At 67.9% G+C, this 57,671-nt stretch carries 45 protein-coding genes (1 of these 45 running past the window's edge); 14 read left to right on the forward strand and 31 right to left on the reverse strand.

Annotation, left to right across the window (positions count from 1 at the left end; translation table 11 throughout):
• The 6 genes from GX414_01065 to GX414_01090 all read right to left on the reverse strand — a co-directional run.
• A partial coding sequence (locus GX414_01065; protein ID NLI45674.1) for an efflux RND transporter permease subunit occupies positions 1-1,613 on the reverse strand: 1,613 nt, incomplete at its 3' end.
• On the reverse strand, positions 1,610-2,812 hold the full coding sequence (locus tag GX414_01070; protein ID NLI45675.1) for an efflux RND transporter periplasmic adaptor subunit: 1,203 nt from the start codon (positions 2,810-2,812) through the stop codon (positions 1,610-1,612). The genes GX414_01070 and GX414_01065, both read right to left, overlap by 4 nt.
• Positions 2,809-4,350 (reverse strand): TolC family protein, encoded by a 1,542-nt coding sequence (locus GX414_01075; GenBank protein ID NLI45676.1) that lies wholly within the window; start codon positions 4,348-4,350, stop codon positions 2,809-2,811. Before GX414_01075 ends, GX414_01070 begins: the two co-directional genes overlap by 4 nt.
• Before the next feature lie 114 nt (positions 4,351-4,464).
• The gene (locus GX414_01080) at positions 4,465-5,283 is read right to left on the reverse strand and encodes a DUF4405 domain-containing protein (protein NLI45677.1); all 819 of its coding nucleotides are present in this window, start codon (positions 5,281-5,283) and stop codon (positions 4,465-4,467) included.
• 44 nt (positions 5,284-5,327) lie between these two features.
• Positions 5,328-6,167: an agmatinase gene (gene speB, locus GX414_01085; protein ID NLI45678.1), complete on the reverse strand. Its 840-nt coding sequence runs from the start codon at positions 6,165-6,167 to the stop codon at positions 5,328-5,330.
• Between the two features lie 76 nt (positions 6,168-6,243).
• Entirely contained in the window at positions 6,244-7,824 is a 1,581-nt protein-coding gene (locus GX414_01090) for a radical SAM protein (protein NLI45679.1), read from the reverse strand.
• A gap of 198 nt (positions 7,825-8,022) precedes the next feature.
• Here GX414_01090 and GX414_01095 point away from each other — a divergent pair, with 198 nt between their 5' ends.
• Both GX414_01095 and GX414_01100 read left to right on the forward strand, forming a co-directional pair.
• A complete protein-coding gene (locus GX414_01095; GenBank protein NLI45680.1) occupies positions 8,023-8,415 on the forward strand; it encodes a hypothetical protein in 393 nt (130 codons plus the stop codon).
• A 144-nt stretch (positions 8,416-8,559) separates the two neighbouring features.
• Positions 8,560-9,660 (forward strand): hypothetical protein, encoded by a 1,101-nt coding sequence (locus GX414_01100; protein NLI45681.1) that lies wholly within the window; start codon positions 8,560-8,562, stop codon positions 9,658-9,660.
• Positions 9,661-9,676: 16 nt separating this feature from the next.
• Here the strand turns inward: GX414_01100 and GX414_01105 are convergent, their stop codons facing one another.
• Positions 9,677-12,553, reverse strand: a complete 2,877-nt coding sequence (locus GX414_01105; protein NLI45682.1) for a protein kinase — start codon at positions 12,551-12,553, stop codon at positions 9,677-9,679.
• A gap of 198 nt (positions 12,554-12,751) precedes the next feature.
• The gene (locus GX414_01110) at positions 12,752-13,201 is read right to left on the reverse strand and encodes a hypothetical protein (protein NLI45683.1); all 450 of its coding nucleotides are present in this window, start codon (positions 13,199-13,201) and stop codon (positions 12,752-12,754) included.
• 139 nt (positions 13,202-13,340) lie between these two features.
• On the opposite strand from GX414_01110, the gene GX414_01115 reads away from it, so the two are divergent.
• From GX414_01115 to GX414_01135, 5 genes are all read left to right on the forward strand, one after another.
• Positions 13,341-14,090, forward strand: a complete 750-nt coding sequence (locus GX414_01115) for a prephenate dehydrogenase (GenBank protein NLI45684.1) — start codon at positions 13,341-13,343, stop codon at positions 14,088-14,090.
• Positions 14,091-14,218: 128 nt separating this feature from the next.
• Positions 14,219-14,806, forward strand: coding sequence for a sigma-70 family RNA polymerase sigma factor (locus tag GX414_01120; protein NLI45685.1), 588 nt, complete (start codon positions 14,219-14,221; stop codon positions 14,804-14,806).
• On the forward strand, positions 14,799-15,125 hold the full coding sequence (locus tag GX414_01125) for a hypothetical protein (GenBank protein ID NLI45686.1): 327 nt from the start codon (positions 14,799-14,801) through the stop codon (positions 15,123-15,125). The genes GX414_01120 and GX414_01125 overlap by 8 nt, the downstream gene beginning before the upstream one ends.
• A gap of 13 nt (positions 15,126-15,138) precedes the next feature.
• Entirely contained in the window at positions 15,139-15,606 is a 468-nt protein-coding gene (locus GX414_01130) for a zinc-ribbon domain-containing protein (GenBank protein NLI45687.1), read from the forward strand.
• 232 nt (positions 15,607-15,838) lie between these two features.
• Positions 15,839-16,099: a hypothetical protein gene (locus GX414_01135; GenBank protein ID NLI45688.1), complete on the forward strand. Its 261-nt coding sequence runs from the start codon at positions 15,839-15,841 to the stop codon at positions 16,097-16,099.
• Between the two features lie 21 nt (positions 16,100-16,120).
• On the opposite strand, the gene GX414_01140 is transcribed toward GX414_01135, so the two are convergent.
• The 7 genes from GX414_01140 to GX414_01170 form a co-directional block, all read right to left on the reverse strand.
• Positions 16,121-17,011 (reverse strand): DMT family transporter, encoded by an 891-nt coding sequence (locus GX414_01140; GenBank protein NLI45689.1) that lies wholly within the window; start codon positions 17,009-17,011, stop codon positions 16,121-16,123.
• Positions 17,012-17,106: 95 nt separating this feature from the next.
• Positions 17,107-18,291 carry a diguanylate phosphodiesterase gene (locus tag GX414_01145; GenBank protein NLI45690.1) on the reverse strand — a complete coding sequence of 395 codons (1,185 nt, stop codon included), beginning with the start codon at positions 18,289-18,291 and terminating at the stop codon, positions 17,107-17,109.
• A gap of 92 nt (positions 18,292-18,383) precedes the next feature.
• Positions 18,384-19,295 (reverse strand): amino acid racemase, encoded by a 912-nt coding sequence (locus GX414_01150; protein ID NLI45691.1) that lies wholly within the window; start codon positions 19,293-19,295, stop codon positions 18,384-18,386.
• A 43-nt stretch (positions 19,296-19,338) separates the two neighbouring features.
• Entirely contained in the window at positions 19,339-20,757 is a 1,419-nt protein-coding gene (yfcC, locus tag GX414_01155) for a putative basic amino acid antiporter YfcC (GenBank protein NLI45692.1), read from the reverse strand.
• A complete protein-coding gene (locus GX414_01160; protein NLI45693.1) occupies positions 20,750-22,171 on the reverse strand; it encodes a hypothetical protein in 1,422 nt (473 codons plus the stop codon). Before GX414_01160 ends, yfcC begins: the two co-directional genes overlap by 8 nt.
• A gap of 7 nt (positions 22,172-22,178) precedes the next feature.
• Positions 22,179-23,933, reverse strand: a complete 1,755-nt coding sequence (locus GX414_01165) for an aldehyde:ferredoxin oxidoreductase (GenBank protein ID NLI45694.1) — start codon at positions 23,931-23,933, stop codon at positions 22,179-22,181.
• Entirely contained in the window at positions 23,923-24,291 is a 369-nt protein-coding gene (locus tag GX414_01170) for a 4Fe-4S binding protein (protein NLI45695.1), read from the reverse strand. Before GX414_01170 ends, GX414_01165 begins: the two co-directional genes overlap by 11 nt.
• A 255-nt stretch (positions 24,292-24,546) precedes the next feature.
• On the opposite strand from GX414_01170, the gene GX414_01175 reads away from it, so the two are divergent.
• The 5 genes from GX414_01175 to GX414_01195 all read left to right on the forward strand — a co-directional run bounded on the left by GX414_01175 (position 24,547) and on the right by GX414_01195 (position 30,509).
• A complete protein-coding gene (locus tag GX414_01175) occupies positions 24,547-25,791 on the forward strand; it encodes a hypothetical protein (GenBank protein NLI45696.1) in 1,245 nt (414 codons plus the stop codon).
• 566 nt (positions 25,792-26,357) lie between these two features.
• Complete coding sequence (locus GX414_01180) at positions 26,358-27,974, forward strand: formylglycine-generating enzyme family protein (protein NLI45697.1); 1,617 nt, start codon at positions 26,358-26,360, stop codon at positions 27,972-27,974.
• Between the two features lie 134 nt (positions 27,975-28,108).
• Positions 28,109-28,756: a hypothetical protein gene (locus tag GX414_01185; GenBank protein ID NLI45698.1), complete on the forward strand. Its 648-nt coding sequence runs from the start codon at positions 28,109-28,111 to the stop codon at positions 28,754-28,756.
• A 159-nt stretch (positions 28,757-28,915) separates the two neighbouring features.
• Entirely contained in the window at positions 28,916-29,239 is a 324-nt protein-coding gene (locus tag GX414_01190; protein NLI45699.1) for an acyltransferase, read from the forward strand.
• A complete protein-coding gene (locus GX414_01195) occupies positions 29,205-30,509 on the forward strand; it encodes a 4Fe-4S dicluster domain-containing protein (GenBank protein NLI45700.1) in 1,305 nt (434 codons plus the stop codon). The genes GX414_01190 and GX414_01195 overlap by 35 nt, the downstream gene beginning before the upstream one ends.
• On the opposite strand, the gene GX414_01200 is transcribed toward GX414_01195, so the two are convergent.
• The 4 genes from GX414_01200 to GX414_01215 all read right to left on the reverse strand — a co-directional run bounded on the left by GX414_01200 (position 30,460) and on the right by GX414_01215 (position 36,207).
• Positions 30,460-31,896: a beta-lactamase family protein gene (locus tag GX414_01200; GenBank protein ID NLI45701.1), complete on the reverse strand. Its 1,437-nt coding sequence runs from the start codon at positions 31,894-31,896 to the stop codon at positions 30,460-30,462. The two genes, GX414_01195 and GX414_01200, sit on opposite strands and share 50 nt — an antisense overlap.
• A 154-nt stretch (positions 31,897-32,050) precedes the next feature.
• A complete protein-coding gene (locus tag GX414_01205) occupies positions 32,051-33,121 on the reverse strand; it encodes a cytochrome C (GenBank protein ID NLI45702.1) in 1,071 nt (356 codons plus the stop codon).
• Positions 33,122-33,123: 2 nt separating this feature from the next.
• Positions 33,124-34,560: a cytochrome c gene (locus tag GX414_01210; GenBank protein ID NLI45703.1), complete on the reverse strand. Its 1,437-nt coding sequence runs from the start codon at positions 34,558-34,560 to the stop codon at positions 33,124-33,126.
• 444 nt (positions 34,561-35,004) lie between these two features.
• Entirely contained in the window at positions 35,005-36,207 is a 1,203-nt protein-coding gene (locus GX414_01215) for a 2-isopropylmalate synthase (protein ID NLI45704.1), read from the reverse strand.
• A gap of 171 nt (positions 36,208-36,378) precedes the next feature.
• Here GX414_01215 and GX414_01220 point away from each other — a divergent pair, with 171 nt between their 5' ends.
• Positions 36,379-37,035, forward strand: coding sequence for a hypothetical protein (locus tag GX414_01220; GenBank protein ID NLI45705.1), 657 nt, complete (start codon positions 36,379-36,381; stop codon positions 37,033-37,035).
• Positions 37,036-37,214: 179 nt separating this feature from the next.
• Here the strand turns inward: GX414_01220 and GX414_01225 are convergent, their stop codons facing one another.
• The 8 genes from GX414_01225 to GX414_01260 form a co-directional block, all read right to left on the reverse strand.
• On the reverse strand, positions 37,215-37,676 hold the full coding sequence (locus GX414_01225; protein ID NLI45706.1) for a hypothetical protein: 462 nt from the start codon (positions 37,674-37,676) through the stop codon (positions 37,215-37,217).
• Positions 37,677-37,725: 49 nt separating this feature from the next.
• The gene (locus GX414_01230) at positions 37,726-39,153 is read right to left on the reverse strand and encodes an amino acid permease (protein ID NLI45707.1); all 1,428 of its coding nucleotides are present in this window, start codon (positions 39,151-39,153) and stop codon (positions 37,726-37,728) included.
• Between the two features lie 87 nt (positions 39,154-39,240).
• On the reverse strand, positions 39,241-40,473 hold the full coding sequence (locus tag GX414_01235; GenBank protein NLI45708.1) for a sodium:proton antiporter: 1,233 nt from the start codon (positions 40,471-40,473) through the stop codon (positions 39,241-39,243).
• Positions 40,474-40,603: 130 nt separating this feature from the next.
• Positions 40,604-43,900, reverse strand: a complete 3,297-nt coding sequence (locus GX414_01240) for a protein kinase (GenBank protein NLI45709.1) — start codon at positions 43,898-43,900, stop codon at positions 40,604-40,606.
• Between the two features lie 76 nt (positions 43,901-43,976).
• Positions 43,977-44,459 (reverse strand): hypothetical protein, encoded by a 483-nt coding sequence (locus tag GX414_01245; GenBank protein NLI45710.1) that lies wholly within the window; start codon positions 44,457-44,459, stop codon positions 43,977-43,979.
• A gap of 397 nt (positions 44,460-44,856) precedes the next feature.
• A complete protein-coding gene (gene yedF, locus GX414_01250; protein ID NLI45711.1) occupies positions 44,857-45,189 on the reverse strand; it encodes a sulfurtransferase-like selenium metabolism protein YedF in 333 nt (110 codons plus the stop codon).
• A gap of 144 nt (positions 45,190-45,333) precedes the next feature.
• The gene (locus GX414_01255) at positions 45,334-49,728 is read right to left on the reverse strand and encodes a DEAD/DEAH box helicase (protein ID NLI45712.1); all 4,395 of its coding nucleotides are present in this window, start codon (positions 49,726-49,728) and stop codon (positions 45,334-45,336) included.
• Between the two features lie 401 nt (positions 49,729-50,129).
• Positions 50,130-51,164 carry a radical SAM protein gene (locus GX414_01260; GenBank protein NLI45713.1) on the reverse strand — a complete coding sequence of 345 codons (1,035 nt, stop codon included), beginning with the start codon at positions 51,162-51,164 and terminating at the stop codon, positions 50,130-50,132.
• A 364-nt stretch (positions 51,165-51,528) separates the two neighbouring features.
• Between GX414_01260 and GX414_01265 the strand changes: the two genes are divergently transcribed.
• Positions 51,529-52,839 (forward strand): hypothetical protein, encoded by a 1,311-nt coding sequence (locus GX414_01265; protein ID NLI45714.1) that lies wholly within the window; start codon positions 51,529-51,531, stop codon positions 52,837-52,839.
• A 340-nt stretch (positions 52,840-53,179) separates the two neighbouring features.
• On the opposite strand, the gene queF is transcribed toward GX414_01265, so the two are convergent.
• The 4 genes from queF to GX414_01285 form a co-directional block, all read right to left on the reverse strand.
• Positions 53,180-53,587 carry an NADPH-dependent 7-cyano-7-deazaguanine reductase QueF gene (gene queF / locus GX414_01270; protein NLI45715.1) on the reverse strand — a complete coding sequence of 136 codons (408 nt, stop codon included), beginning with the start codon at positions 53,585-53,587 and terminating at the stop codon, positions 53,180-53,182.
• A gap of 112 nt (positions 53,588-53,699) precedes the next feature.
• Positions 53,700-54,164, reverse strand: coding sequence for a hypothetical protein (locus GX414_01275; protein ID NLI45716.1), 465 nt, complete (start codon positions 54,162-54,164; stop codon positions 53,700-53,702).
• 109 nt (positions 54,165-54,273) lie between these two features.
• Positions 54,274-54,783 carry a lipocalin family protein gene (locus tag GX414_01280; GenBank protein ID NLI45717.1) on the reverse strand — a complete coding sequence of 170 codons (510 nt, stop codon included), beginning with the start codon at positions 54,781-54,783 and terminating at the stop codon, positions 54,274-54,276.
• A gap of 106 nt (positions 54,784-54,889) precedes the next feature.
• Positions 54,890-57,671, reverse strand: the 3' portion of a protein-coding gene (locus GX414_01285; GenBank protein NLI45718.1) for an efflux RND transporter permease subunit. 347 nt of this gene lie beyond the right edge of the window; only the last 2,782 of its 3,129 coding nucleotides appear in the window; its start codon lies off the right edge, out of view; the stop codon is at positions 54,890-54,892.

Consider the following 57,671-nt stretch of genomic DNA (forward strand, 5'->3'; position numbering starts at 1 on the left):
GACAGCAGCAGCGTGGCCAGCTTGTGGCGGATGGCGAACCGGAGGGTGGTGTCGTAGAAACGCAGCATCGCGCCGAACACCTTCTCGGAGGTCCGGTAGAGGGCGCCGTGGCGCACCTCGCCGGGCGGCCGCAGGAACCGCGAGGCCAGCATCGGCGTCAGGGTGAGGGACACGATGCCCGAAATCAGGATCGCCGCGGCGATGGTCACGGCGAAATCATGGAACAGCCGGCCCAGGATGCCGCTCATGAAGAGAACCGGGATGAAGACGGCGGCCAGCGAGATGGTCATGGAGATGATGGTGAAGCCGATCTCCTTCGAGCCGTCGAGGGCGGCCTGCATCGGGGTCTTGCCCATCTCGATGTGGCGGACGATGTTCTCCAGCATGACGATGGCGTCGTCCACCACGAAGCCCACCGACAGGGTCAGCGCCATGAGCGAGAGGTTATTCACCGAGAAATTGGCCAGATACATCACGGCGAACGTGCCCACGATGGAGAACGGCAGCGCCAGGCTGGGGATGATCGTGGCCGAGACGTTCCGGAGGAACAGGAAGATCACCAGGATGACCAGGCACAGTGTGAGCATGAGCGTGAACTTGACGTCGTTGACCGACTCGCGGATCGACTGGGAGCGGTCGAAAATGACGCTGAGCTCCACCGACGCGGGCAGCTGTTTCTGAAACACGGGGAGAATGTCCCGAATGGCCTGGACGATGGCGACGGTGTTGGTTCCGGGCTGGCGCTGGATGGCCAGGATGACCGCCCGCTTGGCGCTCTCGCGGGTCACATGCCAGGCGGCGACCTTGTCGTTTTCGACGCTGTCGATCGCCTCGCCGAGGTCCCGCAGATACACCGGCGCGCCCTCGCGGTAGGTGACGATCAGCCCGCCGTAGGCGGCGGCCTCGAGCAACTGCCCGTCCGACTCCACGGTGTAGGCGCGGTGCGTGCCGTAGAGCACGCCGCTGGGCAGGTTGACGTTGCCGTTGCGGATGGCGTCGGCCACCTCGTTGATGCCGATGTTTCGGCTGGTGAGCCGGTCCGGATCGAGCCGAACCCGGACGGCGTACTTCTGGGAACCGTACACTTGCACCTGGGCTACGCCGTTGACCATGGAGATCCGCTCGCCCAGGGTGGTGGCGGCATACTCGTTGAGGGTGGACAGCGGCAGCGTGTCCGATTTCATGGCGAGCATGAGGATCGGCGAGTCGGCCGGGTTGACTTTCCGGTAAGACGGCGGCGTGGGCATGTCGCGGGGCAGTTGCCGCTGGGCCTGGGCGATGGCCGCCTGCACGTCCTGGGCGGCGGCGTCGAGGTCCCGTTCCAGCGCGAACTGGAGGGTGATCTGCGTGGAGCCGATGCCGCTCGACGAGGTCATGTTGTCGATGCCGGCGATGGTGGAGAACTGCCGCTCCAGCGGCAGGGCCACCGTCGAGGCCATGGTTTCGGGGCTGGCACCGGGCAGGCTGGCCGACACGGTGATGGTGGGAAAATCGACGTTGGGCAGGTCGTTGACCGGCAGGGTGATGTAGGCCATGACTCCGAAGAGGATGATCCCTAGCATCACCAGAACGGTGGTGACAGGCCGGCGGATGAACAGGGCCGGAATGTTCATGGCTGGATGACCTCGGGCTCCACCTTCCGGCGGACGGTGATCCTGGAGCCCGGGGTGAGCCGCATCTGGCCGTCGACGATGACGGTGTCGTCGGCGCGCAGGCCGTCGCGGATGACTGCCTCGCCGGCCATGATCCGATCGACGGTGACCTTGCGCACCGCGGCGGTGTTGTCCGCCGTCACAACGTAGACCAGCGAGCCCTCCTGGCTGGGCACCACCGCCTGGGCGGGCACCACCAGCGCCTGTGGTTCGGTGTCCAGCACCAGCAGCACGTCGACAAACAGGCCGGGCCACAGCACGCCGTTGGCGTTGTCGCAGGTGGCCTTCAGGTGGATGGTGCCCGTGCCGGAAGCGACGGTGCTGTCCAGGAAGGTGACGGCGCCGCGCTCGGCTGGCGCGCCGCTGTCGGGGATGGTGGCGGACACGGTCAGGCGGTCGCGGCGCATCTGTTCGCGCAGGCGGGGCAGGACCTGCTCGGGCACGGTGAAGTCCACGTAGATGGGGCGGATCTGGTAGATCTGGACGAGGATGGTTTCGTTGAGCCGGGCCATGTTGCCGGCGTGGACGAGGAGTTCGCCCGTCCGCCCGCTGGCGGGGGCGGTGACGGTGCAGTAGCCGAGATCGAGGCGGGCATTGAGCAGTTCGGCCTCGTCGGCCCGCACTGACGCTTCGTCGGCCTGCAGGGTGGCCTGCAGCGCTTCAGCGTTGGCCTTGACCGTATCGTACTGCTGGCGGGTGACATAGTCCTTGGCCACCAGCTCGGCATAGCGCTGCACGTCGGCTTCGGCGTTGCGCCACAAGGCGCGGTCGCGCTCCAAGTTGGCCCGCGAGCGCGCCAGCGCCGCCTCGGCGCGCTGCACCGCCGCCTCGAAGGGGGCCGGGTCGATGGTGAACAGGGTCTGGCCGCGGCGGACTTCCTGACCTTCGCTGAAGTGGACGCTGAGGATGGGGCCGCTGACCTGGGTCTTGACCGCCACGGTGGAATACGCCTCGACCGTGCCGATGGCTTTGAGCTGAACCGGCATCGGTTTCTGAACCACTGGGGTGGTGGTGACGGCCACGGGCGGCGCGGTCCGCGGGGTGCTGTCGGCGGATTTGCCGGTGCAGCCGACGCCGCCGACGGCGAGTCCGGCCAGCAGGACGGCGGGGGCGACCGTGCGCAAGCGGGTCAGCAGGCGGGTGCGGGCGATGCGTGTCATGGTTGTCCTTCGGGGGATCGGGGTGGAGCGGGCGGATCGGGCGGCGCGGGCGATGCGACCGCCGCGGCGGGGCCGGCGGTGAGTAGCTGGCCGGTGTTGCGACCCAGCCGGGCCATGGCCAGCAGCCACTCGGTTCGGGCACGGGTCTGCTCTGAACGAGCAGCTTCCAGGGTGCGCTGGGCGGACAGCAGGTCCAGGATGTCGCCCACACCGGCGCGGTAGCGGTTGAGCGCCACGTCGTACGATTGCGTCGCGCTGCTCAGCAACTCGTCGGTGGTGCGGATCTTCTCGCCGGCGGTCTGCAGGGCGTAGAAGCTGCGCCACACCTCGTGCGCTACCGTCTGCGCCAGACTGTGGACACGCGCGGTGGCCGCCGCCGACTGTTCGCTTGCCTGAATGACGTTGTTGGCGTGGGTGTACCCGGTGAAGATGGGCAACCGGAGCGTGATGCCCACGGAGTAGTTGTCCAGCAACGTGTCCCAGCCGGTGTTGTACAGGGCGCCGGCTCCGGCGGTGGCAGCCACCGTCACGCCGCCGGCGGCCTGCACGCTGCGCACACGGGCCTCGGCGCCGAGCGCTTCCGCCCGGGCGGCGGCCAGGTCGGGGCGGAGACGCTGGGCGACCTCGATGAATCGATCCACCTCGCCGGCGGCCGCGTCGGCCGGGATCTCCGGTTGGAAATCAGCCAAGCGGATCGCCGTGTTGGCGGGCAGGCCCACGGCCGCGGCCAGCGCGCCCTCCAGCGTGCGCAGGTCGCCGGTGGCCGTCTGCAGGGCCAGTCGGGCCTGGGCCAGGGCGGAGCGCGCCTGGAGCACGTCGGCGATGGTGGCCACGCCGGCACGATGGCGCTCCGTGGCGGATTCGAGCACCGCCTGAGCCTCGCGCACCGCCGTCTCTTCCGCCGTGACAAGGGTATTCACGCCGTGGTGGAGGTAGTACGCCTCCAGCACCATGAGCATGACGTCCTCGAGCACGGCGCGATGGGTCCAGTTGGCGGCCCGCAACGCCTGGCGGGCCTCCTCCAGATCCGCCGCCCGTCCGCCGGAATCGTACAGGAGATAATTGACTGCGATGGACGGCCCGAGTGCGCCCTGCCATTCCTCGTACTTCGAGGAACGGGAGCCGTACCCCGCCTGGCCGATGCCTTCCAGATCGACAGTGGGGAGATAGGCGCCGCCTCGGCTCGCCTTGGCCGCCGCCGCCGCCCGGGCGGCGTGCCAGGCAGCCTTGGTGCGGGGATTGTGGCGGAGGGCGTAATCGATCAGGTCGCTGAGCCGCCACCGGGCGTCGGCGGAAAAATCAGGGGGTGTTCTCTCCGGCGCGAGCAGGGTCGGGAGTTCGGCGGGATCGGGCGTCCAGGGGGAGGCCGGGCTGGCCGATGTGTCCCCCGGCGTCGGATGCCAGGGGCGGTACTTCACCGGGCGGCCGGGATCATCGCCGGCCGCGGCGAGTGAAGCCAGGGCCAGTGCGGCCGCCAGGCTGATGCTCCGGACAGCGAACCGGCAGAACCGAACGCTAGGCAGACGATTCAGGCACACGCAGGTCGCTCCTCGTCGCGGATTCTATCCTCATACGAAACCGAACCATTGATGTTTGCAGCACTCTCAGCGGGATCCGGTGACGGCTGTCACGTTTTTCGACGTTCGGCCTCCTCACTGCAAGTCGTGCAGCAGGTCGTGCGGTGAGACACCCAACTCGCCGGCTACTTCCTTGAGGGTCGAGTCGCCGCCGGCCTCAACACCGCGGGCCTTGAGCCGCTCCAGGGCAATCGGCAGTCGAATCAAGCCTTCGCGCTCGAGTTCGGCCAGAGTCTTGCGGCCGAGACCGCTGCCGGCGCCGGGCGGCGGCAGTTTGTTCGCAGATTGTCCGGCGGGACCGACCGGCCGGAGCACATCATAGACGCGCTGGGGCGGGACGCCGTTACGCCGGGCGACGGTGTCGACGGTCTGGCCGACGTCATCGACCCGAAGACCGCCGGCGCGGAGGCGCGCCAGGGCATCGTCAGGCGGGATCCCCAGGTAGCGCGCGAACTGGCTCAGGGTGGACAACTCGGCGTGGCCGTAAGGCGGCTCGCCGTACGATGCGATCCAGGATGCCTTGACTGCGCCGTTGAACGCCACCAGGTTGCGGAACGGCGGCCACGCCAGCAGCGTACCGACGAAGACCACGACAGTCAGCCCCAGGGCCAGCAGAAACTCGGGTGTGACCACCACCAGGCGGCGGGCGGCGTTGCGCAGGTAGGACACCAGGCAGGCCCAGTTCAGATATATGTGCAGGATGGAGGCGATGAGGAATACCACCATGAAATTGATGTGGACGGCGGAGTAGTCGTCCTTACCGAGACCCCACAGCGTCCAGTTGGCCCAGTTGGCCACCCGGCCCTGGGGGCTCAGGAACAGCATGATCCCGGTGTACGCCATCATCACAAACGACAGGGTGGTCACGAGCGAGACGATGCGTCGGAACGACATGATGCGATGACTCCTCCAGATGATGTACCGGGCCCGGGGCCGACTCAGTCGTCGGCCAAAAGCCGGGCGGCCAATTCCTTGACCAGCTTGGCGGCGACCCGGGCGGTGGCGTCTCCGGCATCGTGGGCCGGCAGGTATTCGACGATATCGGCCCCCACCAAGGGGCCCGGCAGGGTTTGGATCAGCGTCAGGAGTTCCCGCGTGCTGCAGCCCCCGGGCTCGGGATGGGCCACGCCGGGAGCGAACGCCGGATCCAGAATGTCGAGGTCCACGCTCAGATAGACGGGTCCGGACACAGCGGGAAAGGGGCCGTGCGGCCAGTCGCGCATGTCCAGAACCCCCACACCGAACCGTTCTGCCTGGTCGCGCTGGTGGGGGTTGCGGGTGCGCACGCCCACCTGGACAAGCCGCGTCACCAGGCTCTCCTCGAGCACGCGGGCGAAGGTGCAGGCATGGGACAGACGGTTGCCGCCGTAATTGTCGTACAGGTCGGGGTGGGCGTCGAGCTGAACCACGGTCAGTCCCGGAAAACGAGGTCCATAGGCGCGCAGTACGGGGAGGGTGACCGAGTGATCGCCGCCCAGCGCCAGGACGCGGGCGCGACGCATCAGCACGTCGGCCACCGCCGCGGTGATCGCCGCCGGCGCCGCGGCGCCGGCGGCGTCGAGGTCGAGATCGCCCAGATCCGCCAGCCGCGGCTCCGTCCCAAGCTCGAGGCCGTTCTCGGTGCTCAGGTTTGTGGACTCGCAGGCCAGGGCCGCCCGGATCCGCGGCGGCGCCGCCGCGGCTCCGCTCCGGAACGACGAGTGTTTGTCCAGTGGCAGGCCCAGCAGGGCCACCATGTCCGGTTTGAGCGCGGCCGGAGTGATCGATGCGTCCAGCATGCGGATAGTCTGACAGATCGCAGGCGGGGTTGCAACTGATTGCGCAGCGGCCGCGCCGATTGTGCCGTCGGTCGGGTCAGCCGCTGCCCGTCGGTGGAGCGTGGCGGCGCAGCCAACGGACGGGCATCCCGCCGGCGCCGGCCGTGGCCAGCCGGAGCAGCGCCCGGAGTGTCACGGCCACAGGCGGGAGCCAGCGCCCGCCCGGCGCGAACAGCCGCCGGTGCAGCCTCAGGATCTCCGCTTCGGTGAGCGTCGCGGTGTCGTAGCCGAGCGACGGCGCCGCCGCGGCGGAGGCGGCGATAAAATCGCCGAGGCTCCGCCGGCGCCGGCGCACGCCGTAGCGCTCCGGTGCTTCGAACCAGGGCGCGCCCGGCTCCATCTCGACGGGGAAGACGTGCACGCTCCGGATGGAGGCGAACCGCCGCCGCAGCCGACGGATGTAGTCGTGGGTGGCCAGCACCCCGGCGGCCGTCTCACCGGGGAGTCCCAGCGCGAAGTAGAGCGTGGTGGGCGCGCGGAGCTGGTTCAACAGGTCCAGCCTCTCCTCCAGTTCACCATTGGTGAACGGGTAGGCCCGGTGAGTCTGCCGAAGCGCCTCATCCGCGGTCTCCGGCGACAGGATCACCGTCGAGGTGTGGTGCAGCACCCGCCGGAACAGGCGGCACAGTTCAGGGGAGGGTAGACCGAAAAACTCGAAGTCCGCCCGCACCGCAGGCCGGAGCCGCCCCAGCGCCGCAACGAGGGCGGCGGTGTGGTTCTCGCAGGCGGGATCCGGGTCGAAGCAGAAATAGAACCGCGCGATTCCCCAGTCGGTCCGGAGCCGCGCCACCGATTCGGCCACCCCTTCGGGTCCGCGCCGCACCGTCACCGTGCGTCCCGTGAGGCGGCGGACGCCGGGGCCGCTCCCGCCGCACCAGGTGCACGAGCCCGGGCAGCCGCGGCCGGCGGGCACACCGTACACCGCCGCGGCCCGCTGGTCGCGGCCCAGCCGCTGCAGGAGCCGCACCGGACCTTCCCATGGCACGATCCACTGGAGCCGGAAGACGGTTTCGGGGTGGCGGTAGAACCGCAGGGCGGCGAAATCGGCCGCATCCAACTCGGCGGCGTCCGCGCAGTAGCCGATGGGGTTGTGCCGTACCGCGCCGCCGGGGTCGCGCCAGCTCACGTTGGGAATTTCGGACAGATCAGGCTGTCCGCTCCGGACGGCGTCGGCGAGCGCCGCCAGCGGCCGCTCCCCTTCACCCCGCACCACGGCGTCGACGAACGGGCACTCGGTGAGGATCTCCCCGGCGAAATGGCTGGCGGTGTATCCGCCGAGCACCACCCGCACACGCGGCCGGACCGCCTTGAGTTGCCGGGCGGCTGCCAGGGTGTCGTAAGTTTGAGGATGCCAGTGGAGAGAAAACGCCGCCAGCGATGCCCCGGACGCCCCGACGTAGTCCGCGAGCAGGAAGCGCGGGTCCAACAGCTTCTCCGCGCCCAGGTGGACGATCCGGCAGCGCCGGGCCCGCCGCTCCAGCTCCCCGGCCAGCGCCAGCAGACCGGCAGCGGGAAAATTGATCCGGGCATGCGACCCCAGCACCGGGTCGCGCACAAGCATTCGGGGCACATGCACCAGCACGGCGTCCAGGTTCAGGTCGGCGGCGTCCAGGTGCATGGCCGGTCATCCTCCGCGAGGCCCGTTGGCGGGCGTCGGCGGTGAAAGCGTTGGCGTCGGCATGTGATCCTGTGCTATTAATACCACACGTTTTCCTCACAGGCGTGCCGAGTCGGCAAACGACGGCGGGAAGGACTCCGCTGTCGCAGCGCAGGCGGCGGCATGCGTGATCGGACAATTTGACTTGGAGGTGGTTGGATGGGTGGAGAAACCGCGTATCCCAATGTCCACGTCTGGCTGGATCAGATTCAGGCGCTGCTGGCGGCGACACCGGCGGGCGCGCCGGTGAAGGACGCCCGACGGGCACTGGACATCCTGCGACGGATGCTGACGCCGCCGGCTTTGGGAAGCCGGACAGCGGCAGATGACGTTCCGGCCGAAGGCGTCCGGTTGATCTACCTGCTGGGTTGGATCAAGGCGGGTGTCGCGGCCGGCCTGACGGTCGCCTCGAGCGAGGTCGCGGCAGCCGCGGAACGCGCTGTGACCGGTCTCGAGACCGTCCTCGGTTCGCCAGAACCCTCGAACACGCGCGACTGCGCCGAGTACATGAGCCGGCCGTCGCCGTGTCCGCCGGCTCGGCCTGGAATCTGATCCGGGAACAACCGGCGGAATAACCAGGACGGAGCCGACCGGCGATCCGGACATGACCGGTCGACTCTCTCCGATGGTTTCCGGCGGGTGTCGGGACGGCGGGGGCGGCCCGCCGCCATCGGCTCCCGAGCACGGTCCCTTCCAATGCGCTGGACACATCTCACCCTGATGATGACCGAGCGGTGCAACTACCGCTGCGTCTACTGCTACCAGCAACGGTCGCAGCGGGATCTGGCGGATGACCGGATCCGACAAGCCTGCACGCGGCTCCTGCCGCTGGCTGCGCCGCGCTGCCGGGTCACATTTTTCGGCGGGGAGCCGACACTGGTGTTTTCGGCCGTACGGCGCGCTGTGCGGCGGATCGAAGTGTGGAACCGGGGCGGGCAACGAGACCTGACCTACGGCATCACCACCAATGGCAGCCTCCTGGGGCCCTGCAAGCTGGCATTCCTCAACGCCCACCGGTTCCGGGTGGTGCTGAGCCATGACGGCGTGCACCAGGATCGTCACCGTGCCCCCGGCAGCACGGCTAGGCTGGCCCGGTTGCTGGAATCCCTGGGCGACTATCCGGGCATCCGGCTGGCGGTCAATTGCGTGGTTACCCGGGACACGGTCCGGGACCTGCCGGCCACGGTGCGCCTCCTGCTCGGTTTGGGCGTCCCCCGCCTGATCCTGGCTTACGACCGGCAGTCGCCGTGGCGCGACGCAGAGATCGTCGCGCTAGCGGCGGCACTGCGGGAAGTGCGCCCGTTGCTGCCGCCGCCCGACCCGGAGGATGAGGCGGCCCCCGGGGCATTTCGACAGACGGACGGCGAGCGGCGGATCTTTCGCTGCCCCGCCGGTGAGACGCGGTTGGCGCTCGCGGCCGACGGGACCGTCTGGGGCTGCCACCTCTTCGCCGATTATTTCCGCGGCCGTCAACACACCGATGAATTCACCCGCTACTGCCTCGGCGACATCCGCCGACTCGATCCGGACAGCCTGGCTGGGCGCAACGGGCTGCTTGCGCCGTACCGGCAGCTGGCCATGAACAACGGCCTGACGCCGGGCGGCTTCTGCATGTTCTGCGGCGAACTCTTTGAATGCGCCATTTGTCCGTTGGACGCGGCCCTGAGTTCGGGGCGCATTGGCCGGATCCCGGAGTGGTACTGCCGGTTTGAGCGGATCCTGCGAGGCGGGCGTGTGCCTGGACCCGGCGCACCGGACGGGCGGGAATCCGGGGCAGCTCTTCAGGCAGGCCCCTGACCGCCGCACGGCGGGCCTAGGGCAAACGGCCGGCGGCGGCCTCCTTCAGTTCCGGACGATCGGGATCAGCATCCTTCCAGACGTTCAGAAACCGCCCGAAATGGCGGCGGGCGTCCTGAGCGTTCCCCTGCTGCCGGGCGCACCGGCCCAGGTTCAGGAGTGCGAGGGCGTAGCTGTCGCTGGTGTTCAGGCGGCTGGCGGCCGAATCGCGCAACCGGGTGAACGCGCTCACAGCCCGGTCCATGCGCCCGCTCGCCCGGTAGGCCTCGGCGAGCAGCGGCAGGTAGAGCGACGGGCTGCCGAAGAACCGGACGTCGGGCGTCCAGTCGAGGAGCGGGAGTGCCAGCTCCATCAAGGCGGCGGCCCGACGGGGATCGCTCCGGTGCAGGGCCAGGGCGGCCGACAGGTGGTAATAGTGGCGCCGCAGTTTCGCCATGCCGGTCGCCATCTCCAGCGCCTGCAGGCGCCGGGCGGTGCCCGCCGCCGCCTCGGCCCGTCCCTGCGCCAGGAGCGCCAAACCCTGCAGGTGGAGCGCGAGCGCGTCGTATTCAGGATCCAGCAGCGCCGGCGCCGCGCCGCCGGCGGACTCGGCGTGTCGCAGCGCGCCGGCGGCGTTGTCGCGCCGCAGCTCCAGGTAGGCGGCCAGCAGGGCCAGGTCCACGCGGATGGCATTTTCACCGAGTGTCTCCGCTTCACGCAACCCCGCGTCGAGCACACGGGCGCTCTCGGCGTAGCGGCCTCGGCCGATAAGAAACTCCGCCAGGACATAGTGGCCCATCAACCGCTGGTCAGGATCGGCATGCCGAATCCGCTCGCGGAGGATCCGCTCGGCTTCGCCGGGCCGGCCGCAGAGATTCTCCACGGCAGCCAGCCGGACGTGAAGCCAGCTCTTCTCGCGCGGCAGGTCCAGGCACTGCATCAACTCCTGGCGTGCCTGTTGGTACTGGTTTTCCAGAAGATAGGTCCATGCCAGCCGGCCCTGATAGGGCATTGGATCTTTGAACAGCGGACGGTTGCGCACGAGGAGCGTTCGGGCCGAGCCGGCCAGACCCTGGCGGATGTCGATCTCCGCCAGGTTGAGCACAGCCAGGTGATCGGTGGGGTCGGCCATCGCCGCCCCGCGGAACCACCGGCTGGCCTCCGGCCAGTCCTCGGCGTTCCGGTAGATCCCGCCCACCAGCCGCTTGATCCCGGCGTCATTGGGATAGAGGGCGTCGAAACGCCGGCCCAGGTCCGCCCGCTTGAGGTAGTTGACCTCGGTGAATTTGGAGTACAACAGCTCCAGGTTGAAGCGCTCGCGCGGCGTGAGCCGCGCCTTGTAGGCCAGGGCTTTCTGCATGTACCGGCGGTCGTTTTCCAGCTCGCGCAGGTGGCCGTAGTTGACCGACATCCGGGCGTAGGCCATGGCGAACTCGGGATCGAGGGCCGTGGCCTGCTCCAGACGAGCGTTACTCTCCGTGAACCGGCCGCTGGCGTAGAGCTTGTCGGCCTCGATGTACAGCCGCAGCGCCTCCCGCGACGAGGTGGTGACGTCCCGCAGCGCGGTGTCGATGTCGCCGGCGATGGATTCGGGCGAGAACTGGAGCGCCTCCTTGATCTTGGGCGTAAGCGCGTCGATGAGATCCTGCGGGTCCGCCGGCTCGGCCAGCTCCACCTGGGCCGAGGCGATATACTCCTGTGTGGTCGCGTCGAGAATAGCCGCCTGGAGGCGGCAGGCGCTGCCCTCCAGGTACATCACCCGGACCCGGTGAGTGGCCCCCTCGGGCTCTTTGATCACCGACAGGTAGCGGGACTGGAAAAGGTCAACCTCCAGCAGGAAAGTCAGGATCTCGCTCAGGTTGGGGGCGTCGCCCACCGGGCTGGCGATCTTGACGGGCTCGACGAAGATTTTTGGTTTGCGGGCGGCGGCGGTCTCGCCGCCGGGGTGCCGTTCGGCCGTCGGCGGGGCCGTCGGCCGCGTGATGACGAAGTAACCGGCCGCCGCGGTAAGGAGCAGGAGCAGCGTGGCCAGCTGCCAGCCCTGGCGGCGGGACAGCCGGGCCGCCGTCCGGCGGAGGGTGTCGGACGCAATGCCGGCGCGGTTGTTCCGGCAATCGATGAGCTGGTCCAGCACGCCGGCCATGGACGGCGCACGCTGCTCCGGCGGCCGGGTCAGGGCGGCGACGATGATCCGGATCAGTTCGGGGGGCGTATCGGGCCGGACGTCGGTCACCGGCGCCGGCGTCTCGTTGAGGATCGTGTGGACCGTCGCCTTGGTGTAGGGCGCCGCGAACGGATTGCGGCCGGTCAGCATCTCGTAGAGGACGACGCCGAAAGACCAGACGTCGGTGCGGGCGTCCACCGGCAGCCCGCGGGCCTGCTCCGGTGACATGTATGCCGTCGTGCCCACGGTGCCTTCCGCCTCGCTGGTCTGCGCGTGGCCCGACAGTTTGGCCAGCCCGAAGTCGAGTATCTTGACGTCGCCGGTGCGGGTGATCATGATGTTGGCGGGCTTGATGTCCCGGTGGACCACGCCGGCCTGATGGGCGCCGACCAGTCCCTGGGCGGTCTGGATGGCGACGGAGAGGATCTCCTCGATGGACATGGCGCCCCGGGCGAGCCGGTCCTTGAGCGTCTCCCCCTCGTAATGCACCATGCAGATGAACATCCGTCCGTCGGCGGTCTCGCCGATCTCGTGCACGCCGCATATGTTGGGGTGGTCTAGGGCCGAAGCCGCCCGGGCTTCCAGGACGAGCCGCCGGCGGGCCGCGGAGTCCCGGGTCAATTCGAGGGGCAGGAATTTCAGGGCCACGGGACGGCTCAGCAGGGTGTCTTCGGCCTTGTACACCTCGCCCATCCCACCGGCGCCGATCCGCTCCAGGATCCGGTAATGGCCGATGGTGCGGCCGATCATATCCGTATTGTCAGGGGTCCGGCCCGTGCAATCGCCCGGATCTTCCACCCTACCTACTCCTGCGCGAAACCAATGACCTCCATTGTAGGTCAACTCGGGGAGCGTGGCAAGGTCTGTGCCGCAGCCCGGCGGTGGCCGCAAGCGGCGGCGGGAACCCGATGGGGAGGATCGTTGCGGGTGGAGTCGGAGCGGGGGCCGTCAGCTGCACCGGGACCGCAGCGACCGGGCGCTGGTGATGGCGGCACAAAGGCGATCGGGCTCGTCGGTACCGATCCGGAAGCGGCGGCCGCCGGCCAGGGTCAGCTCCACGGCGTCAAGTCCGGCGATGTTGAACATCCAGCCGTGGGGTGTCAGGCGGACGCCCCAGCCGTACAGCCAGCTGTTGCGGACCTTGGCGCAGCCTGTGATGTTCTCGAGTTTGATGGACCGTCGGATCAGACCGGGCCCGAAAAAACATACCAGCCGGTCATCCCGGATCTCCACCGTGAGCCGGGAGAACAGGAAGGCCATGATGGCCAGGAAGACGGCCACGACAAAGACCTGGGGCGGCGCCGGTCCGGTCAGGAAAAAGACGAGCAGAACCAGGATGGACATGCCGAGCACGATCAGGATCAAGGTGCCGATCTGGGTGTGGCTGTAGTGGAGCATGACGTCCTCGAAACTCATTCAGTATTGTATTGTTTGGGCCGGGTTATGGCAATATCACACCAACACATCCCGCGGCTGATTCCGCGGACCGCGATGCTACCGGCATCGCGGTGATGAAACATACGGCAGGAGGCGCGCCATGAACCATCATCCGGAGAGCATTGGCATCATCGGCTGCGGCCGGCTGGGCCGGCTGTTGGCGGAACTGATGGAGCGGGATTTCACGGTCCGGGTGTATGACCGGGATTCGCAGCGGATCTCCGGCCATGCCGGTGCGACCTCTCTGGCCGGAGCGGCCGGCGCCGACGCGGTGCTGTTGGCGGTGCCGGTGCGGGAGCTTTCCGGCGTCCTCGCGGCGGTGACACCGCACCTGCGTCCCGGGGCGGCGGTGCTGGAGACCGGGGCGGTGAAGGTGCTGCCGGCCCGGCTGCTGCGGCGCCTGCCGGCGGGGGTGGCGGCGCTGCCCCTGCATCCGCTCTTCGGGCCGAGCAGCCTGGGCGAACGGCCGGCGGGGCAGACGATGGTCCTCTGCCCCATCCGGCGGACGCCGCCGCCGGTCGCTCGGTTCTGGGAAGCATACTGGACCGGTCGGGGGTTCCGGGTCGTGCGGACAACTCCGTCGGCCCACGACCGGGTGATGGCCCGGAGCCTTGTGCTGACCCAGTGGCTGGGCCGGGCCTGCCTCGGGCTTTCGGCCGGGGAGCCGCCGTTCGCGGCCCCGAGTTGGGATCACCTGCGGGCGTTGATGGAAACGGCGGCCGGCGACGACTGGATCACCTTCACCGATCTGCAGGCGTGCAACCCGTACGCCCGGGCCGAGCGGCGGCGGTTGCGGATCGAGATGGCCCGCCTGGAACGCGAACTGCGGGACAGCCCCGCCGTCGGTTGACCAGGGGCGGCCGAAACTTCGAGTTGTTGATCATCACGTCAGCTGACCGTTACCGCCGGGATCTGGGCGATTCGGGATCCGGGAGGGTGACGATTTTGAACCGGGCGGCAACCTGGACGTAGATGTCGGTGAAAGCACCAATCCGGCCGGGACCGGCCGGCGACGCCGTCAAGGAGCGGCGGGACATGCGGGAGCCGATGGAAATACTGTTCATGCGCCACCGGGACGACCTGTACACGCTGTGCCGCCGGCTCGCTGCCAACCGGGCGGATGCCGACGATCTGTTTCAGGACACCTGGGTGCAGGCCTGGCGGAACTTCCAGCGGTACGATCCCGGCCAACGGTTTCTTCCCTGGCTGGTGACGGTCTGCGTGAACCTGCACCGGGATCGGGGCCGCCGGCGCCGGCGGTGGCTGCGACGATGGGTGGAGTTCTTCTCCCGGGAGCAGATGGAGCTCGAGCTCGAGCGGGTCAAATCGGGGACGCCCGATGCGTATGAATCCCAGGCGCGGCGCGAGGAGAAGGCCATGCTCACAAAATGTCTCGACGGATTGGAGGCGCAGTTCAGAATCCCGCTGGTGCTGCACTACTACTTTGACTGGAGCCTTGAGGCGATCGCAGAGGTTCTGGATGTGCCGCCGGGCACGGTGAAGAGCCGCATGTGGACAGGCCGGCGCCGGCTGGCCGATGCCATGCAGGAGGCAGGTCATGAATGAGGATCGGGTGGACGAGTTGCTTCGGGAGATCGGCCGGGAACGGATGACCCCGCCCGCTGAGCTGGTCCGGCGGATCGAACAGCGCGCCAACGCCGACCGGCTGCTGGCGGTGGTCATCGCGACCGGCCTGGTTCTGTCGGCCCTGTGGGTGGTGCCGCTGGCGTTGATCTGGTGGTTGCCGGGCTTGAGCTGGACGATGAAAGTGGCGGGCTACGTCGGTACGTCACTGCTGAGCAGCGTGGCGATGCTCCTGCTGCTCGTCGGCCGGGAACCGGTGGGGCACCTGTTGATCGCCGCGGATGAACGGTTGAAATTTTAATGGAGGTACGACAATGGCTCATCAATCTGTGTTCAAATACGTGTTCTGGGCAATCACCGGGCTAGTCGCGCTGCTGGTGAGCGCGGCCGTGTTCGTGGTGATCCTGCCCAACGTGCTGGCCGAAACGACGGACCGGACCTTCCTGTTGTTTCTGCCCCTGCTGATCGTGCCGTTCGGCATCCTGACGCTGATCGCCGTCCTGGTCTATCGGGATGCCGCCAAACGGGGGCTGGATCCATGGCTATGGGCCACCGTGGCGACCTGGGTGCCGAACCTGGTGGGCGTGATCATCTACCTGGTGGTCCGCTTCATGCACAAGAAGGTCTGCTTGGGGTGCGGCCAGGGGCTGCAGGCCGATTACAAGATCTGTCCCTACTGCGGCCACGATCAGTCCATGACCTGTCCCAAGTGCGGGAAGCCGGTCGATCCCAACTGGTTGCTGTGCCCCTTCTGCGGCCAACCGCTGAAATCCGGTGCCTGAGTCCTGCCGCCCCGTCGGCCTGAGTCGCGCGGCGCGCCGGAACAGCGGACGGCCACCCGCCTCCGGCGCGCCCGGTTCTCCGGCTTGCGCTAACCTTTCCACCGGCGTATGATCAGCCCACCGATCCGAAGTACCGACTGCCGGTCGATGGCCGGCCCCTCCGCGTTCCGCCCATCGGCCGCCGCGCCGGACGGGGTCGGACCATCGATTGAACCACTGGTTGGAGGAAGCCATGAAGCTGCAAGTCGTCCGTTTCGGGTGTGCCGTGTCCGCGGTCTGGGGCCTGACGCTCCTGTGCGTCGGCGTGGCCAACCTGCTGGTGCCGGGTTACGGCGAGGCGTTTCTCCGGCTGTTCGACTCGATCTATCCGGGATACCACTACGGCCAGTGGGGCTTCTGGGGGGTGCTGGTGGCCGTGGGCTACGGCGTCCTGGACGGCTGGATCGCCGGCGTGCTGCTGGCCTGGCTGTACAACAAGATCACCCGCCAGTGATCCGGCGGCGCCGCATCGCCGTCAGCGTCGCGCCTGCTGGAGGTAGAGCCCGGCCAGGATCAGGATGGTGCTTCCCGCCATGATCCCCGTGACCGGTTCGCTGAACCAGATCCACGCCAGGGCCGCGACGCCCACCGGCACCAGGCTGTAGACGACGCCGGCAGTCCGCGTGGGTCCCGTCAGGGAGATGGCCCGGTTATACAGCAGATAACCCAGACCCGAGGTGCCGATCCCCAAGTACAGGATCGCCGCCCAGCCGGCGGGCGACAAGGCCAGCACCTGTCCCGCCACGTCGTCCGCCGCGATGGCGGCCAGCGCCAGAAACAGCAGGCCGTAACCGGTGCTGGCGAAGGTGATGGTCCAGCCGTCGAGGCGGGCCGACAGGCGCCGCACCAGCAGGGCGTAAGCGGCCCAGGCGACCACCGCCAGCAGCATGAAGAGGTCACCCCGGTTGGGCGGCTGTGCCTGCAATCGGGCCGGGTCGCCGCGACTGAGCAGCAGCAGCACGCCGGCGACGGCAATGGCGACACCCGCGTATTGGCGCGCCGCCAGCCGCTCCCGGATGCACACCGCCGCCAGGATGGCCGTGACGATGGGGCTCAGCGCGTTGATGATAGCGGTGTGGACCACGGCGGTGTACCGGAGCGCGGCGAAGAAGAGGAACTGGTAAAGGCTCACGCCCGCCAGGCCGGCCAGGAGGAGCATGCCGTGGTCGCCCGCGGACAGGCCCCCCGCCCGGCGACGCGGCCACGCGGCCAGCGCGGCGAGAAAGGCGAAGCCAGCGACATAGCGGAGCAGCGCCGCGGTCAGCGGCATCAGTTCGGCGGTGGTGATCCGCCCGGCGACGTAGCTGCCGGAAAAGAGCAGCGCCGCCCCGACCGGCCAGATCCAGTGCCGCTGCCTGTGGCTCATGGTTTGCGCATCGCGCGTGTCCGCAGCCGCCACCGCGGGCAAACGGTGAATCCAATCGGTTGATGAGTGATCGGCAGACACGTTGGCGGTCGGGATTAGTTCGGGATATGACAATCCGTCGGCAAACACTCGAATCCGGGTTTGGCGAAAAGGAATCCCTGAAACAGTTCGATCCCTTCGGACCGGAACCAGGAGTATTCGTCCGACGTCTCGACACCCTCGGCGACGACATCGATCCCGAGATCTTGGCATGTGTGGAGGATGCCGCGGACGATCGCCTGGCGCGGACCCTTGCTTTCGATGCCGCGGGCGATCTGCATGTCGAGCTTGACGAGATCGGGCTGGAACTCGGCCAGCAGGTTCAAGCCGGCGTAGCCCGCGCCGAAATCGTCGATGGCAAAGGTCAGGCCGGCGGTCCGGTAGGCGTTGATCGCCGACGCGAAGTCCTCGGTGCTGCCGATGATGTCGCTTTCGAGGATTTCCAAAACGAGTCGGCTGGACGGGACGTCGCAGCGGCGGGCAGCCTCAATCAGCGAAGAGATAGCGGTCGGTGACAGGCGGACATCCGACGGCATGAAATTGATGTTGAGCCGGGTGGTCAATCCCAAACGCGCCGCCAGCTCGACAGCGGCGGTGCGGCTCCGCTCGTTGAAACGGACGCGCTGGGCCGGATGTATCCCCTGCAAGATCGTTGCGGCCGGTTCGCCGTCCGGACCGCGGAGCAGCGCCTCGTAGGAGTAGATGGACCGACTTGGCGCATGGATGATCGGCTGGAACGCGAACGTGAACCAATTCGGCGGCTTCGAATCCGGGCGGGCCGTGGTCAACCCAGGGACGCTCCGGTCGCTGAGCGCCGCGCGCCAGCGTCCCTGCCGAAAGGCCGCCAGCAGCTTCTTAGCCCGGCCCTCACCGATTTCGGTGAAGGATTCCCCCCGGGCGAAAAAGTCGTTGGCGCCCACGACGCCGTCGAGCTCCGCCGGCGTGATGTCGGCGACCCCCATGGTCCACTCGGCGAAGTTCCGGGCGGCCAGCGGCTCACGGATGATGACGGTCAGCTGGCGATGGCGCGTGTCGCGGCGGATGGCTTCGAACAGTCCGTCTACGGAATCCGGTGGGCCTTCTAAAACCTGAAAAAAACTGCCCGCGATGTACAGCAGCATGCCGGTGATCCCGAGACGGGCGTTGTTGGCGCGGGCCCGGCTCAGCAGCGTCGCCAGCTCCTCCCGGCTGAGGGGGCGCGCCGCCGCGCTGCAGTAGATCAGATGGATCAGATCGGTCATTTCAGCCTGCGTTTCACCTGGGCGCTGGATCGATTATAGCCTGTCGATCGTCTGTTCGCTAGGCACTCGCGTCATGAGCCTGTCAACGTTTGTCATCTCATGGGTGCGTTGTCAGACACCGTCCCGATCGGTACCAATTCAGATGACCGGACGGGCGTCGGCGCCTCCGGGGCGACGGCCGGTTCGGGCAGCGGCCGCTGCCCCGGCTGCCGGTAGGCGCGGATGGCCGCCTCGGCCAGAACCCGGGTGGCGTTGACCACCGGCACATGGGCCCGCGCCGGATTGAACGCGAGCGGGATCTCGGTGCAACCCAGCACGATCACCTGGGCGCCTTTGGCCTCGACGTGGTCGCCGGCCCTGGCCAGCAGGTCTTCGGCATCCTGGCGTCCCGTGCCGGCCTTGATGTGGCCGTAGACCGCCTGCATGACGCAGTCTCGCTCCACGGCCTCGTCGGGCGTCACCACCCGGATTCCCCGCGCGGCGAACTCTTTTGCGTACAAGCCGGTTTGCAGCGTGCCGGTGGTGGCCAGCAGCCCCACGGTCTTGCACTCCGGATGGCGACGGACCACCTCGTCGGCCGCCTCGCGGATCATGTGCAGGATGGGGATGGCGACGGCGGCCTGCATCTGGTCGTGAAAGTAATGGGCCGTGTTGCAGGGGATGACGATGAACGCCGCGCCAGCCTTCTCCAGGCGCGTCACACCCTCCACCAGCCACGGGATGATGGCCGGGTCGTTCGCCATGATGGCCGTCGTCCGGTCGGGCACCTGGGGCAGGCTGTAGATCAGGGTGGGGATGTGGTCCTGGTCCCGTGTGGCGGGTGTGAGCCGGATGATCTCCGCATACAGGTTGGCGGTGGCCTCGGGACCCATGCCGCCGAAGATACCCAGGATCCGGTCGGGACGGACCGGCGGCGGCGGTTCCTCCACCGCCGGGGCGGCGGCAATGATCGGGGCGGCCAGAAGAGCCAGGACCAGACCCTGGAGCAACCAGCATCTGTTCATGACGGATCCTCCTTCGCGGAAGGGCTTGCGGTTTGCCGGGCGGTTAGAACGGCCCCCAGCGCAGCAGCACCGGCGGCACCAGCAGCGCCAGGCTCAGCGCCATCAGGATGAGCATCAGCGGCAGGAACCAGCGGGCCCACTTTTCCCACGGCACCCGCGCCACCCCCAGCACGCCCATGGTCACCGCCGAGGTGGGCAGGATGGGATTGACGAATTCGCAGAGCTGGAAAGCGAAGACCACGGTCTGGCGCGTCAGGCCCAGCAGGTCGGCCAGCGGCGCCATGATGGGCATGGTCAGCGCCGCTTGGGCGGTGCCGGAGTGGATGAAGAAGTTGATCGCCGACTGCACCAGGAACATCATCTGGGCGGCCACCACCAGCGGCAGGGCGGAAATGAGGCCGACGCCGGCGTTCAGCATGGTGTCCAGCACCTGGCCGTCCTTGGCGATGATGAGGAGCGCCCGGCCGCAGGCGATGATGAAGGCGACATTGACCATGTCCTTGGCGCCGGTCACGAATCCCCGGGCGATCCGGCTCGGCCTCAGTCCGGCCACGGCGCCGAGCATCAGGCCCATGGCCAGGAACAGCGCGGCGATCTCCTCGATGTACCACTGCTTTTCGAGGATGCCCCACACGAGCAGCACCATGGTCAGGGCGAACAGAAAAATGACCAGGATGTGGCGGACGGTCCAGGTGTCGTCGACCGTTTCGCCGCTGCCCGCGGATTCGCGCGACCGGTCGATGGCGTAGACGGGGCTGAGCTGCGGATTTCTCTTCACCTTGGCGGCGTACACCATCACGTAGGCGATGACCACGGCGGTGCCGATCACCCAGCAGATGAGGCGATACTCCAGGCCGGAGTAAAGGGGCAGTTCGGTGAGTCCTTGGGCGATCCCCACGGTGAACGGGTTGAAAAAGGCGGCGGCGAAGCCTGCCGCGGCGCCGAGAAACGGGATGGAGATCCCGACGATGGAATCGTAGCCAAGCGCCAGCGACAGCGGGATGAAAATGAGTACGAATGGGATGGTCTCTTCGGACATGCCGAACACGGAGCCGGCCAGCGAGAAGAACACCATCAGCAGCGGGATGAGCAGTTTCTCGAGGTGCGGCCGGGCGGCGATGGCCCGGGTGACGCGGCGGATGGCGAAGGTGATGGTGCCGGTCTCCTGCACGACGTTGAAGGCGCCGCCGATGACGAACAGGAAGGCGATGATAAGCGCCCCGTCGACGAAGCCGCGCACGGGCGCGATGAGCAGCATCTCCGGCCCGAGATAAGCCTTGGGCAGGGACTTGAATGTGCCGGGGACGGTGACCTGCCGCCCGGCCTTTTCGATGCGCTGAAACTCGCCGGAGGGGAGCAGCCAGGACAGCGCCAGGACCAGCACCACCAGGGCCATGACAATGACCAGGGTGTGGGGCAGGCGGAGGGCGGGGGGAGTTGGCGGGGTCGCGGGATCACGCATGGGTGCACGCTGGCCGTCGGTATTCTCGATCCGGGCGCTGGTCGCGGGCCGTTCCATCGCCGACGTCGAGGAAATAGAGGAGGGTCAGCAGAAACGGCATGCCGAAGGCCCCCAGACCGTACACGTAGGAAGTGATCTCCGCCTGCAGGGCCGCGTTGTGGATGGTGCAGCGGGACAGCTGCGTGACGGTTTCCGTGACCGCCGCATCGAGCGCGGCGGCCGGATCGGCGGGACGAGGCCCGCCCTCGCCGGCCAGGGCGCAGACGTCCGGCAGGCCGTGGAGCAGGACGCTGAACGTCGCCAGGTGCACCGCAAGCGTCTGCAGGTGTCCCATCAGTTCGGTCTCGTTCAGGGGCGCGGCGCCGAACAGCGCGTGCCGGCTGTAGCGGCGCCAGTACCCGGCCACGCGTCCGGGGCAGACCGATTCCACGGCGACGCGGCGCCGGCGGTAGCCCGCCAGCGTGGCGGCGGTGGGCCACCGGGACGGGACGGCCCCGTCGCGGTTCCAGTGGACGTTCTCCCGCCCGTCGATGCCGGGGATGGGCCGCGGCTCCGTGCCGGGATAGCTGTCAAGCGCGGCGCGGATGAACGGCCCGTACGGCGTGTCGGTGCGCCGCGCCGACCAGGCCAGGAGCGTCCAGGCGGTGTGCAGCGCCGAATGTCCCACCAGGGCCGAATCGGCAAACGACCTCCGCATCCGGTCCAGCCAGGCGGGATCGGCCAGACGGTCGGCCTCGGCGGCCAATCGGTCGGCGGTCGGGCCGGCATCCGCTTCCGCAACGGTCACAGCCAGACGCTGCGCGAAGGTCCCCGCCAGGAACAGGGCGAAATCGACGGCGTGCCGGCCGGGCTCCAGCAGCTCCCAGAGGATCTCCAGGATCCGGGCGGCATACCGGTCGGCGGGATCCGGCTCGTCGGTGCTCCGCCACCGCGAGGCCGGGTCGGCCAGGGCGCCGGGACCGGACGCCGGCGTCAGGCGGAGGAGAGTCGGTTCCGGCACCGCCACCAGGGCCAGCCGCGTCGATTCGGGGCAGGCCAGGGTGTCGCGCATCAGCAGGCCGCGGGCGGTGGGATGGTAGCGGCGGGGAAATTTCCGGCAGACGAGGGGGAGCAGGTCCTCGCCGTACTGGACCTGCAGGCGGCAGAGATGGTCAGATCGCAGGTACGGGCACTCCCGGCTCCCCGGTGCGGCGACGAGGCGGTGGATCGGAGGTATGGCCTCGGGATCTGCGGGAAAGCGCGTGTCCAGGATCCGCTGGTCGGCCGGATGGGCGGCCATGGCGGCGCGGAGGCGCACGAAGTGCTCGTGGTCGATCTCGATGATCCAGTCGGTGATGCAGCAGATGTGCGGACAGGCGGTGCCGAGGCAGGCGAAGCCCGCTAGATAATCCAGGAGAACGAGGTGGCGGTCCACGGGCGCCTCAGAGCCGGGTCATGTAGTGCGCGATGCCGCGGCGGATGTACTCCTCGTCAAACGGACCGGCGGGCGAGGGCGTTTCCACAATGCGCCGGGGGATGAGCAGGGCGGCCGCGTCGAAGCCCTCGCGGCGCTTGAAGTCGAATTTGCGTCGCAGCGTCTCAGCGCCCATGGCGGAGAGCGCCTCGGCCGTGGTCGTCACGCCGGCGGCGGCCAGTGCCCGGATCACAGTCGCGGAATCGTAGACGCCCCGGGCGAAGAGGCAGACGACCAGGCTGGTCAGCACCTGGCGCCAGCGTTCCTCCTCGAGCAGCGCCTCGGCGGCCTGCTCCGGGGTGAGATGCTCGCCCTTGGCGGCGGCCTTCTGGTCGACGCTGTAGCCGGCATTGTCCAGGTGGCTGTGGCGGGCGCCCACGAGGTAGCCGAGGTGGCCGATGGGGCCGGTGTGGTAGCCGGGCATCTCGTTGCCGCCGAAGGTGAGGGCGAAATCGGCCCCGCCGTAGACCGCGGCCGCGTGGGCGGTGCCGCAGGCCAGCGCCCGGTAGAAGTCGGTGGGCTGGCGGACGATCCGACCCATGGCGGCGATGTACGTATCGGTGTCGCCGAAGGCCAGGGCCAGACCGTCGGTGTCGGCAGTGGAGATCAGCCCGCGGGCCAGCGCCTCCGTGGCCCAGGCCAGGGCCACGCCCGCGCTCATGACATCGAAGCCGTGGATTTCCGCCTCGTCGAGCAGCCGCAGCAGTCCGGCCGGATCGGTGACGCCCAGCATGCTGCCCATGGCGTAGACCGGCTCGTGATCGTAGCCGATCATCAGAGTCTTGTAGAAATAGGGATCGTTGGGATAGGGCAGGCGGAGTGTCGCCAGGTGGATGCATGCCACAGGACAATGGGTGCAGGCCACCCGTCGGCCGAGGTATCCACTGGCTAAAGCCTCGGCGGAAATCGCTTCGGCGCCCTCGAACTGTCCCGACTGCAGGTTCCGCGTGGGCAGGGCGCCGGCCGCGTGGAGAGGCAGCACGTTCATGGCCGTGCCCAGGTCGTGGTACTTTTTCATGAGCGGCGAATCCACCGCCGCGTGGTAGATGGCGTCGTAGGCGTCACGGTAGGCCTTGCGATCGGGGACGTCAAACGTCCGGCGACCGCCTACCACCAACGCCTTGAGCTTTTTGGCGCCGAATACGGCGCCTAGGCCCAGGCGGCCGAAATGGCGATAAGTCTCGGTGATGACACAGGCGTACCGCACCCCTCGCTCGCCGGCGCGGCCGATGCGCATGATGGAGCGGGCACCGGCGCCGGCCTCGCGGGCGCGGATCACCGTGCCCACGGTGGCGGCGCTGCGCATCCCCCACAGCGCTGAAGCGTCGCGGAAACGGGCGCCGCGCCCGTCCACCGACAGGTAGACCGGCGAGGCGCTGGCGCCGCGGATCACCAGCGCGCCGAAGCCGGCGGAGCGGATGGCCACGGCGCTGCGGCCGCCGGCGTGGCTCTCGCCCAGGTTGCCGGTGAGCGGCGACTTGAACATGGCCACGGTCTTGGATGCCAGCGGGAAGAGCCCCACCAGCGGCCCCACCGCCATAACGATGGGGTTGTCGGGTCCCATCGGATCGGCGCAGGCCGGGCATTCCTCCTCCAGGAGGCGGATAGCCGCCCCGGTTCCGCCGAGGCCGTCGCGGAAGACGTCGGGTCGCTCCCGGACCTCGGAGCGCCGGCGGGCCAGGTCGATGTAGAGCACGCGGTGGAGGGTGGAATCAACGTTCAACGGGCACCTCCGGTTCCACGTCCTCGAGCGCAATGACGCCGTAGGGGCAGTAGCCGGCGCAGTAGCCGCAGTAGACGCAGACCAGCGGCTTGTCGGCGGTGTCGTCCCAGAAGATGGCGCCGAAGGGGCAGGCGCGGGCGCAGTTGCCGCAGCCGATGCACAGCTCGCTGTTGAGCCGGACCCCGCCGCCGGGCCGCGCCGGCAGCGCGTCCACCGGGCAGACCTTGCTGCAGGGCGGGTCGGCGCAGGCGCGGCACACCACCACCAGAAAGCCGCGCCGGATGCCGCCGGCGGAACGGACACCGATGCAGGCGCCGCCGAGGCCGCCGTGGCCCGTGCGCCGCACGCAGGCGAACATGCACGACTGGCAGCCGACGCACCGCTCGGTGTCGATGACCGAAAGGCGTTTGACCATGTGGCACCACCGTGTGGATTCAGGCCTGTGGCGATTATAACCTGCGGTGGCGGGGAGTCAACCGCGCCCGGAGGCTGGAGTCAAAAAAGTCGGTGAGGACGGCCGAACGGGGCAGCCGCTGTGCGGGGGATGTGTGTCCCGCTTGCGCCGGAGCCGAGGATGTCGGACAATGGCGCCATCACCGGATCAGGAGAGAGCATGAGCCAGCCGTTTATCTACACTGTCGTTGCGTCGCCGCTGCACGACGCCGCCGCCCTGCACCAGGCCGTGTCGGCCTACACGCGCGCCCTCGACGCCATGAGCGGCCAGTCGATCCTGCCCGAGTCCGTGACTGACGAGGCGCCGGCGCTGATCCTGGTGGGCACCGGAGGCACCGAGCATGCGGTAATGGAACTCGCGGCGCGCACCGGCGCCGGGGATCGGGCCCGGCCGGTGCTGCTCCTGGCGCACCCCGGGCACAACTCTCTGCCGGCGGCGCTCGAGGCGCTGGCCCGCCTGCAGTCGGACGGCCTTCGGGGGCGGATCCTGTTTCTGGACGGGGCCGGCGACGCCATCGGTTGGGAATATGTGGCGGAGGCGCTGGCGGGCGTGCGGGCGGCCCGGGCGCTGGCGGCGTGCCGCATCGGCCTGCTGGGCGCGCCGTCGGACTGGCTGGTCGCCAGTTCCCCCGATCCGGCGGCGATGCGCCGCCGCTGGGGGCCGACGGTGGTGAAGCTGCCCGTAGACTGGCTCTATGACCGCTTGGCCGCCCTGCCGCCGGACGCAGGCGCCGAGCGGGCCGCCAGGACAGTCGCCGGCGCCGCCGGCGCCGGCGAGCCGGACGAGGCGGCGGTGGGGGCGTCCGCCCGGGTCTGGGCCGCGCTGGCCGCGCTGGTGGAGGAGGAGCGGCTGGACGCGCTCACGATGCGCTGCTTCGACCTGATCCGTGAGCGGACGGTCACCGGTTGCCTGGCCCTGGCCTGGCTGGCCGACGACGGGATCGTGGCGGGGTGCGAGGGAGACCTGTACAGCACGCTGGGCCTGCTCCTGGCCGACCGCCTGCTGGGGCGCCGCGCCTGGATGGCCAACCCGTACCGGATCGTTCCGGCCGCCGGGAAACTGGGTCTGGCCCACTGCACCGTGCCCTTTCGGCTGGTGGATGGCTACCGGTTGCGCACCCACTTCGAGTCGGGCGTGGGCGTCGGGATCCAGGGGACCTTCCGGCCCGGCCCGGTGACGCTGCTCCGCGTGGGCGGGCGGGATCTGGAGGCGCTGTGGCTGGCCGAGGGCGAAATCACCGCCGCCGGAACGGCCGACGGGCTCTGCCGGACCCAGGTGGCGTTGCGGATCGATCCGCCGGACGCGGCGGAGCTGCTGGCCGCGCCGCTCGGCAACCACCTGGTGCTGGTGCCGGGCCGCCACCGGTCGCGCCTGCGCGCGTGGTGGGAGCTGCACATCCGCTGACCGCGCGTCGAAAGTGCCTCGCGGCCTCCGGCTGCTAGTTCCATCTGTAAAAGGTTGAGAATTCCATCGGCGAGAGATGGGGGATCCCGGCGGCGCGATAGGCGGATTCTGGATAATGCGCAGCGGGTGCAGCGGCAGATCGGTTGAGCCTGCCCTAGCCGAACTCGGGCACGGCAGCAACGCAAGGTGCAACAGGCCGCGAGGCCCGGGGAAGTTGTGGATATGAAATGGACGCAAGCTGCGCGGCAGCTGCGGAACAGGGTCAGAGTCCATGACAGGGGTAGAAAGTTGATGTCCCGATGTGCCTTTCTGACATGGGCGAAAATATGGCTGTCCCCATGTACCGTTCGGCACAGCCCGTGATTGGGGCCGAGTATCTCGTTCCTAATCGTATGTCCCGACACACGTAGGATGCCAATTTCCCACTGGCACGGTTTACATACCTTGTTGTTTCAAACTGGGCGGCTTTCCGCCTGCTCCGGATGCCGGACGGTTGAAACATCGGACCGGGAAGCGTAAAATAATGATAACAATTAACAAACAATTGCGACAAACGGAGGTGCTGTATGCGCAGCTTCCAGGCGTTTATTCTGCTGGGTCTGCTTGGCGCGTTGACGCTGGCGGCGCCGGCGCAAGTCTATCGGTATTTCGGTCCGCACATCACTGCGGTGGAGCCGTGGGTCAACTGGATCGAAATTTACAACATCACGTATTCCGAGGACGGATTCTACCTGGTGGTTTGGGATGCCGCCGGCCGTCCGTTCCTTTACCTGTGGGCGACGGTGCCGCCCTGCGATTCCATGACGCTCGTCCTGCCGGCCGATCCGGCGTACGTGCCGGGCCCGGAGGAGGTGGCGCTCCCCGCCGTGGAGGGCACGTTCGCGCTGTATACGGCCAGCGCCCAGCTGCGGCCGAAACTGTCCTACCGCTACGGCGACACGCCGTCGCTGAGTGAATTCTTCCTGCAGGATTCGCTGTCGACGCAGTATCTTGTGCCCAACACCGTCCAGGCCCACTTCGACTGGACCGGCCTCACCCTCATGAATCCGGGGAACGAGACCCTGAACGTCTCGATTTACGCCTTCAAGGACGGGGAGATGGCGGGCTGGACCACCCAGAACGTGCCGCCCCACACGAAGTTCGTCCGGCTGTCCGAGTTCATCTGGACCGGCGTGGGTTACGCGGACTTCGACCTGGTGACGTTTCAGTCGCTCGACGCGGCGTTCCCGCCGCCGCTGGCCATCACCGGAAACACGGAACAGGACCGCCACGTGTTTTTCAACGGCCCGCCGACGCAATTGTATGAGCCGGCAACGCCGGGGATGGACTTCATCTACGCCCCCATCGTGGGCCCGCTGCACTATGCGCCGCCGGGGGTGTTCACCCAGGGCTCGCCCGATGCTGAACCCTGCCGGGAGGCGGCGGAGCGATCCTTCACGCACGTGCTGGTGCGGGACCTGGCGGTGATGCGCACCGAGGTGACTCGGCAGATGTGGGCGGACCTGCGGGCCGTCCAGCCGGATCTGCCCGCCGACCCGTCTTCGCACACCGGCAGCGCCAGCCTGCCGGTGCAGGGCGTGTCGTGGCAGCAGGCCCTGCTGTTCGCCAACCTGCTGTCGGTGCAATCGGGCCTTGCGCCGTGCTACTACGTGGACGGCTGGCTCACCCAGCCGCTGGACGCAACCAACTACACGGACGGCGCGTACTTCTGCGACTTTTTCGCCGGCGGCTACCGGCTCCCCACCGAGGGGGAGTGGGAGTACTTCTGCCGGGCGGGGAGTGTTCATCCGTTTGGTGTGAAAGACTCCAGCTACAGCGCGGCCAACTGTTTCACCTGCACTCCGAGCGGGCTGGCGGACATGATGGCGGCGGTGGTGTTCTGCGCCAACTCCGGTGGCCAGCCGGCTGTGGTGGGCAGCAAGAATCCCAATTTCTGGGGCTTGTACGACGTGCACGGCAACGTGGCGGAGTGGTGTTGGGACTTGCTGGATGACATGGACCCGGCGTACCCCACCGGCCAGGTGTTCGACCACTGGGGCGCCATGACCGGCAACTTCCGGGTGGCGCGCGGCGGATCGTTCCGCGACAACGCGGCGGCGTGCCGCAGCGCCTTCCGGCAATCGTTTCAGGATCACAAGGCCTACGACGACCTGGGATTCCGGCTGGTGCGGACGGTCCGCTAGCGGCGGGGATGCGTTCGGACCGGTCGTCCGTCCGCGAACAGGAATCGGGCATGGCGCACATGCCGCCTCCTCCTCTATAATACCCTCGCCCCAGTCCGGCGGATGATTTCCGGGACAAGGGGTGGGAGAACCAGATGTCCGAGGCGATGCGGGACGGAATCCGGAGTCGGCGCAGCATCCGGCAGTTCATCCCGGAGCCGGTGGCGCCGGAGTTGCTGCGGGAGCTGGTGGACACGGCCCGCTGGGCCCCGTCCCACTGCAACACCCAGGCGATCCGGTTCATCGTCGTGGACGATCCCGCCTTGCGCCGCCGGTTGGTGGCGCACGGCGGCGCGCGGGTGATCGAGCGCGCCCCGCAGGGGATCCTCGTGCTCGCGGCGGACGACTCGGACAACCGGGCCTATCGGCCGCATTTCCAGAGCGCCGCGGCGGCTGTCCAGAACCTGTGCCTGTACGCCCACGCGCGCGGGCTGGCCACCTGCTGGATCATCCACCTGCCGCGGCCGCGGGTCATCCGGCGACTGTTCGGCATCCCCCGCGGTTGGGTCCCGACCGCCTACGTCGCCGTGGGCCGCCCGTCCGTCGAGCCGCGGCCCGTGGAGCGCAAATTCGGCCTCGATGAGGTGCTGGCGTTCAACCGCTACCCGTGGGGCACGGACGGCGGGCGAAAGCCGTATCTCCGGATCATGGCGCGGAAGCTGTACTACCTTCTGCCGGTCGGGCTCAAGCGGCGGCTCGAGGAGTGGGTCAACCGCCGGTTCGTGCGCCAGTTCGACAATTGAGACCGTCCCTGCCGGAGGGGCGGAATACCGCCGGAGGTATTCGCCGTGGTGATGCGGATCATCAAGTTGTTCTACCGTCCCTACCTGCTCCGGGTCAAGCCGTGGGTGATCCGGCGGATGGGGATCATGCTCGGCGCCAACTGCCGCGTCTAGACCCCGCTGGCGAACCTCGACAACATCGCCCCGCGGCTGATCCGGATCGGGGATAACTGCTGCCTGTCGCGGGGGGCCGTCATCCTGACCCACGATTTTTCGCGTTTCGGCTTCGACCGGCCCGAAACGAAGCCGGTCACCCTGGGGAACAACGTCTTCGTGGGCAAGAACGCCATCATTCTCCCCGGTGTCTCCATCGGCGACAACTGCGTGGTCGGAGCGGGGGCGGTGGTCACCCGCGATGTCGCGGCGAACACGGTCTGCGCGGGCAACCCGGCGGCGCCCATCTGCACGTATGACGAGTACCTCCGCAAAGCGGCTCATTCCTGAGCACCTATGCGCCCGCTGCGGCGCCTGCGTGCCGGCCTGCCCCCACAGCGTGCTGGCCCTCGATGCGGAGCTGTTCCCGTACTACGCCCGGGAGTCGGCCTGCACCCAGTGCCGGCGCTGCCTGGCTGTGTGTCCGGGCGTGGCGGTGGATTTTCGCGCGCCGGCCGCGGACCGGACGGTCGTCCACCCGCTCCTCGGCGCGTACCGGGACGTCTATCAGGCCTGCAGCCGCGATGCGGCCATCCGGGAGCGGGCCAGTTCGGGCGGGGCCGTGACCGCCCTCCTGTCCCAGGGACTGCGCACGGGCGCTCTGGATGCGGTCCTGGCGGTGACCATGCGCCCCGGCGATCCCACGCGGGCCGCCTACGTCCTGCTCACCGATCCGGCCGAGGCGGAGCGCTCCGGACAGGCCAAGTACCAGATCGCCCACCTGGCGGAGGTGCTGCCGGAGATCCGCCGCCACGAGCGGGTGGCCGTGGTGGGACTGCCATGCCACATCCACGCCCTCCGCAAGTTCGAGGCGTTGGAGCCGGACCTGGGCCGCCGCATCGTGGTCCGGCTGGGCACCTTCTGCAACGGAGTATGCGAGCGCGAGGGCACGCTGTACCTGTTGCGCCGGCTGGGGGTGCGGCCGGAGAGCGTGCGCCGGCTGGAGTACCGGCGCGGTTCCTGGCCGGGTGTTCTGTGGGTGGAGCACGCCGGCGGGGCGCCGGTGGCGATCCGCCGGGACGTCTACGGGGCGCTGCTGTACCTGTACCTTGCGGAACGTTGCCTGTACTGCATCGACCTGACCGCAGAGCAGGCCGACCTGTCGTTTGGCGACGCGAAGTGGGCCAACGCCTGGGGGGAGGGGCGCTGGTCGCACCTGATCGTGCGGACGCAGCGGGGCGCGGAGTTTCTGGCTCAGTTAGGAAGCAGCCTGGAATTGCGAGCCGCCGCGCCGGCGGACATCGTCTGCGAGCAGGCGTACCAGTTCGATTTCAAGAAGCGCCGCGCCTTCCTGCGGCTGCGCCACCGCCGGCCGGCGCCGGAGTATGCGCTCACAGAGCCGCCGGTGACATCCGGCGGCCGGCTTCGCGAGACGCTCTTCATGGTTGCGTACCGATCTCGCCCGCTGGCCCGTTGGATCCTGGCGGCCGTGCCCCGGGCGATGCTCTGGGAAATGTCCCGCCGGCTCTTCGGGCGCATCCGCCGCCGGCGCACGCCCGGCTCATCCGATGTCAGCTCGCCGGCCGGTCCGGCGGCGCCAGTCGGCCGAGCCAGCCCCTGACCGTCCGGGCCACGTCCATCGCGGTCGGGGGATCGTAGTTCGACAGCACCACCAGGGTGTACCCCTTCCCGGCGTCCACTTCCACCATGGCGTTGATCCCCGGCGCTCCGCCGGCGATCCCGATGCCGGCAACGACCTCGCGGGATCGTTCCGGTGCGGCGAGACCACCCGACTTCAGGACCTCCATCAGTTTCAGCAGGTCAGCCGCCGTGGCGTAGCCGCCGCCCGCGGAGCTGCCCCGGCAGGGTCGGGTGTAGACGTTGTTGCGGCGGGCCTCGCCGAGGTGCTCGCCGCCTCCCCAGAGGCGGGTGTAGCCGCTGGCCACGTTCGGAGCGGGAATGTCCGTTTCGAGGTGGCCGCTGTCGCTCATCCCGGCGGGCCCGTAGATATGCTCTCGCACGTAGTCGAAGTAGCTCTGTCCGGACACTTTTTCGATGATGAGCCCCAGCACGACGTAGCCGCCGTTGGAATATTCGCGGCGGGCGCCCGGTTCGAAGCGGAGCGGCTCGGCGGCGAAGAGCGGCAGGTAGTCGGACAGGTTCCGGATTCGCTCCTTGGGGGTGGCGGCATAGCGCTCGCCGAAGAAATCGCCGATGCCGCCTGTCATGTCCAGGAGTTGCCGCACCGTGACCTTTGCCGCAGCAGCCGGGTTCGGATAATCGGGCAGGTAGGTGCCGATGGGCGCGTCGAGTTGGAGCTTGCCCTTTCCGGCGAGCTGCTCAGTGGCGATCTGGGTGATGAACTTGTTGATGGAGCCCACGTTGAAGCGGGTGTCCAACCGGTTTGGCACGTTGTACTCCCGGCTCGCCAAGCCATAGGCCTTCTGGAAAACTGGTGTGGCGCCCCGGGCCAGCAGGACGACGCCGGAGAACTCGTCCTTGCCGGCGCGATCGGCGAGAAGCTGTTCCAGCTTCCCCACGAGCTCAGCCTCGGTGATGGGCGTCTCCGGTTCGTCCGAGCTTGGCGGGCTGTCCTGGAGTCCGAACCGGACGCCCAGCAACCGGTGCGGCGGCGCCGGCTCGAAGGCAAAATCCATCTCGAGCCACTGGCCCTTGGCGGTGCGGGCAAGCAGGGCGAGGGCGCCCGCGCCGCCGTCGCGGATCCGGACCGGCTCGAGGGCGCCGGTGTCCCCCTTGATCCGCCGCAGCGTCGCCAGGCGGTCTTCCACCGGCATCTGGGACAGTGCCGCCGGGGCGAGGTTTTCGGTGAGGAACGCACGCAGTACTCCTTCGTCGGGATCATTGAAGGCGCGCACGTAGCCCGCCACCCGCCGCCCGGTCCCGGTGTCCGGATAGGCGAAGGGAGTAGCGGCCTGCTGCCCGTCCGACCAACTGCTGAGACTCATCGCCAGGCAAACCGATCCGATCATGATGATGGTTTTGATCATGAGAGCCTCCGTTGTCAGCTAATACGCAGAAGGACGCTGTCCGTTCCGCGACAGCGTCGCCTGCGGGCGGAGAGACGCGCAGGATAAACCGGCAGACGGCCCGCGGAGTTGCGGACGGTGGGCGAGAGGCGAACATTCAGGGCGATGAGCGCGGCTACGGACGTCGCTCCCCGGTGGAAACGTCCGTTTGGACAGGTTGTTCAGCCGCCTGCACCAGCCGGGCGCGGTGGGGGGCCAGGGTGTTTTCGCGGTAAGTGTGACGGCCCCAGCCCATGAACAGCACCGTGACCGAGAGCAGGGCGACGACGGTCCAGAACCGACGGCCCACCGCGGCATCCGTCTCCCGCAGCTCCCGGCCCAATTGGTGCATGGCCGCCAGGGCGAACAGGAGACCGGCGGTGAAGATGCCCGCCAATTCCCAGGTCACCCCGCGCCACGGCAGGGTGAAGAAGTTCAGGGGACCCAGCGCCAGCTGCGCCAGCGAGGCGACGAGCGCCAGCCGGTAGCCGAAACGGATGAGCTCCGGCCGGGTGAAGCCGGGCACGGGCGCAACGGCGGGGTCGGCAGCCCGTCGCAGCCAGCCAGCGAGGAACAGCCCGATGACTGCGAGCGTGGCGCACAGGAAGTGCAGGTAGCGGGGCAGCACGTTGGGCAGCAGCGCGGCGCTCCAGAAGCCGCCGACGCTGCCCCAGCGCTGCGGAAACAACATCAGGTTCACGTTGGTCAGGAAAACGAGGGGCACCAGCAGGAGCAGGGCCACGGCCAGCCCCAGCACGCCGAGCCGCAGCGCCGGCCGGCGGGACAACTGCTCCCACCGGTACTTGTGCAGGTAAAGGAGCAGGAACGCGGCGATGAGAATCGGCACGAGGCTGATCCACAGGCGGCCTGTGAGGATGGTGGCCGGGTAGAAAAAGATGGGATACAGGGTGTTGATGGCCAGCAACGGCGCCACCCCCAGTACCACCGCCAAACTCTTGTTCACGGTGACGGTGGCGGCCACGGCGCGCGCCAGTCCGAGGTAGCGCGCCTCGCGCCGGCCGCGCAGCTCCGCCCACAAGGTCAGGAGCGACCCGCCCAGGAGCAGATCCACGAACAGGATGTGCGCCAGGAAGGCCAGCACCAGGATGACGGCGAGCACACCGGCCGGTAGCGGCAGCGGCAGCGGCAGGTCACGCAGGACGGGCGCGGTTTGGGCAGTGAGGAGAAGGATCGACAGCGCGTCCATGGTCACACTCCCTTCCGCGGGGCGGCTGGCGCCGGCCGCTGGCGAGACGGGTTGACGGTCACGCCGGCATCCTGGGCACCCGGCGGTGGTTCGGGCCGACGGTCCACGGTTTGGATGTAGGCGACCAGGGCATCCAACTCGACGGCATTACCGGGGAACGGTGGCATGAAGTACCACGCCTTGTGCATGCGCAGGATGTAGTCCCGCATGTCCGCGGCACCCATTGTCCGGCCGGGCAAGGCGAGGCGGCGGAACTTGGCGGTTACCGAATTGATGCCGGTGACGGTGTGGCAGCGGCTGCAGGCGATCATGAACACGTCGCGCCCGGCGGCCAGGCGGTCGGTGCCGGGGGCGGCGAAGGCGGCGTGGGGGAGCACGCCGTCCCGCTGATAGAGGGGGTATTCCTCGATCCGGAGTCCGTTTGCGTACATGTAGTCTTTGATGACGTACGGTTTGCGGATGAATTCCCGCACCCGCTCGAAGCTGCCCACAAAAAACGCCAGGCAGAGGATGGGCAAGACGGCCGCCGCCCGCGGCAGCCAGCGCGGCAGGGCGAAGCCCCACAGCGCCACCGCAGCGGCCGCGACCAGCGTCCCGACGATGATCGCCACGAGCGAGTCGTACCACTGGCTGAAGGCCAGGGTGGACACGGCGGTGGGCATATTGCGCAGCATCTCGCCGGGGATCACCGCACGGTAGACGAACGCCCCCACGGCCGCGAGCGGCGTCCAGACCAGCAGCCAGAGCGCGGCGTAGCGGACCGCCGACCGCCGGACGGGGCTGTCCCGGCCGGTGAGCAGCGTCGCCAGCAACAGGCCCACCGCCCCGCCCATCATCATGGCCAGGGCGGTTCGGAAGTAGAGCTGGGGCACATAGATGGGGTTGGCAAAACCGCTGAGGAAGGTCCGGGTGACCGGCCACGCCCCGGGGTCCATCATGAAGCCGAGGATGGCCACGATGATGGCCATGGTGAGCCAGGAGAAGACGCAAAGCGCGAAACCGAAGTGGATGTGCCGGCGCTTGGCGTCATCGGACACGACGGATTTCCGCCATGTGTAGTAGTACAGCATGACGAAAACCACCTCGAGCACGAAGACGATCCACTCGGTGAACCAGGCGCCGAAGAACACCCGGATCAGGCTGCCGATGGCATCCGGGTTGACCAGGGCGGTGGAGAACCAGATCCCGACGCCGGTGAGCGCGCCCACGGTGGTAGTCAGGACGAAACAGACCGCCATCATCCGGCGGGCCAGGTCGTCCCAGGCCTGGGCCGCGATCGGGTCGGCCGGACGACGGCGGTAGCCCAGGTACTCGATGAAGGTGATGAACGGGATGAAGCCCACCGCCAGCGCGTGATTGATCAGGACATGGATCACCGCGATCACGGCGATGAGCATCCGGTTCCCCAGCCAATCCAGATGGAAGATCGGAAAATCCATGCCGGCCCCCGAAGTTGATGATGGGCCGATTGTAGACGATCTGATCCCAATCCTCAAGAAATCGTGAATGACCGATGGAATCGGCGCCATCGAACCGGCGGATCGGTGATAGGGTGAATCGAATGTCTGTTGGTTATCGCTGGGTGCTTATATTTTATTGGTCATCTGGAAAAGAGTTCGTTCTTGCTGTTGGTGCGATTTAGGACCTGGGATCTGGGAACTGGGTCCTGGGAACTGGGATCTGGGAACTGGGATCCGGGAACTGGGATCTGGGAACTGGGAACTGGGAACCAGGACCTAGAACCCAGGTCCCAGGTCCGATATCCGAATTCCGATGTCCGTCAATCTGGAACGAGCCTCTAGCCTCGAGTCTCGAGCCTCGATTACGAGCACGATTACGATGACGATTACGAATTACGAGAACGAACGATCAACCATCAACCATCAACCATCGACTGACGCCATGACTCGCGCCGCCGTTTCCGGCCGGGATGTGGTGGGCGTGCGGTCGTTGCCGGCGACGCACCGGACGATGAGGGCGAGTTCCTCCAAATCCACGGGGCGACCGCCCTGGCCGGCGGCCTTGACGGCCTGAAGCACATCCCGGGCCAAGTTGTCGTCCGCGGCCACGCCGATCCGTTCCAGTCCGTGGCGCACCGCGGCCAGCCCCGACATATGCCCGAGCGCCACCTCGGGCCGACGGCCCACCAGTTCCGGCGACAGACTGGCGTAGTGGCCGTTGTGGGTCAGGGCGGCCCGGACATGACCGCCGGCGCAGTGGGTGAAGGCAAAGCGGCCGGTCACGGGGAAGTGCGCCGGCACCGGCCGCCGGGCGGCACGGCTCACCAGCCGGTAAAGGGCCGGCAGCCGGGACAGATCCCAGCGGCCGTCGCCGCCGAAATCGCCGGCCAACACCGCCAGGAGTTGACCCAGGTCCACGATGCCGGCCCGCTCGCCCAGGCCCAGCACCGAGGCGTCGACGATTTCGGCGCCGGCGCGGACGCCGTCCAGCGCGTTGGCCAGGGCCAGGCCCCGGTCGTTGTGGCAATGAACGGCGATGAGCGGATTGGCGTCCCGCGCCGCCAGCCCGTCGCGGACGCGGCGGACCGTGTCGTGCATGTTGCGGGGCGTGCCCGGCACCAGGCAGCCGGTGGTGTCGGCGATGCTGACGATGTCGGCACCGGCGCGGACCGCCTCGGCGGCCGCGATGACGACGTGGCGCAGGGGGCTGCGCACCGCGTCCTCGGGGGTGAACCGGATGAGCAGGCCGGGCCTCTGCGCGCGAGCCCGCGCCACGGCGGCGGTGATGCGGTCGACGGCCTGGACCAGCGTGAGCCCCTGGTCCGCCAGCCGCGCCGGGGCGACGCAGAAATAGATGCCGAGAAAATCGACGCCGCAGGCCAGCGCCGCGTCGACGTCCCCGGCCAGAGCCCGGGCATGGGCGCCGATCCGGACCGGCAGACCGGCGCCGGCCAGCAGGGCCACCGATCGGCGGATCTCGGGGGTGACCACCGGGTGGCCGGCCTCGACGATGTCCACGCCCACGGCGGCCAGGGCCTCGGCCATCGCCAGGCGCACGTGCGCGGGGAAGGCGACGCCGGGCGACTGCTCCCCCTCCCGGAGGGTGGAATCCAGGACGCGAATCATCGCTGCCTCCCCGCCGGCACCGCCGCAGCGAGCCGGCTTTGAAACTTGTAAACGTTGAGCATGGGCAACCTCCCATCCTGAAGCTGGAGGCCAGTGTAGAACCGCAAAACGGTGAAATAAAAATTTTTGATTATATTTGACTAAAAAACTTTATAGTGTTAAATATTTAACATGATCCCGATTGCCGCCGCCGTGGAACGCATTGTCCGGGAATCGCCGCTCCTCGGCGAGGGGCTGGCGCAAGGCATCCTGAACCTGTCGGCGGTGGCCCGTGCCATCGGACCGCAGGTGGCGGCGGAAACCCTCAAGCCGGCGGGCGAGGGGGCCATCGTCATGGCGCTCAAGCGGCTGGCACCCCGCCTGGCCGGGCCGCCGGCGGACGCCAAGGGGATCCTGCGCCAGATTCGCGACATCACCGTGCGCTCCAACATCGCCGAGTTCACCTACCTCAACTCGCCGGGCATCGCCGGCTGCCTCCAGCACCTGCTCCGCGAGACGGCCCGCGCCGGCGACGCGTTCCTTGCGGTCACCCAGGGGGTGCACGAGGTGACGGTGCTCGCTGCCGGCGGCCTGGAGAAGCGGGTGGAGGCGGTCTTCGAGGGGGAACGGCGCGTGTCGCGCCTGCCGGGACTGGCCGCGGTGGGGATCCGCTATACGCCCAAGGTGGTGGGGATGCCTGGCGTCTACTACGCCATCCTCAAGCAGTTGCTGTGGGCGGGGATCAACGTCGTGGAGGTGGTGTCCACGTACACCGAACTGACGCTGATCCTGGAAAAACGGCACGTGGACCGGGCGTTCACGGTGTTGAAGCGTTTCCTCTGGCCGTAGGGGAAAATACGGCGGCCGGATACGTGCAGGGACCGCTGGAAAGTTTGAAGGTTTTGCAAAACCTTCGAACCTTCGAACCTTCGAACCTTCGAACCTTCAAACCTTCAAACCTTCAAACCTTCAAACCTTCAAACCTTCAAACCTTCAAACCTTCGAACATCCCTTGAAATGCTCGATCCTCACTTCCCCTCGTCCAGCCGTCGGCGTCCCTCGACGCTCATGCGGCGGGACGCCTCGCGTCGCAGCGTCCGGATCGCGCCCGCCTGCCGGAACCGGAGCACCGACCAGTCGTCGTCGATAGCCACCTGCCGGACCGCCTCGAAACCGAGGTCGCCGAGCGGCTGCCAGCCGGTGTCGCGGGAGATGTCCGAGGTGTAGGTTTTGGATGTCTTCTTCGGATATGCGAACCACAGCACCGCGTCGGGACCAACGGCCGCGGCCACGGGCGGAGCCAGCGCAGCCACCTCGGCGCAGGCGGTGACAAACACCAGCGCGAACGGGTACACCGCGCCGGACGCCAACCGGCGGTCCACCCGGACAGAGCCCAGATCGGCCAGCCGCGACCGAAAGCTGTCCGGCCCGTTCAGCACCAGCACCGGGGCGTGCCCCTTGTAATTGAGCTTGGCCCAGACGGGATCCATGCGGTGACCTCCCGGCGCGTTGAGACGGACAGCCGGTCCGCGGCCGCGCCTATCTGGATTCCGATGCCGTCGCGGCGCCCTCCCGGTTCAGGCGGCTGGAACGGAAGCTGTACAGGAAGTAGATCAGCAGACCGATGGCCATCCACCCCAGAAACCGCCACCAGGTGACCAGGGGCAGGCTGAGCATGAGATACGCGCAGAGCACGATGCCCAGCACTGGCAGCACCGGGAAGAGCGGCACGCGAAAGGGGCGGGGCAGGTCCTTGCGGGTATAGCGCAGCACCAGCACGCCGGCACAGACGATGATGAACGCAAACAGCGTGCCGATGGAGCACAGCTCCGAAGATACATCAATGGGCGTCAGCGCCGCAAACACCGCCACGATGCCGCCCGTGATCAGGGTGGTGACCCACGGCGTCTTGAAGCGCTGGTGGACGTTGGACAGGAACGGCGGCAGGAGCTGGTCCCGTGACATGGCGAACAGGATCCGCGGCTGGCCCATGAGCAGCACCAGCAGCACGCTGGTGATGCCGGCGATGGCGCCCACGCTCACCAGGGCGCTGGCCCACGGCAGGTCCAGGCGGTTCAGCACCAGCGCCACCGGGTCGGCCACGCCCAGGTCCTGGTAGGGCACGACTCCGGTCATGATGGCCGAAACAGCCATGTACAGGACTGTGGCGACGGCCAGGGAGCCCATGATGCCGATGGGCATGTCCCGCTGGGGGTTGATCGCCTCCTCGGCGGTGGTGCTCACCGCGTCGAAGCCTACGAAGGCCAGAAACACGATGGCGGCGGCGGTCATCACGCCGGTGAATCCGAACGGCATGAACGGGCTCCACTTGGCCGGGTCCACGTGCCAGACGGTGAGTAGAATGAAGAACAGGATGACGGCGATTTTCAGGATGACGATGAACAGGTTGACGCGGGAGCTCTCCTTGATGCCACGCACCAGGAGGAACGTGAGCAGCAGCACGATGGCCACCGCCGGCAGGTTGAACAGGCCGGGCGTCTTGTCCCACGGCGAGGCGGTGTACGCGGCCGGGAGATGGACACCGACTCCTGCGCTAAGCATGTTCACGAAGTAGGCGCTCCAGCCGGTGGAGACCAGGATCGCCGCCACCATGTACTCCAGAATCAGGTCCCAGCCGATGATCCAGGCGAAGATCTCGCCCAGGGTGGCGTAGCCGTAGGTGTAGGCGCTGCCGGCCACGGGAATCATGGCGGCCAGCTCGGCGTAACACAGCGCGCTGCAGGCACAGGCCGCCGCTGCGATGGCGAACGAGAGGATGATGCCCGGGCCGGCATTGTGGGCGGCCTGGACGCCCGGCAACACGAAGATGCCCACGCCGATGATACAGCCGATGCCGATGGCGACGAGGTCAACGGCGCGGAGTGATTTCTTGAGACTGCGGTGTTCGTCCTGGGTGTCCGCCAGCAGCGTCTGGACGGGCTTGGTTCGCAGCAGCTTGTGGCTCATGTCCGTTCTCCCGGTGACCGTGGTGTGTCCAGCCATTGTAGCCGGGCGGACGGAAAAACTGAAGTCGGAATTGCGGTGCCGCCCCCGTTAAACGCGCACGGGCGGCGTGGTGCGGACCAGGTGATTGACAGCGGCCACGAACACCGGGGTCAGCACCAGGTTCAGGGCCAGGCTGAGCACCGCCACAGCCACAACGGGGCCGCCGATGCCGTAGCTCAGGCTCAGGAGAATGATCCCGGCGCCCACCTCACCGCGGGGGCACATGCCGACGGCCACCGCCAGGCGTTCCCGCCAGTGCGCCTCCCGCCGGTAGCAGAAGGCCGGAAACAGCTTGCCGATGTTGATGAGCAGGGTGAGCACGACCACATGCACCACTAGGGTGCCCGGTGACAGCGGCGGCTGGGCGGCGGTCACGGTGACCGCGCCGCCGGCCGGCGCCAGCGCCGCCGAGCCGATGAACACGGGCATGCTCAAGCCGACCAGGACCATGAAGACCGCCGACACGATGGTGGACACGCGTTGCTCCACGGGCGACTCGGGCCCTTCCTGGTGGCCCTCGCGGGCGTCGTCACAATGGGGGTTGCACCCCGCCGGTCGCTGGATCACGCAGCCCAGGACGAACGCCGGCAACAGCACTTCGATGTGCACCGGGACGTTGTCGTCGATCAGTTTGGTGAACTGGTAGATGAATTCACTGGCGGCGGCGATGGCGAACGCATAGCCAAGAACCCACGGCCAGCTCACCGGCAGCCGCAACCGGTGCAGCCACCGCCAGCCCACCGCCAGGAGGACGGCCATCACCACCACGATGAAACCAAGCTGCCAGGCCAGGCCGATCATGAGCATCTTGAGGGGGATCATGAGCAAAACCGTGTCCAGATCGTCAAAGATGGCCAGGATGCGGGTTTTGCGGAAGGTCCAGGTGGCCGACAGTCCCGCTGCGGCCATCATGGAAAACAAGATACCCGTGGCCGTGGGAGCGGCGAACCGCCCCGCCAGGATGAGTTCTTTCCACGTCGTCCAGTTCCCCCACTCGGCGGCGGGCAGCAGAAGGTACATGAAATAGAGGGCGGCGATGATCCAGGGAAACGCCGCGGTGGTCATCGCGACGCCGTAATCCTTGCCGAGCGAGCGCACCTGGCTCTGGTCCAGCTCGAACTCGTAACCGACGTGGATCATGATGAAGGCCAAACCGAACATGGTGAGAAACCGGACCGCCTCGGCAACGGCGGCATACGCCGATCCCAGCCCGGCCGGCAGCAACTGGGAACCCACCAGGCCCGCCACCAGAAGTGTGGAGAAGAGGGTGATCTTTTTCATCGAATCGGCTCCTTTGCGTTCGGCACCCGTCGGTGATCGTGCGGCATCGGGGTCGCCGCCATTGGATGCCGGCAACCCCTCAAGCGATCCCGCACCACTCGGGCGTCCCGACGTCGGGCCGCGGATCCAATCAGCGACCGGCGGGCCGCAACTCCAGGTCGAATCCGTCGAGGGCGGCGCCGGCCGCTGCTTCAGCGTCGCGAAGCAGGCGGCGGGGTGGATCGCCCAACCAGCTGAAGTCCAGCCGGTAAAAACGGGCGGTCGCCACGTCGCCGACGACGAGTGCGCGTCCGTCTGGGGAGAACGCGATGCCCGTAACGCTCTGGCGACTGCCGATGACCACATCGGGAGTGGCGCCATCCACCGACCAGACAGCGACATCGCCGTCGTTGCCGGCGGCGGCCAGCCGCCGCGAGTCAGAGGTGAAGGCCAGCCGGATCACGCCGCCGCGCTGCCAAGCCAGGTTTCGGACGATCCGGCGGGAGTTCAGGTCGACCAGTACCACCCGGTCGGCGAAATCGGAAGCCGCCAGTAACCGGCCGTCGGGCGCGATCACCACACTGAACAGGTCGGCGTCGCTGACGGCCAGCCGGGCGGCGGTGGTTGCGCCGGTGCGGGCGTCCCAAAAGTCCAGCGCGCCCTTGTCGGACGCAGTGACGATCAGGCACCCGTCGGGTGAGAAGGCCACGCCGCGCACCGGGCCGTTGGCGGGGGCGATCACGCGCACCGGACGGTCGCCGGTGCCGTCCCAGATCCGGACGGTGCCGTCGCTGCTCGCCGACGCGAGGCTGGCGCCGTCCGGCGCGAACGCCACGCGCTGAATCAGCGATTTGTGGGCGGACCAGGACCGCTTCAGTCGGCCGGTCTGCGGATCCCACAGCCGGATGAACCCGTCATATCCGGCGGCAGCCAGAATCCGACCGTCGGGTGAAAAGACCGTGTCGGAGATGATGTCGCGGCTGGCCGACAACGTCCGCAGCAACCGGCCGGTGGCAGCCGCATAGAGTCGGACGGCGCCGTCATTACCGGCCACCGCCACGGTCTGCCCGTCGGGGGACAGACTGATTGACCAGATGTACTCCTGGCCGGGGGTGGTATAAACGGGTTGGCCCGGCTGGACATCCCACACCTGCAGCCGGCCGTCTTCGCCGCAGGTGGTCAGCCGGTGTCCATCCGGCGTGAAGGCGACGTCCCAGATGGCATGGGCGTGGCCGGCGAGCTGGAGCCGCAGGGTGCCCGAAGACGCATCCCACAGGCTGATGGTCGCGTCCCAGGTTCCGGCGGCCACCGTGCGGCCGTCGGGGGCGAAGGCGACGGCAAGGACTTCGTCGGCGAACTCCTCACCGGTGAACACGGGCCGGCCGGTGGCGGTCTCCCAGACCCGCAGCGTCTTATCGGAACTGACCGACGCCACCAGCGCGCCATCGGGTGAAAGCGCCACACTCCGGACCACCCCCTGGTGACCTGTCAACACGCGCCGCGCGCGGCCGTCGGGAAGCGCCCAGAGGCGGACCGTCCGGTCGCGGCTGACGGAGGCAAGGAGTCGGCCGTTGGCGGCGACAGCCAAGTGGGTCACCGGGGCGTTGTGGCCGATGAACACCAGCCGCCGCCGGGCGGTGGTGGCGTCCCAGACGCCGATGGCGCCTGAGGCTTCGGCGGTGAAGAATGTCCGGCCGTCGGGGGCGAACTCCACATCGGCGATGGTTCCCGGCGGTCCGGTCAGTGCGAGAGTACCCAAGCCCGACACGGTGTCCCACGCCCGAATCTCGCCCGCGACTCCGGAAACCAACAGTGTCCGCCCGTCCGGCGAAAAAGCCAGTCCTCGCGGTCCGCGGCGGAAGCCGGTCAAGGTGTGCGCGAGCTGACCGGTGGCCAGCTCCCAGAGGCGGATGGTCCGGTCATCCCCGATGGCCGCCACGAACCGGCCGTCCGGTGAAACAGACCCGGCCAGCAGGGGAGTGCCCGCGTCGATACCACGCTGGTGCGTCAGCAGTGCGTTCGCCTGGGCCTGGAACAGCCGCGAGCAGGCGATCACCCGCTGACGGACGCTGTCCGGCTGCGACTCTGTGAACGCGGCTGACGCGAACGGCCCGGCCGGATTGGCCGGATTGTGCAGCAGCGAGGCGGCGGCAAACACCCGTGCGGCCAGATAGTGGCGGTCCTGGACAAGCCGGGCCGACTTTTCGTTGAAACCCTGGGCGATGTGATAATTGGCCAGCAGATGCTCCCGATGTTCCCGGGCTCGGGCCTCGCGGAGGCGGGCGTTGGCGATGCCCAGCAGGACCAGCGCCACCAGGATCACGCCGAGGATCACGCCGGCGGCGATGATGGCCGGCTTGTTTTTGACGGCGAAGCGGCGGAGATGCTGCCAGGAGGTGTACTCGTGCGCGATGACGCGGGCGCCGCTTTGGAAGGACTGGATTTCTCGCGCCAGCTCCCGGGCCGAGGCGTACCGGTCGGCAGGGTCGCGCTGAAGCGCCTTGAGGCAGATCGATTCCAACTCAGCCGGGAGGGACGGCTCAAGCTGGCGCGGCGGGGTGAACCGGCCGTGCATCACGGCGAAGATGACCTGGATGGGCGACTCGCCGCCAAAGAGCCGATGACCGGTGAGGATCTCGTAGAGCACCGCGCCCAGGGCCCAGACGTCGGAGCGCTCGTCGAGCTGGTCGAGGTGGCCCTGGGCCTGCTCCGGCGACATATAAAAGGGTGTACCCACCACGGCGCCGTCCAAAGTGATTCCTTCGCGGCCGTTCTGCAGGGCCTGCATGTCCCGCGACAGCTCGTGACGGTGGATATCCTTCTTGCCTTTCACCTTGGCTAGGCCCCAGTCCAGCACCACTGTTTCGCCGAATTCTCCCAGCATGACATTGTCGGGCTTGATGTCGCGATGGATGACACCGCGACTGTGGGCGTAAGCGATTGCCTGGCAGAGGTCGGTGAAGTGGGACAGCAGGTGGAGCCGATCGGTCAGCGTCCGGCAGTCGCGGAGCGCCTGGGTGAGGGTGCGGCCGCGGACCCGCTTCATCGTGTAATACAGAGTGCCATCCGGGCGGATGCCCAGCTCATAGACCGGCACGATACTGGGATGCTCCAATTGGCCGGTGACCCGTGCCTCGCGCAGGAAGCGGATGACGGTGAGCGGCGCGGTGCCGGCGGTGCCGGCCCCGGACACGGAAAGTGTATCGCGGCTCACCGCGAACTCGCCGAGCAGTTCCTTGAGCACGATCTCGCGACCCAGGTGCCGGTCGTGCACCAGCAGGATCCGGCCGATCCCCCCGCGAGCCAGCTCGGCCGCCGCGGCGTCGCCGCCGGGATAGTCGTATCGATGGGCGCACTCCGGAGTCACCGTGAACAGGTCCGGTCCGGATTCAGGCAGGTGCGGCTCATCCGTCCGCTCGGGCGGCGGGTCGTCGGGGGGTGTCCTCATGCCTGCATTGTAACGGCCCTTCCCGCCGGGTTCAACGTCTAAGCGCCGCGATCCATGCGTCAGGGGGAGGAACGGTTCAATCGGCCAGGGGTATGTAGGCGGCCAGGTTCAGCAGGACCAGCGTCCGGATCTTGTTCTCCATCTGCAGTAACCGCAGCACCTGTGTGGCGGGGAGCACGGCTTCGAACTTGTGCTGGGATTGCTTCTTCAGATGGACCTCCGCCTCCTCGATGGCCTGGGCTTCGGCGATCAGCTTCTGGGCGTCCTCGTCCTGCACGGCGCCCTTGTTCCAGACATCGGTGTAGGCGAACACCAGCTTTTGGATCCACTCGTTGATCTTGGTCAGGTCCGCCTGGCGGGCGTCGTAGACGGGCCAAAACGCCCGGGCCTGCACGGTGGTCATCGTCAGGTTCTCGGCCACCAGTAGCTTCTTGTCCGCCTTCAGCTTGTTGCGCAAGATCTGCCAGTCGTCCGCCGGTTCGGACCGGGCGGAGTCGGCCGCCAGGAACGACACGGCCGGCAGTATCAATTCGAGGCACACGGTGACAGTTGAAATCATGGGAGCTTCTTTGATATTGGATCAAACAGCATGTCTCTCGATCGTGGCCGGGAATCCGGCATCGGCAATGGGGACATGATTGTTGAGCGGTCACAGAATGGCAGCAGATTTCTTCGGATAGCTGCCCATTCTGCACCGCACCTGTTCGTGCTCCAACTCGTGTTCGTAATCGTAATCCGTAATCGTGCTCGTAATAGTCATCGTAATCGAGACTCGAGACTCGAGACTCGAGGCTCGTTACCGATCATCAGTCATCGGACTTCGGAAATCGGACACCGGTGGCGTCGTGTGTCAGCGCTGGCGGCGGGGAGTTGAACTTGTGAACCTGTAAACCTGCGAACGGTAGATCGCAGGTGCGCGCACGGTTACAAATTACGATGACGATTCCGAGAATACGCTAGGGGCGGATGACCCGATCGGCGGAGGCCAGCAATTCCACCGTTTCCGTCATGGCGCCGACGATGCCGACGCGCAGCGCGGCGCGGCGGCCGTAGTGGTCCAGGCAGGTGCCGCAGGAAGCGACCTTCGCCCCGCGCGATGCGAGGGCGCGGATGCTCTCCAGCGCCTCGCCGTCGGTGGTGGTGAGAAAGACGCCGGAGTTCACGCACACCACGAAGTCGAGGGTGATTTCGGAGTCCACGATTTTCCTTAGGAATCCCTGCAGCAGTTTCCGGCCCAGCTCCGGGTCGCCGGCGCCCATCTGGTCGGAATTGAGGTACAACACCTGCATGGATCACGCCTCCCCGAAAATGATACGGTCCATTTCAACATAAGATCGAATCCGGTCCAAGCACTTTCTGGGTAGCGGGCCTCGATCCGCTTATTCAGAGCAAAACGATGACAGATCAGGTCCAACACCGGCAGGGGGGTGCCTTCAGACCTGCCGCTCCAGGAGGAGCTCCCGGCCGTCGCGGCGGAAGCCGGCGGCGCGCAGCGCTTCGGCATACGGGCTGGCGGCAGCAGGCTCGCCGTTGATCTCCGCCACACGGACGCGGGGCAGCGGCCGCACCGCCCGTTGCGTCCAGGCGGCGAACATGGCCAGACCGCGCGGCAGCGACGGGTCGTCCGGCGGCACCGCGATCGCCAGCGCTTCGCCCATCCGCCGGGAGACCAGCATGATGTCCGTCCCGCGGAAGACCACGTGGTTCGACGGCAGGCGCGCCGGCAGCGCCGCCGGCAGCCCCGGCAGGCCCAGCCCGCAGGGGGAGGCCGGGTCGGCGGCGCAGAGCCGGTACACGACGTCGGCCGGGAGCGGTTCGGCTAACGCCCGCGCCGCCGCCGGCGAGGCGAACTGGATCCCGGGCACCCCGTCAAAGAAGCGCCCGGCCACCACCTCGCCCGACAGCTCCATGAGTCGGAGCGCCGGGAACACCGCGCCCCAGCGCAGCTCCGGCCGTTCGCCGGCCAGCAGCTCCCGGAACACCACGCCGTAGCGCCGCAGGAGCAGGCGGACCCGTTCCTTGGCGAACTCCAGCCGCTCCAGGGCGTCGGCCGGTTCCGGGTCCGCCGGCAGGGCCCGCCAGAGGCCGGCCCAGGGGCGGCTGGCCCGCCAGCGGGCCAGCCCCGTGCGGCGGCCGTGTCCGGCCAAAGCGGCGACGGATTCGACCTCGAAGCCGTGCTCCAGCCCCCGTCGGACTGCGGCGAACGCGTCGGTGGTGAGAACGCCCGCCCAGGCCAACTGCCAGAGGCCGCGGGTGGCGGTCTCGCTGGACAGACCCATCTCCGCGATCAAGTCGTCAAGCCGGAAGCGGCCGCGATTGCCGCGGAAGAACGCCGCCAATTGAGCAGTCGCCGGATCCGCCGCCGGCCCGGTCGCATCCGGCCGGGCGAACAACGCCAACTGGTTTTCGAACGAAAACGCCAGCCGCTCCGCGCCGTCGCCGAACCAGGCCAGCCCCTCGCCGGCCATGAGCGCGTCGAGCCAGTCAGGCCGGTAGCCGGCGAGGCGGGCGGGGAGGATCTCTGTTTCCCAGAGCTCCACCCGCGCGCCCCAGCCCATGAGCGCGTCGAGCCGCGCCCGCAGCGCGTCGGGTCCGTCGTCGTCGGCAAGTAGCCCCTGATGTGCCGCCAGGAAGAGTGGCAACTCCGCCAGCGGCCGCACCGGCGCCGCCGGCCGGGCCTCGCGGCGGCGGAGCCGGAGCAGCGCGTCCAGGTTGCGCCGGTCGCAGACGGCATCCGGATCCTCCGCCGGCGGCTCGCGGAAGGGGCCGGCGGCGAGGTGGCCGTCGGCCAGCAGCCGCGCCAGGGCCTTCCGCAGCCGGGCTGGGGGCACACCCAAGGCGGCGACGATTTCGGCGGGGGTCACCGGGCCGTAGAACACCAGCCATTCCTGCAGAAAGGCTGCGAGTTCCGCCTCGTCACCGGCCAGGGCATGGAGCACGTGGTCTGCTTCTCTGGCGGAGACGCGCACGACGCCACCGATGGGTCCGGCGAGGCGCGCCACCCGGCCGGCAAGTTCGTCCGCCCAGGCCGCTGGATCGGCGCCTGCGTCCCGCGCGGCCGCCGCCAGCAGCGCCGCCCATTCGGCTTCGGGGATGGCCCGCCGCTCGCCCACCCAGAACGCCAGCTCATCGGGGGTGTCGGGGGCATAGCCCGGCGCCAGGCGGTGGAGCTTGGCCTGAAACGCGTCCAACAAGCCGGCGGGAAGCCGGGGGCGGGCGGCGGGTTCTCTGGCCAACGCATCGAGGACGTCGGCGTCGGTGGGCAGTTCCCCCGGGGCCTCGGGCGTGTCGTCGCCGTACAAGTAGGTCCCGGTCCGGCGCCACAGCACTGCGGCGGCGAACGGAGACGGCGCGCGCGTCGTCACCTCGGTGACGCGGATGGCGCCGGAGCCGAGCTCCGCCAGGAGCCGCTCCAGGGCGTCCAAGTCGAAGTCGACGGTCAGACATTCCCTCCACGCCTCGGCCAGGATGGGGAACTCGGGATCGTCCCCCACCGCCGCCAACAGCTCCTTGGCCCGCAGCCGATGGAGCCACAGCGGCGTCCGCTGGCGGAAGCCCGCGCGCCGCAGCAGCAGCGCCCGGCCGGCGCACTCGCGGAAGCGGGCGCCGAAATAACCGGTGGCGCCGAGTCGCGCCCGGACCAGGTCGCGGACGGTGGCCGGCGTCACCCACTCCAGCAGGCGGGCGACGGTCACCTCCGGCGGCGCCTCCAGGAGCACGCAGTCGTCGCTCACGAAGTAGGGGACCGCGCGACCGAGGTGCGCCACGCAGGCGGCGGCCGCGGCCAGGGCGAAGGGGCGGTTGACGCAGCCGCCCCAGCCGGTATGGAGCAGGAGCTGGCGCCGCCGCTCGGGGTGGACCGGATCGGGACAGCTTTCGGCGAGCAGGTGGTGCCGGTGCGGCAGCGACGCACCGGCGGCCTCGCGCTGGCGGCGCAGGTAATCGCCCAACACGCCGGCCGCCTCGGGCGTCAGGTGGTAGCGGGACGCCAGCTCGCCGGGGTAGTCCGGATCGTCCAGCCGCCCGTCGGCGATTTCCAGCAGGCAGCCGATCCGCTCCGCCAGCGACCAGGTGCGGCCCTGCTCCTCGGCCCGCCAGAACGGGACCAGGGAATGGCCGCGGCCGCCGGGGACCGCCTCCACCTCGTTGGCGGTGATGCGGGTGATGCGCCAGATCTGGTTACCCAGGGGGAAAGCGTCGCCGAGCGACCGCTCCCAGACGAACTCCTCGTCGAGCTGGCCCACAGCCGCCTTCGTGTCGGCGGCGCGCAGGGTGAAATAGCCGCGGTCGGGGATCACCCCGCCCGACAGGAGCAGCAATCCGCGCACGTGGGGCCGGGCGCGGGCGCGCCCGGCGGCGTCCACCGCCAGCCGCGGCTGCAGCTCCCGGAGCCGTGTGCCGGCCCACCGGCCGGCCAGCATGGCCACGACGCGGTCGAAGTCCCGCCGCTCCAGGTCGTGGTACGCGGTGCAGCACCGAACCTCGGCAAAGAGCTCGTCCAGCGAGCGGGCGTCGTCCACGGTCATGGCCAGAATCACTTGGGCCAGCACATCCAGCCCGCCGGGGCGGGGGACGACGGGCTCGATGGCGCCTTCGGCCACCGCCCGGGCCGTGGCCGCCGCGTGGACGAGCGCCGACGGGTGCAGCGGCAGGAAGCAGCCGCGCGACGTCCGGCCCACGCCGTGGCCGGCCCGGCCAATGCGCTGCACCGCCGAAGTCACGGAGTAGGGCGGCTGGACCAGGACCACCGCCTCGACGCTGCCGATGTCGATGCCCAGTTCCAGCGAGGAGGTGGCCACGATGGCGGCCAGCTCGCCCCGCTTGAAGCGGGCCTCCGCTGCGGCGCGGATCTCGCGGGCCAGCGCCCCGTGGTGGGAGTAGGCCAAGTCGCGGCCGGCCGACTCGTTGATGGAGCGGGTGAGCCGCTCCACCAGGCGGCGGCTGTTGGCGAAGAACAGGGTGGTGCGGTGGCTCTCGATCTCACCGCGGCACCGCTCCGCCACCTGCAGCCACCAGTGAGCCGGCGGCTCGCCCGGCGCCGGCGCGGGCGGAGCGTCCACCCGCAGATCGTAGCGCCGGGCGCCGGGCGCCTCCACGTGCTCCACCGCCCGTGCCTCATAGAAGGACTCGGGGGGAGCGACCACGAGGCGGTATCCGCCCACGAACGCAGCCACCGCCGCCGCCGGCCGCACCGTGGCCGACAAGGCCACCCGCTGGAACTCGCCGCCGAGCCGCGCGAGCCGCTCCACCGCGGTCATCAGGAACAGGCCACGCTTCTCGCCGGCCACGGCGTGGATCTCGTCGAGGATGACGGTGGCCGTTCCCTGCAGGGCGCGCCTGCCCGAGGCCGACAACAGGAGGATGTTCAGGCTCTCGGGCGTGGTGATGAGGATCTCGGGTGGGCGGCGGATGATCCGGCGGCGCTCGCCGAGATCGGTGTCGCCGGTGCGCACCGCCACGCGGATCTCGGGGAACGGGGCGTCCCGCGCGGCGAACAGCTCCCGCAGCTCCGCCAGCGGCCGCTCCAAATTCTGCCGGATGTCGTTGCCCAGCGCCTTGAGGGGCGACACGTACAGCACGCGAGCTTCGGCGGGGGGGACGTCGCCCGCGGCGAAGCGGTTGAGCGCCCACAGGAATGCCGCCAGCGTCTTACCGCTGCCGGTGGGTGCGGTGAGGAGCACGTGCCGCCCGGCGGCGATGGCGGGCCAGGCGAGCGCCTGCGCGGCAGTGGGCGCGCCGAGACGGCCGCGGAACCACTCCGCCACCAGCGGGTGGAACGCAGCCAGTGGATCGGGCCCGGCGGCGGGCGGTGGGGACGACTCGGTCATGGCGACGATGCGGTCTCCCGGTCTTTGCCGGAGATTATATCACCCGCGGCGCCGGTGAGGCAGAATCACCACGGAGGCACGAAGGACACGAAGAGAGCATCCCATTTGCCATTGATCATTTTATATTTTGTCAGTTTTCATTTCAGATCGGTGCATGGGAGAAGATTATTGGTTATTGTTGATTGCTGATATCTGTTTGGTTGTTTGGAGCCGCGTCGGATTGTGCCGGGACCAGGGTGCTGGGACCTGATGCCTGGGATCTGGGATTCGGGGCCGAGGTCCAGGACCCAGAACCGAAAACTCGGAATCGAGGTCCCGGGTCCGAAGTCCGGTGTCCGACGTCCAACATCTTCCTTTGTGTCCTGTGCATCTTCGTGGTGATTAACGGCCGAAAAGAATGTTCAGTCGTCTTCCGCGAGCGGGCACTGAGGATCGTCGGCAAGGTAGTCGCCGGTGAGCGCGTGGGCCAAGGCCCAGCACCCGGCGCAGTCGGCCACGCCGCAGAAGCCGCACCGCAAGCCGCTGAGCTGCGGGCGCAAGGCGTCCATGGAAAAGCGCGCCAGCCGGCGGAGGATATCGGCGAACGGTTCCGCCAGCGCGTTGCCCACCCGCAGGGGCAGCCGGCGGCACGGATAGACGTCCCCGTCCGGCATGAGCGCCATGGATTCGTCCCCCAGATTGCAGAGCGCGCCGCGGAGTGGATCCGCTTCTCCGGGCGGCAGCCCCAGCCAGAAGGCGCGGTACGGCAGCAGGGCCTCGGGTTCGGTCTCGAGCCCGGCCGCGGCGGCGATGGCCGCCACGGCGTCGCGCCAGTCGGCGGCGGTAAGCACCTCGGCGGCGAGCCGGCGGCCGCGGCCCAGGGGCACGAAGCGTTCGAAGATGATGCCGTGGAGGTCCGCGCCGCGCGCCCACCGCACGGCCTCGGCGATGCGGCCGGCGTTGTATCGCGCCAGGGTGAGCATGACCACCAGGGGCTTGCCGGTGTGCCGGAAGCGCTCCAGGTTGGCGGAGACGCGGTCGAAATTGCCGCGTCCGCGCACGGCGTCGTTGGCCGCCGCGTCGGCGGCCTCCAGCGAGATCTTCAGCGCGCCGATCCGGGGAAAGGCGGCGATGCGCGCCAGGGTGTCGTCGTCGGCCACGGTGCCGTTGGTGATGATGTGCGCCTCGGCCAGGTTGGCGAAGCCGTGCAGATGCGTCACCAGGTCAAAGAATCCGGGCAGGAGCAGCGGCTCGCCGCCGGTGAGGTTCACCGACACCGGCCGCGGCGCCAGCGCGCCGAACACGCGGTCGGCCAGTCGGCGGAGTGCCTCCGGCGCCAGTTCGCGGCTTCCGTCGAATGCGTCCTGGTAACAGTGGGTGCAGCGCAGGTTACACCGGTCGGTGAGGTGCCACTGGAAGCCGAAGAGCGGAGCGGTGTCGGGTTGCTGGTCGTTCATGGTTCGTGGGCGCCTTGACGCCGGGAGATTATACCATCGGTCGGGGAGAAGGCCGCGGCGGGGAGAGCGGGCATGATTCCGCGATCGTCTTTCATTAGTCAGTTTTCATGTGTCATTGTATTAGCTATTGATTATGGCTCATTTTTTATAGGCTATTTGGAGTCATGATACGCAATTGCATATCCCGAACTTCGAATCCCGAATGCCGAGCCGCGAACCCGAACCGCGAGCCTCGATTACGAACTACAATCACGATTACGAGCACACACTCTCAATGAATGGGAACGAACCCGGAATTCCGGCAACTTTTTCCCGCTCCACTCGTACACGCCAGCGTCATTATTCTGAATCATTGGAGCACAACATGGGGAAGCAGGAAGGACTGGATCGGCGTCGGTTCATCCGGGGCGGTGTGGCCGGAGTGGTGGGAGCCGGACTCCTGCCGGTCGGCGGTTTGCTGGCGGCGGATGAACCGCCTGCCGCGCCAGCCGATCCGAAGATCCGGGAGTACCGAACGCTGGGCCGCACGGGGTTCAAGGTGTCGGACATCAGCTTGGGCTACTGCAACGCTGAGGCGGTGATCAAGATGATGCTCGCCGGGGGGCTGAACTACATCGACACCGCCGAAAGCTACAAGAACCAGACGGTTGTCGGCAAAGCCATCCGGGACCGGGACCGGAAATCGGTCTTCATAACGTCCAAGCTGGAGCTCAAGAAGGAGGACACCGTCGAGGGGCTCACCGACCGGTTCCGCAAGTGCCTCGAGGAGCTGCAGACCGAGTACATCGACTGCATGATGAACCACATGCCGGAGGAGCTCGAACTGGTCCGGCACGGGGCGTTCCACGCCATGACGGCCAAGATGAAGGCGGACGGCAAGCTCCGGTTTGTCGGCATCGCCCATCACGGCGTGAGCTGGGCGGAGGATCCGAAGAACCCTATGGAGATGGTGCTCGGCGCCGCGGCCGAGGACGGCCGCTACGACGTCATGCTGCTGGCGTACAACTTCCTGGCGCGCGAGGCCGGCGAGAAGGTTCTGCGACTCTGCGCCGAGAAGAATATCGGCACCACCCTGATGAAGACGGATCCCATCGGCAAGTACTACCTCCTGAAGGAACGCGTGGACAAACTCGTGGCCGAAGGGAAAGAGGTGCCGGAGTTCTACAAGAAGTACCTGGAGCGCCTCCAAAAGGATCTGGAGAACGCCCAATCGTTCATCAAGGAGCACAACCTGACCAACCCGGCCGAGATCCGCGCTGCGGCCATCCGGTGGGCGCTGGCCAATCCCCATGTGCACGCCGTCTGCTGCAGCGCCCAGAATTTCGACCAGGCGTCCGCCTTCATGGAACTGTCGGGCACCAAGCTGACCCGCCGCGAGGCGCGCCAGCTCCAGGCGTACGCCGATGGGTTCGGCCGCTACTACTGCCGCCACGCCTGCGGCGCCTGCGAGGCGAGCTGCCCGCGGGGCGTGCCCGTCAATACCATCATGCGCTACCACCACTACTACGACGCGCACGGGCGGGAGAAGCTGGCCATGCAGCAGTACGCCCGCCTCACCACGGCCAAGGCGGACGTCTGCACCGACTGCGAGGGTCACTGCGAGCGGAGCTGTCCCCATGGCGTGGCCATCCAGGGCCTGCTGACGCTGGCGCACCGGCGCCTCACATTGGTTTAAGGGACGATACCCGACCCGTCTGGTTCGGGCGGGCGGTTAGTCGGTGAAGGGGTGGATCGGTGAAGCGAGAGGCGAATCAACCATCAATCGCATTGAAACCTGCAACCCTTTCTACGGCTCGATGACGATCACGAGCACGATTTCAAAATATGATTACGAATTCCGAGCACGAACCCTCAACCCTCAACTGATCTCGAACCTGAAACCTGCGAACCCGGAACTTGCGAACCTGGAACCTGTGAACTTGTGAACCTGGAACCCGTGAACCCTCAGGTCCGTTCGAGATAAAACCAGGGCGCGGGTACGAGCCCCCAGCCTCGAGCCACAAGTCTCAAGTTGTTCACTCCCCCTTCCGGTATTCCGCCTCCACCGTGATGGCGATGCCGCCGCGGGCGGCGAACTCGCCGCGGACCACGCACCACCGGGGCGCCAGCGCCCGCACCAGGTCGTCGAGGATCGTGTTGGTCACATGTTCGTGGAAGGCGCCCTCGTTGCGGAACGACTCGAGGTAGAGCTTGAGCGACTTGGACTCCACGATCTTCCGGTCGGGAACGTACTCGATGGTCAGGCTGGCGAAGTCCGGCTGGCCGGTGACGGGGCAGACGCAGGTGAACTCGTCGGTTTCGAGAGTGACCGTGTAGTCCCGCTTTGGATGCCGGTTGGGGAACGTCTCCAGCTTGCGGCTCGGCTTGGCCGGGTGGCCGAGAATCGTCAAACCATTCGCCTTGGATTGTTTCTTTGTGGCCATGGCGCATCCTCCTGAGGTGACACTGTCACTGTACCGCCCGCCGGTCCGGACCGTCAACGGCTTTTTCGTTTCAGGCTGTTGGATCAAGCGACGAAAGCCCGTGGCGTCACCATCAGGGCGTCAGCGGAATCTTCTGGGCGATATCGTGGCGCAGGAAGGCGTCCAGCTTGTTCTCGAGCTGGTAGAAGCGGGTCACCTTCGAGGCGGGCAGGACGGCGCGGAACCTGGCCACCCACTGCCGGCGTGTGGCGAGCAGCGCCTCCTCGAAATCCAGCCATGCGTCCAGCAGTTGCCCGGCCTGCAGCTCGCTCAGAGTGGCGGGCGATTGGGCGAATTTCAGGAGACGGTCCACGAGGGGATCGCCCAGAGGCTCGATCGCCGCATGGTATTCCCGGTACAGGGGCCAGAACGCCGCCGCCTCCGCTTCAGTGAGCGTCAGGTTGTCGCGGATGATCGTCTGCCGCTGGGTCAGGATGATCTGGCGGTTCAGCTCGACGCGGGCCCGTTCCTGGGCGGCGGTCCCGGCCGTCAGCAGGCCCAGCAGGCAGATGATGATGGTCAGGAGACGTGGATGCATGCGAAACCTCTGGATGGGGATATCCGGCGCGGGCTAGCAGACACCGCCGGAACGGATCTGCCAAAGAACAGTTCCAACGGACGCCAGAAATCGGCGCCGCCGGGGGCGTTCAGGGCTGGGGCGTGGTGATGATCGGCTTCAGGTCATATCCCTGGACGGCGATGCGCCGGAGGATGTCGTCATACACCGCCGGTTCCAACGCCGGGGTGCGGCTCAGGATCCAGAGGTACTTGCGGTCGGGGTGGCCCACCACCGCCCAGCGGTAATCGGGATCCAGTTCGATGACCCAGTAGGCGCCGCTGAACGGCCAGAAGAACTGGACCTTCAGCTTGGCGTTCGTGGCGCGGTCAACCACCCACGCCTTGCCGCGGGCCTCGCTCGTGTCGCCGTCCTGTTCTCGGCAGCGGTTGATCACGGTGATTTTGCCGTCAGGGCGCAGCTCGTAGGTGGCGGTGGTCCCGCCGGCACACTGCTTCTGGAAGAAATTGGGGTAGCGGGCAATCTCGTACCATGTGCCGGCGTAGCGCGTGAGGTCGACGCGGTCCACCACGCGGGGCGGTGCCGCTTGGGAATGCGCCGCGGTGAGGCAAAGCAGGGTACCGATGGTTAACCAGCGCATGGGCCGCACCTCCGAATGTGACTGGCAATCACCCCGTGATTGCAATCGATCCGACCCGTGCTGGGATGCGCGGAGCGGCCGCCGGATTCCGCCGGCGGATTGCAGGTCAGGCCTTTTCCGGTGCGTCCGGAGCCGCTAGGCCCGCCGCCCGGCGCACGACGCGCACGGTCCAGTCGCGCAGGTCCTCCACCACAAGGTAGAGAGTGGGCACCACCACCAGGGTCAGGAAGGTGGAGGTGGTCAGTCCGCCGAACAGGGCCAGGGCCACCGGTGCGTACTGCTGGGCCCGGAAGCTCACGGCGCCGAACCACTGGGGCACGATCACCGGGAGGATCATGGGCAGCAGGCCGAAAATGGTGGTCATGGCCGTCATCAGGATGGGGCGAAGCCGGTCCTTGCCGCCGGTGACCAGCGCCTCGAGCCGCGGCAGCCCCTTTTCCCGGCGCAGGATGTTGACGTGGTCCACAAGGATGATGGCGTTGTTCACCACCACCCCGCACATGAGCATGATGCCGAGGTAGGCGGTGGAAGACAGCGGCGTCCCGGTGAGCCAGAACGTCAGGCTGACACCGGTGATGGCGAACGGCACGGTGATCATGATGATCATGGGCTGGGCCAGCGACTCGAACAGCGACGCCATGATGATGAAGATGAACAGCAACGCCAGCCATACGGCGAAGGTCTGCATCTCCTGGCTCTCGGCGAAGCGTCGGAACGAGCGGCCCATCTCCCACGAGTAGCCGGGCGGCAACTCGAGGTCGCCCAGGGCGTCCTGGAGGCTCTGCTGGAGCCACATCATGCCGGAACGGCCGGTGTTGGCCGAGATGGAGACGATCTGCTTCCGGTTTTCCTTGCGGATCACTCGCGGCCCGGCCTGGAATTCGGGCTGGGCGACGGTGGACAGGGTGACCAGCGCGCCCGACGGGGCGGCCACTTTCAGGTTCAGGATCTGGTCGATGCTCTTCCGGTCCGCCTCGCGGAAACGGACGATCACATCCACCTCGCCCATCTCGGTGTTGTAGCGGGTGGTTGCCCGTTCGCTGAGCGCGCCGCTGATGGTCTGGGCCACCTGCCGCGGGTTGAGGCCCAGCGACTCGGCCTTGACCCGATTGACGCGGAAGTGCAGCTCCTGATCGCCGCTCTCGAGGTCGGTGGTGACGTCCTTGACCTCGGGCAGGCTCATGAGCCGGGTCTTGATCTGTTCGGCGTAGAGGGCGAGGATTTCGCGGTTGTCGCCGCGCAGCTCCACGTTGAAGCCGCCCTCGGAACCGCCGAAGTGCCGCATGGCGCCCACCTGGTATTCGACACCGGGCTCGGCCGGCAGCAGCGCCTGCATCCGCTCCTTCAGGATGTCGACAGACGTGAGCTGGTCGCCCTCCTCGGTGAAATAGAGGCTGAGCTCACCGCTGTAGCGGCCCAGGCTCCGCCGCTCCTTGCCGTAGGAGGTGGTGTAGGTCTCGACCTCCAGCGCCTGCCGGTTCTTGGCCACCGTGTCCTCGATCCGGTCGAACAGGGCCGCCATCTCCTCCATGTTGTAATTCGACGGCATCAGCACATTGACGTTCAACTCGCGCGCCGCCACCCGGGGCATGTCCTCCTGCTCGATCTGGGAGAAAAGCCAGAAGCTGAACCAAAGCACCGGGACCAACAGCAGCAGCACGACATAGCGTCCGCGCAGGGTCCAGGCCATGAACCGGCCGTAGAGTTGGGTGATCCACTGCAGGAGGCGCAGCTTGGGCTTTTCCTGGCCGGTGTAGATCCGCGAAGCGATCATGGGCACGAGGGTGAGCGAGACGACCAGCGAGGAAACCAGCGCCAGGGTCACGGCGATGCCGAAGTCGCTCATGAACTTGCCGAACATGGACTGCGAGGCGAAGAGCAGCGGCACGAAGACAATGATGGTGGTCAGGGTCGAGGCGGTCACGGCCATGCCCACTTCGCGACTCCCCACCCGGGCGGCGTCCATGGCGTTGAGCCCTTCCTCCTGCCTGTGGCGGAAGATGTTCTCCAGCACCACGATGGAGCTGTCCACGATCATTCCGACGGCGAACACCATGCCCATGAGCGAGATGATGTTGATGCTGATGTCCACGACGCCGAGAGACCGGAGGGCGTACATGCCGGCGAATGTGAACACCACGCAGATAGGCATCGAGATGGACAGAATGAGCGTACTGCGGACCTTCCAGAGGAACAGAAACATGATCGCCAGCGCCAACAGGCCGCCGTACATGCCGCCCTCGCTCAGGTCGGAGATGGTGCCCAGGATCTCCTCCGACGAGTCGCGGAACACGCGGTACTCGAGCCCTCTGAGCTCGGGCAGCTTGTGCAGCTGCTCCAGCTCGGCCGTCACCGACTGGCACACCTCCACAACATTGGCGGTGGAGGCCTTGAAAATCCGCACAGTCACGGCATCCTGGCCGTTGAAGTGATAGACGCTGGTCCGTTCGGGATAGGCATAGCGCACGTCGGCTACGTCGCGGATGCGCACCGTGGTTCCGCGGATGGGCAGGTCCCGGATCTCCTGCAGGTTCTGGAATCGGCCCACCGCCCGCAGGAAGTACTTCTTGCCCTGTTCGTACAGGTACCCGGATCCCAGGTCCAGGTTGTTGTTCCGGAGAGACTGGCCCAGGGTGTATACATCGAGGCCGAACGCCTGCACCCGGTCCGGATCGATGTCGATGTACACGTCTTTCTGGTCGAGGCCGCGGACGTCCACGTTGGCGACGCCGTCGATCCGCTCCAGCCGGGGGCGGATCACGTTGTCCATCAACGGGTTGAGTTCGTCGCGCGACTGCTTCAGGGTCATGGTCAGATGGAGGATGGGGCTCTGGGTGGTCTGCCAGCGCCGGATGTAGACATTGCGCACGCCCGATGGAAGCAGGTTC

The organism is Acidobacteriota bacterium (genome assembly GCA_012517875.1).
GTDB lineage: Bacteria > Acidobacteriota > JAAYUB01 > JAAYUB01 > JAAYUB01 > JAAYUB01.

Excerpts from the sequence above, each read along its gene's own strand:
- GX414_01070 (NLI45675.1), bottom strand. The coding sequence starts at position 2,812 with ATGACACGCATCGCCCGCACCCGCCTGCTGACCCGCTTGCGCACGGTC.
- GX414_01080 (NLI45677.1), bottom strand. The coding sequence starts at position 5,283 with ATGTCGTTCCGACGCATCGTCTCGCTCGTGACCACCCTGTCGTTTGTG.
- speB (NLI45678.1), bottom strand. The coding sequence starts at position 6,167 with ATGCTGGACGCATCGATCACTCCGGCCGCGCTCAAACCGGACATGGTG.
- GX414_01090 (NLI45679.1), bottom strand. The coding sequence starts at position 7,824 with ATGCACCTGGACGCCGCCGACCTGAACCTGGACGCCGTGCTGGTGCAT.
- GX414_01095 (NLI45680.1), top strand. The coding sequence starts at position 8,023 with ATGGGTGGAGAAACCGCGTATCCCAATGTCCACGTCTGGCTGGATCAG.
- GX414_01100 (NLI45681.1), top strand. The coding sequence starts at position 8,560 with ATGCGCTGGACACATCTCACCCTGATGATGACCGAGCGGTGCAACTAC.
- GX414_01105 (NLI45682.1), bottom strand. The coding sequence starts at position 12,553 with ATGATCGGCCGCACCATCGGCCATTACCGGATCCTGGAGCGGATCGGC.
- GX414_01110 (NLI45683.1), bottom strand. The coding sequence starts at position 13,201 with ATGCTCCACTACAGCCACACCCAGATCGGCACCTTGATCCTGATCGTG.
- GX414_01115 (NLI45684.1), top strand. The coding sequence starts at position 13,341 with ATGAACCATCATCCGGAGAGCATTGGCATCATCGGCTGCGGCCGGCTG.
- GX414_01125 (NLI45686.1), top strand. The coding sequence starts at position 14,799 with ATGAATGAGGATCGGGTGGACGAGTTGCTTCGGGAGATCGGCCGGGAA.
- GX414_01130 (NLI45687.1), top strand. The coding sequence starts at position 15,139 with ATGGCTCATCAATCTGTGTTCAAATACGTGTTCTGGGCAATCACCGGG.
- GX414_01135 (NLI45688.1), top strand. The coding sequence starts at position 15,839 with ATGAAGCTGCAAGTCGTCCGTTTCGGGTGTGCCGTGTCCGCGGTCTGG.
- GX414_01140 (NLI45689.1), bottom strand. The coding sequence starts at position 17,011 with ATGAGCCACAGGCAGCGGCACTGGATCTGGCCGGTCGGGGCGGCGCTG.
- GX414_01145 (NLI45690.1), bottom strand. The coding sequence starts at position 18,291 with ATGACCGATCTGATCCATCTGATCTACTGCAGCGCGGCGGCGCGCCCC.
- GX414_01150 (NLI45691.1), bottom strand. The coding sequence starts at position 19,295 with ATGAACAGATGCTGGTTGCTCCAGGGTCTGGTCCTGGCTCTTCTGGCC.
- yfcC (NLI45692.1), bottom strand. The coding sequence starts at position 20,757 with ATGCGTGATCCCGCGACCCCGCCAACTCCCCCCGCCCTCCGCCTGCCC.
- GX414_01170 (NLI45695.1), bottom strand. The coding sequence starts at position 24,291 with ATGTTCGCCTGCGTGCGGCGCACGGGCCACGGCGGCCTCGGCGGCGCC.
- GX414_01175 (NLI45696.1), top strand. The coding sequence starts at position 24,547 with ATGAGCCAGCCGTTTATCTACACTGTCGTTGCGTCGCCGCTGCACGAC.
- GX414_01180 (NLI45697.1), top strand. The coding sequence starts at position 26,358 with ATGCGCAGCTTCCAGGCGTTTATTCTGCTGGGTCTGCTTGGCGCGTTG.
- GX414_01185 (NLI45698.1), top strand. The coding sequence starts at position 28,109 with ATGTCCGAGGCGATGCGGGACGGAATCCGGAGTCGGCGCAGCATCCGG.
- GX414_01195 (NLI45700.1), top strand. The coding sequence starts at position 29,205 with ATGACGAGTACCTCCGCAAAGCGGCTCATTCCTGAGCACCTATGCGCC.
- GX414_01200 (NLI45701.1), bottom strand. The coding sequence starts at position 31,896 with ATGATCAAAACCATCATCATGATCGGATCGGTTTGCCTGGCGATGAGT.
- GX414_01205 (NLI45702.1), bottom strand. The coding sequence starts at position 33,121 with ATGGACGCGCTGTCGATCCTTCTCCTCACTGCCCAAACCGCGCCCGTC.
- GX414_01210 (NLI45703.1), bottom strand. The coding sequence starts at position 34,560 with ATGGATTTTCCGATCTTCCATCTGGATTGGCTGGGGAACCGGATGCTC.
- GX414_01215 (NLI45704.1), bottom strand. The coding sequence starts at position 36,207 with ATGATTCGCGTCCTGGATTCCACCCTCCGGGAGGGGGAGCAGTCGCCC.
- GX414_01220 (NLI45705.1), top strand. The coding sequence starts at position 36,379 with ATGATCCCGATTGCCGCCGCCGTGGAACGCATTGTCCGGGAATCGCCG.
- GX414_01225 (NLI45706.1), bottom strand. The coding sequence starts at position 37,676 with ATGGATCCCGTCTGGGCCAAGCTCAATTACAAGGGGCACGCCCCGGTG.
- GX414_01230 (NLI45707.1), bottom strand. The coding sequence starts at position 39,153 with ATGAGCCACAAGCTGCTGCGAACCAAGCCCGTCCAGACGCTGCTGGCG.
- GX414_01235 (NLI45708.1), bottom strand. The coding sequence starts at position 40,473 with ATGAAAAAGATCACCCTCTTCTCCACACTTCTGGTGGCGGGCCTGGTG.
- GX414_01240 (NLI45709.1), bottom strand. The coding sequence starts at position 43,900 with ATGAGGACACCCCCCGACGACCCGCCGCCCGAGCGGACGGATGAGCCG.
- GX414_01245 (NLI45710.1), bottom strand. The coding sequence starts at position 44,459 with ATGATTTCAACTGTCACCGTGTGCCTCGAATTGATACTGCCGGCCGTG.
- yedF (NLI45711.1), bottom strand. The coding sequence starts at position 45,189 with ATGCAGGTGTTGTACCTCAATTCCGACCAGATGGGCGCCGGCGACCCG.
- GX414_01255 (NLI45712.1), bottom strand. The coding sequence starts at position 49,728 with ATGACCGAGTCGTCCCCACCGCCCGCCGCCGGGCCCGATCCACTGGCT.
- GX414_01260 (NLI45713.1), bottom strand. The coding sequence starts at position 51,164 with ATGAACGACCAGCAACCCGACACCGCTCCGCTCTTCGGCTTCCAGTGG.
- GX414_01265 (NLI45714.1), top strand. The coding sequence starts at position 51,529 with ATGGGGAAGCAGGAAGGACTGGATCGGCGTCGGTTCATCCGGGGCGGT.
- queF (NLI45715.1), bottom strand. The coding sequence starts at position 53,587 with ATGGCCACAAAGAAACAATCCAAGGCGAATGGTTTGACGATTCTCGGC.
- GX414_01275 (NLI45716.1), bottom strand. The coding sequence starts at position 54,164 with ATGCATCCACGTCTCCTGACCATCATCATCTGCCTGCTGGGCCTGCTG.
- GX414_01280 (NLI45717.1), bottom strand. The coding sequence starts at position 54,783 with ATGCGCTGGTTAACCATCGGTACCCTGCTTTGCCTCACCGCGGCGCAT.